Raw genomic sequence first — 44,613 nt, 5'->3', positions numbered from 1 at the left:
AGCCGGAGCTGCAGGCGGGGAGGTGGGAAGCAGTGTCAGCGGGCAAGCAGGCGTCTCCTATCGGCCTGGCGCGCGCCGCCCGGCTCCTTCTCCTCTGATAGGGGAATGCGGCAGCAATTTGAAGGGAAACAGGCGGGCGCCGGGCAGGGGCGCCCGCCAAAGAAATCAGCGCCGGCCGCGGGCCATGAAGGCCAGCCGTTCGAACAGATGCACATCCTGCTCGTTTTTCAGCAGTGCGCCGTGCAGCTTGGGCAGGGCATTGGCGCCGTCGCGGGCAATGTCCTCGGGGCTCAGGTCTTCGGCCAGCAAAAGCTTCAGCCAGTCGATCACCTCGGAGGTGGACGGTTTCTTCTTCAGGCCCTGCGTCTCGCGGATCTCGTAAAACTGGGTCAGCGCAGCGGTCAGCAGCGCTTCCTTGATGCCCGGATGATGCACCTCGACGATCTTCTTCATCGTCTCGGCGTCCGGGAAGCGGATGTAGTGGAAGAAGCAGCGGCGCAGGAAGGCGTCCGGCAGTTCCTTCTCGTTGTTGGAGGTGATGATCATGATCGGGCGGTGTTTCGCCTTGATCGTCTCACCGGTTTCGTAGACGTGGAACTCCATCTTGTCGAGCTCCTGCAACAGGTCATTGGGAAACTCGATATCGGCCTTGTCGATCTCGTCGATCAGCAGCACGACCTTCTCGTCCGCCTCAAAAGCCTCCCAAAGCTTGCCCTTCTTGATGTAGTTCTTCACATCATGCACGCGCTCTTCGCCCAGCTGGCTGTCGCGCAGGCGGCTGACGGCGTCATATTCGTAAAGACCCTGCTGGGCGCGGGTGGTGGACTTCACGTTCCACTCGATCATTCTAAGGCCCAGAGCCTCTGCAACCTGTTTGGCCAGTTCGGTTTTGCCGGTACCGGGCTCCCCCTTGACCAGCAGGGGACGCTCCAGCGTGACCGCCGCGTTTACCGCAACTTTCAAGTCATCCGTTGCGACGTATTCCTTAGTGCCCTGAAATTGCATGTCTTTCCCGTATCAGCCATGGTTGCCGTGTTCTTATCACGCTTTTAACCAAACCACGCCACTATTGTGTAGTGACATTCCTTCCCGTTAGGGATAAACGCTGCGGCAGAGGGGAGCCAATATGTTCAGGTACCAATTATGACCAGCATTATGGGCCAGACCGAAGGAGCCGAAATGAAGCAAGAAGTGTTTCTGCCGGACGACTACCGCCCGGCCGAAGATGAGCCGTTCATGAATGACCGGCAGCTTGAGTATTTCCGACGCAAACTATTGGAATGGAAGCAGGAGCTTCTGGCCGACAGCCGCGACACCATCGAGGGGCTGCAGGATAATACCCGCAACATCCCGGATGTCGCCGACCGCGCCAGTGAAGAAACCGACCGCGCGCTGGAGCTGCGCACCCGCGACCGCCAGCGCAAGCTGGTCGCCAAGATCGACTCGGCGCTGCGCCGCATCGACGAAGGCGAATACGGCTACTGCGAAGTGACCGGCGACCCAATTTCGCTGCGGCGCCTCGACGCGCGTCCGATCGCAACCATGAGCCTGGAAGCGCAGGAGCGCCACGAGCGCCGCGAAAAGGTCCACCGCGACGATTAACCGCCAGCCTTGGCGGCAGAAATACACGAATTCGGAACGCCGGGGCCTTTTGCTCCGGCGTTTTTTGTTCCATGTGGTTCAGGCGCAGAAGCTGCAGGGGCCCATGGAACTCAAAGGTTTGAAGATAACCGTAATCGGCGCCGGGATCGGCGGGCTGACCGCGGCGCTGGCGCTGCGGCGTCAGGGGGCGTCTGTCACCGTTTTGGAACAGGCCGAGGCGATTTCCGAGGTGGGTGCGGGGCTGCAGATCACGCCCAATGGCGTTGCGGTGCTGCGGGCGCTGGGGCTGGCGGACGATCTGGCCTGGTCCTCGCAGCGCGCCCGCGCGGTAGTGCTGCGAAGCCACCGGCGCGGCCGGCAGGTGCTGCGCCTGGACCTGGATGAGTACGCCGCGGGATTGAACTATTACTTTGTGCACCGCTCCGACCTGATCAATATCCTGGCAGGCGCGGCCCGGCGGGATGGTGTCCAGGTGCGTCTGCTGCAGAAGGCCGAACGGGTTGAGCCCGGGCCGCAGCCCATTGTGCACCTCGGCAACGGCGCGCATTGCGGCGGAGACCTGGTGATCGGCGCCGACGGGCTGCACTCGAAAGCACGCGCGGCATTGAACGGCGCTGATACCCCGTTCTTCACCGGCCAGGTGGCCTGGCGGGCAACGGTGCCCAACCACTTGAACCTGCCGCCTGAGGCGCAGGTCTTCATGGGGCCCGGGCGGCACCTGGTGGCCTATCCGCTGCGCGATGGCGGCCTGGTCAATCTGGTGGCCGTGCAGGAGCGCCGCGCCTGGGCGGAGGAAGGCTGGCATTTCAAGGACGACCCGGCCAGCCTGCGGGCTGCTTTTGCGGGCTTTGGCGGCACCGCGGCTGCGTTGCTGGAAGCGGTGGAGGAGGTGATGCTCTGGGGGTTGTTCCGCCACCCTGTCGCGGCCCGCTGGCACGGCGAACGCACCGCCATCCTGGGGGATGCAGCGCATCCGACGCTGCCGTTTATGGCGCAGGGGGCCAATCTGGCGCTGGAGGATGCCTGGGTGCTGGCCCGCTCCTTGCAGGAGGCCCGCGATGCGGACACTGGACTGGCTCTGTATCAATCCCGCCGCCAGGACCGTGCCCGCAAGGTCGTTGCAGCCGCCAGCAAGAACGCTTGGAAGTATCATCTGCGCGCGCCGCTCAGCTGGCCCGCGCATCAGGTTCTGAAACTGGGCGGCCGTTATGCGCCTGGCAAGATGGTCAGCCAATTCGACTGGATCTACCGCCACGACGTCACAGCCTGAGGCCAACGGGCTGAGGCCAGCGGGAGGCTCCCGCCCTTTCCGGCATCATCGGAGATGATCCCGGAAACGTTGGGCATGGCGCCGCGCAGAGCGCGGCGCAGGCCGCCTGGGAGCGGCCTTTAGAAGGCGTCAGATGTCAAGTTCGATCCAAACCGGCACGTGATCCGAAGGCTTGTCGCGCCCGCGCACTTCCTTGTCGATCTGGCAGTCGCGCAGCAGATCGGCGGCCTGCGGGGTCAGCAGGAAATGGTCGATGCGGATGCCGTCGTCACGGTTCCAGGCGCCGGCCTGGTAGTCCCAGAAGGAGTAATGGCCCGGGCCCTGGTGCCGCGCCCGGAAGGCCTCGGTGAAGCCCAGGTTGACGATCCGCTGGAAGGCAGCACGGCTTTCCGGCCGGTGCAGCGCGTCCTCGCGCCAGGCCTCGGGGCGCTTGGCATCCTCGGCCTGCGGAATGATGTTGTAGTCGCCTGCCATCAGCGCGGGCATCTCTTCCGCCATCAGTTCGGCAGCCCGCGCCTGCAGGCGCTCCATCCAGGCCAGTTTATAGGCGTATTTGCCGCCTGCGGCAGGGGTGCCGTCTGCCTCCAGTTCCACCGGATTGCCGTTGGGCAGGTAGAGGCCGCAGATCCGGATCGCCTGTTTGCCCACCACTGTGGCCTCGATCCAGCGGGCCTGCTCGTCGCTGTCGTCGCCGGGCAGGCCGCGGCGCACATCCTCCAGCGGCAGCTTCGACAGGATCGCCACGCCGTTGAAGCTCTTCTGCCCGTGGGTCTCGACGTTGTAGCCGCGCTCTTCGAACAGCTCGCGCGGGAAGGCTTCATCCACTGATTTGATTTCCTGCAGCAGAACGACATCGGGCTGTGCCTCATCCAGCCAAACCGGCAGAGCCTGCGCCCGGGCCTTGATGCCATTGATGTTGAATGTGGCGATTTTCATGGCTTGTCTCCGGCGCAAATTGCTGTATTCCGAGCCGATCTATCGCTGAATCAGCGCCTAGGGGCAAGCCCGATGCGTGTTTGGCGAATCACTTTGCCGACCCTTCGGGGACAGTGTTTTGCGCAGGTGAAAAATACCCTTCAGGTTGATTTATCTTATTTTGCAATATTGCCCGTGTGAATAACGCGGTGAATATTTTGTGGATTAATCAAATTAAATTAAAACGCTCAAAAAATAGTGAGTTGAAGTTAAAGTTCGCAATTTTAAAAATACAATGTGAAATTGCATTTTATATTTGCGCTGCGCGGTGCCCGTGCCAGCGTGGTGGAACCTTTTGTCACTAATGAATGGGGTTCCAAAATGACTGCTCAGCGTAAAATCAAGGACTTCCGTGCCATCCATCCGTCTGCAAGCGCCAGCTTGGCCGCAGGCGAAGGAGTGGAAATGTTCTCGTCGGGTTCGGCGCCCGAATGCACTGCCGGCATCAGCACGGGTGACGGCGTTTCGCTGTTCTCTTCAGGTTCGATGCCGCAGACAGCCGAATGCTGGACAGGCGGGGAGACCGGGCAGTTCTCCAGCGGCTCGGCGCCGGTGGCGGCGGGCGGAACCGCTGCAGGTGATCTGGTGCAGCTGTTTTCGTCGGGTTCGGCGCCGTGTTCTCAGGCAGAAGCTGCAACCGGGGATCTGACGGAAATGTTTTCCTCCGGCTCCGCCCCGGCTGAACGCTGTGACAGCGGGGCAGGCGAGGGCACAGAAATGTTCTCCTCCGGTTCCGCCCCGGCCGCCAGTGCTGAAACCGGGGCAGGCGACGGGACCCATCTGTTCTCCTCCGGGTCTGCGCCTGTTACAGAGGCGCGCACCGCTGCCGGCGACGCCACCCGGCTGTTTTCTTCGGGCAGCTGATCCGGACAGATGAACCGGACGCGGCCGGTGTGCAGCCGGCCCTGTCCCAGGCAGCCCTGTTTGACGGGCCGCCGCTGCGCCGCTTCCATCCGTAAGAGGTTCCCATGGCCCAGGTCATCCCGTTCTTCTCTCCAGCTGCCCGCCAGTCCCGGGCCTGTGCGCAAGCCGCGCTGATTGACAATTTTGCGCAGCACCGGCGCACGCAGGAGGACGTGTTCTGGCTCAAGGAGAACGCCGAACTGCTGAACATTCTGGAGTGCACGGGGGCTGAACTGCCGCTGGAAGCCCTGGCGCCCCTGCAGCAGTTTTATGATGGGGCGGCGCGCCACATCAGCTTTTTCCGGCAATACTACCGCTTTATCCTCTCGATCTGCCTGGACCTGGAGGATCTCGGCCTGCCGGGGCAGACCGGTGCGCAGCTCGCGGAATGGGTCTGCCGCAAAGGGCTGGCTCAGGCTGAACTCTCTGATCTGCAGCGGGCGGAGGCCCGCCGTCTGCTGGCGCGGCGCGGGGCGGAACTGCAGGATCACGGACTGGATGACCGGCTGCGCCGCTTTATGTCGCGCCCTCAAACCTTTGTGATTCCAAACAAAAAGGCGGCTTACGAACTGACCCATATAGTCTTCTACCTGTCGGAGTACGGCCGCCGCGATCCGGACTTGCCAGAGCCTGCCGTAACCAGCTTGGAATATGCCGGCCTGGTCGCCTTTCTCGATCAGAATGCGGATTTGCTGGCCGAGATCTGCACGGCTTTGCGCTATGCCGGGCGGGTTCCGCCAGCAGATTGGGAGGTTTGGCTGGATCGGCGTGTTTCCGCCTATACTCTCTCTAAGGGAGAATTTTATGGACTTCATGATGCTTATCACGAGTATTTTGTGGTCAACTGGCTCATGCTGCTGTCCGGGCGCAAGGCCTTCCGGCAGCCGGTTCCCTCCGGGGGCGTGCATGTGCCTGCCTTGCAGGGGGGAAGCATTTTGAGGAGCCTGTCTGAAGCTGTATTTGATGCCGGATCCGCGCGGGCCAGCTGGAGCGCAGTCAGGGCCCGCGCCGAGGCTATGCTGAGCGAGGAGGAGCACGGGCTTCTTGCCGCCGCTGAGCGCAGCTGTTCAGGTTTTGCAAGGTTTTTCGAAGGGTTTGCCCGGGCTGGCAGCGCGGGGGCGTTGTGATGGCGGCCGGGCGCAGCCAAGCGCTAGCGGGCGCGCTGCTGGTGGTCGCCTATACCGGGCTGATCGCCTCGGCGGATGGGATAACCAAGCTGCTGGCGGGCCAGTATGCCGCGGCCCAGCTGTACGCGCTGTCCGGCGCCATGGTCGCTGTTCTGTGCCTTCTGGCAGACCGGTTGCCTGCGTTGCGGGGCGGGTTCCGCACAGTCTGCCCGCGGGCGATGGCGCTGCGGTCGGGGGCGACCCTGATTGCGGCCGTCTGTTTCTTCTATGCTTTCCGGCTGCTGCCGTTTGCCGAAGTGTTTGTCTTCATTGGGCTGATGCCGCTGCTGGCGGGAGCGATGTCCGGGCTGGTGCTGAAGGAGCCGGTGCGCCCAGCGGCCTGGATTGCCCTGGCAGCCGGCTTTGGCGGCGTGTTGTTCCTTCTGCCGCACGGCGGAAGCAGCGGTCATTCATTCTGGGGCCACTTTATCGCCCTGGCGGCCGTGGTCTCGGGAACATTTTCCATGACAATGGCACGGTTTATCGGGCGTTATGAATCCAATTCGCTGGCTCAGGTATTCTATCCAAACCTGACGCTTTGCCTGGCGATGCTTGTCCTGCTGCCTTTTGTCTGGATGCCGATGCCGCTGACGGATGTTGCCTGGGCCGCGGGCTATGCGTTCCTGCTGTTCGGAGCGCGCTGGCTGCTGGTGGTGGCGCTGCGGCTGCTTGCCTCTTATGCGGTAACGCCGCTTATGAACCTGCAATTCATCTGGATGGCTGTGATCGGAGCGGTTGCGTTTGGTGAGTTCCCGCCTGCCACGACCTACCTCGGCGGCGCAATTGTGATTGCATCCGGCCTCTATCTGGTTTGGGACCAGTTCGCGCCTGCCTTGCCAGGGCTGCGCGGTGCCGGGCGGCTGCAGACGGACCCTTGATGTGAAGCCCGGAGGCGCGCAGCCGATGGGGTAGGCGCATCAGGTGCGCCGCCCGGGAAAATGTGCTTTCCGGGCTTTTCCCGCACCGCAAACCTCTAGGCATCGCCTGCCGGCGTCCGGTGTCAGATCGAGAAGGAGGTACCGCAACCGCAGCTGGAAGTGGCGTTTGGGTTTTCGATGGTGAAACGGGCGCCGATCAGCTCCTCAGTGAAGTCGATCACGGCGTTTTCCAGGAAAGGCAGCGAGACACTGTCAACCACCACCTTTTCTCCCTGGCCTTCGAGCACCAGATCGTCTGGCTTCGGATCGTCCAGGGCAATTTCGTACTGGAAGCCCGAGCAGCCGCCGCCTTCAACCGCAACGCGCAAGGCCTGGCCCTGGTCTGCGGCGCCGATCTCGGCCAGCCGGGCAAAGGCTCGCTCGGTCACTTTCGGGGGCAGTTGCATGGCATTTCTCCACAGGCTCATGTTGCAGCGCAAAGCATTATATAGAAAGGTGCAATTCAGGCGGCAAGATTGCCGGTGAAATTGTCTGGGAAAAGATTTCATATGCATGCGTCTTATGCCACATTGCCGGACCGCTGCCGCGGGCGGCTGGTTGCCGAGGAGGAAAGCTCCTTCCGATCCCCCTATCAGCGCGACCGCGACCGGATTATCCACGCCAGCGCTTTCCGGCGGCTGAAGCACAAGACCCAGGTGTTTGTTGAACATGAAGGCGACAACTACCGCACCCGGCTGACCCATTCGATCGAGGTCGGGCAGGTGGGCCGTACCATTGCCGGGGCGCTGGGGCTCAATCAGGAGCTGACAGAGGCTGTGGCGCTGGCGCATGACCTTGGCCACACGCCGTTCGGCCACACCGGAGAGGATGCGCTGCATGCGCTGATGGCGCCTTATGGCGGCTTTGATCACAATGCCCAGGCCATTCGTATCGTCACCCGGCTGGAACGCCATTACGCCGAATTCGACGGATTGAATCTCACCTGGGAAACCCTTGAAGCGATTGCCAAACACAACGGGCCGGTGGTGGGAGAGCTGCCCTGGGCGCTGGCTGAATGCAATCTCGCGGTGGATCTGGAGCTGCATACCCACGCCAGCGCTGAGGCCCAGGTGGCAGCGCTGTCCGACGACATCGCCTACAACAACCACGATCTGCATGACGGGCTGCGCGCCGGGCTGTTCACCGACGGCGACATCGCCCGCCTGCCGCTGATCGGACCCTGCTACGCCGAGGTTGACCGCCTCTATCCGGGCTTGGACGCGAACCGCCGCCGCCACGAGGCGCTGCGCCGGTTCTTCGGAGTGATGGTGGGGGATGTGATCGACACTGCCCGTGCGCTGCTGGCAGAGACCGGGGTGCAGTCGGTCGAAGAGGTCCGGGCGCTGGGGCGGCCAGTGGTGAAGTTCTCCGATCCGCTTTGGAATGATTTGAAGGAGATCCGTGCTTTCCTGTTCACCCGCATGTACCGGGCGCCCTCGGTAATGGACAAACGAGCCAAGGTCTCCAAGGTGGTTGAGGCGCTGTTTCCCTATTTTCTGGAGAATCCGCAGGAGATGCCGGCGCGCTGGCATGCGGAAATCGCCGCCGCAGCGGACCGGACCGCGCTGGCGCGGATTGTCTCGGATTACATCGCCGGCATGACCGACCGATTTGCCCTGCAGCTGCATGAGCGGCTGATCGGGGTGAAGGTGGAAGTCTGACCGGGCTGTGCCTCCAGAGGGCGTGTTCGGAGCAGGATGAAAGGAAAAGCGCTTGCGCCATCTGCAGGTGCTGCGCTGAAGTTGCGGGAATTGGCTGTAAGCCGTGCTATCATCTGGCCCTATGACGCGGACAGGCATCGGCGTTAAGGCGCGGGGAGGATAGCAAGGGGAAAGCCATGGCACGCTGGACCGTTACATTCACAGATAAGCCGGAAATGGACCGGGTGCGCGGCGACAAAAAGCGCCGCGACGCGCATATCGCCTTTGTGCGCTCACGTCCCGAGCTGCAGATCGGCGGAGCCTTGGCGATGCGGCCAATGCAGGACTTTCCCGGTGCGATTTGGAATGTGGAAGCGGAGACCCGGCAGGACGTGGAGCGGCTGATCCTGCAGGACCCCTATTACGTCGCGTCCTTGCGGACCTACAAAATCACCGAATGGGGCACCGCCTCAGCCATCCAGGGAATGCTGTCATGAACGCACCTCAGGAAACCCGCAAATCCGCGCCGGCACTGACCCGCTGGGCAGTGATGTTCCGCGATGCCCCCGCGATGATGGATATCCGCGCTGACAAGGCGCGGCGCGATGCCCATGTAGCTTACGTGCAGGACCACCCCGAGCTCCGGATCGGCGGCGGGCTGAAGCCGGACCCCGAGGGTGATTTCTGCGGCGCGCTGTGGATTGTCGAGGCCGAAGACCGGATCGAGGTGGAGCACCTGATCCATGGCGATCCGTTTTATGTGCCGGCCTTCCGCTCCTATGAGATCTTCACCTGGGGCAAGATCCTGGAAGATCAGACCGCGGTTCTGTGAGGCTGGCGCCGCGCCAGCGGCGCAATTTTCCTGAGGAAGAAAATTGGCCGGAAAATTTGAATTTTCCGGTGCGTTGCACGTCGCGGTTCCGGCTGCCCCTGCAATCCTGTTGACCCTGCCTGCGGGCCTAGGTATCCGCAGTCCTGAACATATGGGACGCCAGTTATGAACCTCTTTACCGACATCCGCTCGCTTGTGATTGACAGCCTGACCGCCATGACCGGCGAAGGCGTGCTGCCCGAGGGGCTCGATTTTGCCAATGTCGCAGTGGAGCCGCCGCGCGACGCTGCCCATGGCGACATGGCCACCAATGCGGCGATGGTGCTGGCCAAGCCCGCCAGGATGAAACCGCGCGACATCGCCGAGGCACTGGCCGCCAAGCTGGCTGCGGATGAGCGTATCACCTCGGCTGAGGTCGCAGGCCCGGGCTTCCTGAACCTGCGGCTGGCGCCGGGCATCTGGCAGGGGGTTCTGAAATCGGTCCTGGACGCAGGCACGGATTTCGGCCGCTCCGCCATGGGCGCAGGCAAACGCGTGAACGTGGAATATGTCTCGGCCAACCCGACCGGCCCCTTGCATGTGGGCCACACCCGCGGCGCGGTCTTTGGCGATGCGCTGGCGTCGCTGCTGGCCTATGCCGGCTATGACGTCACCCGCGAATACTACATCAATGACGGCGGCGGCCAGGTCGACGTGCTGGCGCGCTCGGTCTACTTGCGTTACCTGGAAGCACACGGCCAGGAGATCGCCTTTGCCGACGGCACCTATCCCGGCGACTATCTGGTTCCCGTGGGGCAGGCGCTGAAGGACAAGGTGGGCGGTGCCTATCTGGATCAGCCCGAAGACGTCTGGCTGGCCGATGTGCGGGTGTTCTCGACCGATGCAATGATGGAGCTGATCCGCGAGGATCTGGCCCAGCTCGGCATTGAGATGGATGTTTTTTACTCGGAGAAATCCCTCTACGGCACCGGCAAGATCGAGGCGGCGCTGGAGGCGCTGGAAGCCAAGGGGCTGATCTACCAGGGCGTGCTGGAGCCGCCGAAGGGTAAGAAGCCCGATGATTGGGAGCCGCGCGAGCAGACCCTGTTCAAATCCACCGACCACGGCGACGACGTCGACCGGGCAGTGAAGAAGTCCGATGGCTCCTGGACCTATTTCGCACCGGACATCGCCTATCACTACGACAAGGTCGAGCGCGGTTTTGATGAGCTGATCGACATTTTCGGCGCCGACCACGGCGGCTATGTCAAGCGGATGAAGGCGGCTGTGTCGGCGCTGTCCGACGGCAAGGTGCCGCTGGACATCAAACTGTGCCAGCTGGTCAAGCTGTTCAAGGACGGCCAGGAATTCAAGATGTCCAAGCGGGCAGGGACCTTTGTCACCCTGCGCGACGTGGTCGATGCGGTGGGGCCGGATGTGACCCGCTTCATGCTGCTCACCCGCAAGAACGACCAGGGCTTCGACTTTGACCTCGACAAGGCGCTGGAGCAGTCCAAGGACAATCCGGTGTTCTACGTGCAATACGCCAATGCACGGATCTGCTCGACCCTGCGCAAGGCCGGCGAGCAGGGGATTGCGGCGGATGACGCCACGCTTGCCGGCGCCGACCTCAGCCTGATCGCCGATCCGGCGCAGCTGGCAGTGGCCAAGAAGCTGGCCGAATGGCCGCGTCAGGTGGAAATTGCCGCCCGCACCAACGAGCCGCACCGTGTGGCCTTCTATCTTTACGACCTCGCCTCCGAGCTGCACGGGCTCTACCACCTCGGCAAATCGAACGAAGGTTTACGATTTGTTAACGAGAGCAGCCAATCGGCAACACATGCGAATTTGGCGCTGGCCCGGGCCGTTTCCGTTGTCATTTCCGCAGGTCTTGGTATTCTTGGCGTCAAACCGGCAGAAGAGATGCGATAACCGGAGGGGCTGGTCCCTGAGGGTATAAATCACACGTTCCGCCGGACTGAGGCAGTTCAAGAGACTTGGGGCGCGGCGCTGTTTGGGCGCCGCCGAACCGGGCAGTGAGGCGGAAATGGCGTATTTTGCGCAGGCGGGCCAGGAGCACGCCTATACACAGGGCGGTGCCCGGGAACAGGACACCGCAGCTGACCATTCTTACGGTCAGCCGTATTCCCCCCAGCAGTATACCGGCCCTGGCGCCGAACCGGATTACGGCTATGCCGACCCCTCCTATGGCTACCAGCCCGAAGAGCAAGGCGGGGACGCTCATGGATATGCCGCCTATGCGGCTCCGGCAGGGCTGCGGGCGCGGTTTTCCAGGACGCTGAGCCTCTTGGGGGCGGCCGCCTCGATCGCGCTGGTGGCTGGCGTCGGTTTCTGGGGCTACAAGCTGGTGATGCGCGATGTCAGCGGCGTGCCGGTTGTGCGCGCGGCTGAAGGCCCGATGCGCGAGCAGCCTGCCAACCCTGGCGGCACCCAGGCCGACCATCAGGGGCTGGCGGTGAACGCTGTGGCAGCGCAAGGCAGTGCCGAGGCCCCGGCCGAGCGGCTGACGCTGGCGCCTGCCGCGATTGAATTGACAGAAGACGACAAGCCGCTGCCGCAGCTGGCCGCCGAAGCTGCCCCGGAGGAGCTGCCTGCAGCTCCGGCAGAGCCCCAGGCTCCGGCAGCCCCGGGTGTGAGCGAAGACGCAGTGGCCTCATTCCAGAACGGTGATATCGACGCGCTTGTTGCGGAACTGGCGCGCGAGGCGGAAACGCTGTCCGCCGCGGTGCCCGCGTCCGCTCCGGCTCCTGCCATCGTGCAGCCGGAGCCGCTGCAGCCGGCGCTTGCCGCCGCCTCCGTCTCTCCGGCTCTGCTGAATGCGCCGGGTGTCAAGGTCTCGCTGCGGCCATCGGCCCGGCCCGCAAGGTTCAGCCCCGCTCCGGCCGCAGCCGCACCGGCGGCATCCGCGGCCACCGTTGATGTCGACCCGGCCACCCTCGCGGCAGGTACCCGCCTGGCGCAGCTTGGCGCCTATGAGAGCCCGGAAGTGGCGCGCGCCGAATGGGACCGAATCCAGGCCCGTTTCCCGGATTACCTCAGCAGCAAGCAGCGGGTGATCCAGCGGGCTGAAAGCGGCGGCCGGACCTTCTACCGCCTGCGGGCCATGGGCTTTGCCGGCTTGTCGGATGCCCGCCGCTTCTGCTCGGCGCTGGTGGCCGGCAATGCGGATTGCATCCCGGTGACCACCCGGTAATGATTAACCAGCCGTTAATCGTGTAAGTGAGATACTTCTTTTGCCCGGGCATACCGGGCGGTGCCTGCCGGTTCCTCCCCGGCGGGCTGCAAGCATCCTGAAACGGGTGCCCATGTTCCAAGGAGGAAGCTGGCAGGGGGGGCAGACATGGCTTACGGAGCCACAATCCTGGATGCAGAGGGTCTTCGCCTGACGGCGGATGAAAAGGCGTTTTTCCGCGACGCGGATCCGTTTGGTTTCATCCTGTTTGCCCGCAATCTGGATGACGTTGAGCAGATCCAGGCGCTGTGCGCGGATTTCCGCGAGGCGGTGGGCCGGAACTGCCCCATCACCATCGATCAGGAGGGGGGCAGAGTGCAGCGCCTGCTGGCGCCTTTGGCGCGGGAATGGCAGCCGCCGCTGGACCACGTCCAGCTGGCCGGCGAAGAGGCGGTGCGGGCGATGTACCTGCGCTACCGGCTGATCGCCCATGAGCTGCACACCCTGGGCATCGACAGCAACTGCGCTCCGATTGCTGATGTGGCCTGCGCCGAAACCCATCCGTTCCTGAAAAACCGCTGTTATGGCACCGATGCCGCTGCCGTTGCGCGGATTGCACGCGCCGTGGCCGCCGCGCATCTGGACGGCGGCGTGCTGCCGGTTCTGAAACATATTCCGGGCCATGGCCGCGCCACCGCCGACAGCCATTTGGACCTGCCGCATGTGGCTGCCCATCCCGCCGAGCTGGAGGACAGCGACTTTGCCGCCTTCGAGGCGCTGAATGACTTGCCGCTGGGGATGACGGCGCATCTGGTTTACGAGGCCTATGACGACCGCCCCGCCACCACTTCGCCGGTGATGATGCGGCTGATCCGCGAGCGCATCGGATTTGACGGGCTGATCATGACCGACGATATCTCGATGAAGGCAATGCAGGGCGCGCTGGCCGGCAATGCCCGGGCCTCGATTGAGGCAGGCTGCGATGTGGTCCTGCTGTGCAACGCCTCGCTGGAGGAGCGCATCAGTGTGGCGGACGCCGCAGGCTCGATGACAGAAGCGGCGCAGACCCGCGCAGACCGCGCGTTGGAGGCCCGCCGCCCGCCCGCTGCCCTTGACATTCTGGGCGCTGAAAGAGAACTTGCCGCCCTCATGGGCGGGCAGGTGTATGGCTGAGCAGTCACTTTTTTCGGAAGCGGATTCAACGGTAGAGCAGCGGCTGGCAGCCGAGGCTCTGATCGTGGATGTGGACGGGTTCGAAGGCCCGCTCGACCTGCTGCTGACGCTCTCGCGCACCCAGAAGGTGGACCTGCGCCGGATCTCGGTGCTGGAGCTGGCCAAGCAGTATCTGGCCTTTGTCGAAAAGGCCAAGGAGCTGCGCATCGAACTGGCCGCGGATTACCTGGTGATGGCCGCCTGGCTCGCCTTCCTGAAATCCCGCCTGCTGCTGCCCCCGGACCCGGAGGAAGAAGGCCCTTCGGGTGAGGAGCTGGCCGCCCACCTGGCCTTCCAGCTGGAACGCCTGCAGGCGATGCGCGATGCCTCGGCCCGGCTGATGGCCCGCGACCGGCTGGGCCGCGACTTCTTTGCCCGCGGCGAGGTCGAGACCGTCGCCCGGATCAAAACCGTTACCTATACCGCCAACTTGCTGGACCTGATGCAGGCCTATGCCCGCATCCGCACCAAGGATGACTTCCGCCCTTTCGTGATGGACCGCGACTCGGTCTTCACCATGGAGGAGGCGCTGGACCGGATGCGCCACCTCTTGGGCTTTACCGGCGACTGGACCGACCTGATCAGCTATCTTCCGGACGGCTGGCACAGCGATCCGGTCAAACGCCGCTCAGCCACCGCGGCGACCTTTGCGGCCTCGCTGCAGCTGGTCAAGGAAGGCAGGCTTGAACTGCGCCAGAGCGAAACATTTGCGCCCATTCAGCTGCGCAGCCTCGACGGGGACCATTGATGGAAGATCAGATCATGGACGGCCAGAACGCGGCAGGCCCAAGCGCCTCGGGCCGGACCGAGAACGACACCCTGTTCGATGCGCCGCCGATGGCCGAACAAGAGCGCATGGTCGAAGCCGTGCTGTTTGCCAGCGCCGAGCCGGTCACATTGCGCGACCTTGAGGGCCGCCTGCCGCCCGGCTGCAACCCGCGCGAGGCGCTGGAGCATCTGCGCAAGCGCTACGAGGGGCGCGGGGTGCGCGTCGTGCGGCTGGGCGATGCCTGGGCGATCCGCACCGCGCCGGACCTGGGTTTCCTGATGCAGAAGGAAACCACCGAGCTGCGCAAGCTCAGCCGCGCCGCGATTGAGACCCTGGCCATTGTTGCCTACCACCAGCCGGTGACCCGCACCGAGATCGAGGAAATCCGCGGCGTGTCCGTCTCGCGCGGCACCATCGACCAGCTGATGGAGATGGACTGGATCCGCCTGGGCCGCCGCCGCATGACCCCGGGCCGTCCGGTGACATTTGTTGTGACGCCGGACTTCCTGGACCACTTCGGCCTCGAAAGCGCCCGCGACCTGCCGGGCCTCAAGGAGCTGCGCGCCGCGGGTCTGCTGGAAAACCGCCCGCCGCCGGGATCTTTGCCGATGGGGCAGGGCGGCGACGAGGACGAAGAGCCGGAAGAACAGGCAGAACTCTTCGAAGAATGATGCCTGTTTGCCGCGGTGCGTGTTTCATTACAGCATTGTGACCGCGGCTTTCCTCAGCCGGACATGTGCTGCGCCCCGGAATTGTCTTAATCTCAATTTAATATATCGGGCAGGCAATAAACGGGGCTGAGGCAATGAACATCAACTGGATCATCAACATGGTGCTGCGCAAGCTGGTCGGCCGTGCCGTCAATGCAGGCATCAATGCTGGCATTGGTGCTGTGGCCAAGCGCGGCAAGCGGCAGGGGCAGGGCAGCCAGCCTGTGCAGCAGGCAGGCCGCTCACGCATCCCTTCGGTCAAGCCGGGGCGCCGTCAGGGCTGACCGGCTTGCGGCGCAGGCCAAGCGCTTCCGCGGCACCGGTAAGGGCCAGCAGCGCCGACAGCACAAGACAGCCGGCAAGCCCCCATTTGGCAAACAGCAGGCTGCTGCTAAAGGGGGCGGCAAAGACGCAAAGATAAGTCACGGTGCTGTAGAGCCCCATGATGGCGCCGCGCTGTGACAGGTCCAGCGCGGTCAGCCGCGCCACCAGCAGGTTGAGGCCGAGATGCTGGAACACACCCCAGACCACGGCGGCGCCCAGCAGCAGCGCATAGTTCGGCGCTGCGGCAGCCAGCAGCACGTAGCTGGCGGCAATCACCAAAAGCACCGGCGCTGTGGCGCGCGCCAGTCCCAGCCGGTCCAGCAGCGGGTCCAGCAGCACGGCCAGCCCGAAGCCGATTCCATAGAACAGCGGCAGCAGCCCGGCCTGGGTGGTGCTGTGTCCCAGCACTTGGGTGATATGGGCGCCGGTGAAGAAGTAGCTGCCGTAGAACCCCATCATCAGCAGCGCCGCAGCCAGCAGCCCGCGCAGGATCCCCGGCACCCGCAGGGCCGTCAGCGGCGAAGTCGCCCTGCCGCTGGGGCTGCCCGCCCCGCGCAGGGATACGGCTGCCCCCCACAGCAGCAGCGCAATGCCTGCCAGCGCCCCGTAAACGGCGCGCCAGCCCGCCAGGTCGGTGGCCCAGGCGCTGACACTCACCCCCAGCACCATCGACACGGTCCAGCCTGACAAAACCAGCCCCAGCACCCGTGCCTCGCGCCCCTTGGGAGCGATCACCATTGCCAGCGTGTAGATCGAGGGCAGGGCGGCGCCAGCCGCCAGCCCGCACAGCACCTGCGCGGCCGCCAGCATCCAGGCATCCGGCGCCGCGGCGCTTGCGGCAAGCCCCGCCGCCAGCAGCAGCAGCGCCATCCGCAAAAGCCTCCCGGCACCGATCCGGTCGCCCAACGGGGCCAGCAGCAGCGCTGCTGCCGCCACCCCCAGCCCATAGGCGCTGGCCGCCCGCATGACTTCTCCCGTCGTGGCATCCAGGCTTTCACTCACCGCCGTCACCACCGGCGACAGCAGGAGCGAGTTTGCGCCAATCACGCCAATGGCGCTCATCAGGATCAATATGGGGGTACGCATGGGTTCCGCCTTGAATAATGTTCAGGCATATTTGCTATGATCTGAATGACGTTCTGTGAAGGGTCAGGGCATATGACGAAGGAAAAAACAGATGGTGTTCGGAAAACAGCCGGGGCCACCCGGGTTCTGGATGCTTTGGACCGAAGAATATTAGGCGCGCTGAGCAGTGATGCGACGCTTTCCTACGCGGCGATCGGACAGGACGTTGGCCTGTCGGCGCCTGCCGTGCACGAACGGGTTAAACGGCTGCGTGCTTCCGGCGCTATCGAGGCCACCATTGCCCGTCTTGATGGCGCCTCAGTGGGCAAGCCGCTTTTGGCATTCATCCATGTGGAGACCGAAGGCTGGGGCGTGACAACCGCGCTTCTGGCGCTGCAGGAGATGCCTGAGCTGGAAGAAATCCACAGTGCCGCAGGCGATGCCAATCTGATTCTCAAGGTGCGTGTGGCGTCACCCAAGGCGCTGGAAGGCCTGCTGGCCCGGGTCTACGAGGTCGAATGCGTCCGCGGCACCCGCACCCATATGGTGCTGTCCACGCATCTGGACAGGCCGGTGCAGGCAGGCACGACCGAGGAATTGTCGGTTGGGGGGCCGGTCAAGCAGCCCTCTGGCCAATAGGCCGGGCACCGCGCTTCTGCCCGAGGGCGTGCGCGGCCCTCAGCATTTGTCAGGCAGGCGTTTTGAAATGCTTCGACAGCTTCAGCCCCTGGCCCTGGTAGTTCGAGGCAATGCCAGCGCCATATAGCTGCTCCGGCACCTCGGCCATCTTCTCATAGACCAGCCGCCCGACCACCTGGCCATGCTCCAGCACAAAGGGCGCCTCGTGGCACCGCACTTCCAGCACTCCGCGCGAACCGGAACCGCCGGCAGCATCATGCCCAAAGCCCGGATCAAAGAACCCTGCGTAATGCACCCGGAATTCCCCCACCATCGCCAGGTAAGGCGCCATTTCGGCAGCAAAGGCCGGCGGGATGTGCACCGCCTCGCGGCTGACCAGAATGTAAAACGCGCCAGGGTCCAGAATGATGCGCCCGTCGCTGGTGCGCACCTCTTCCCAGTATTCCTGGGGGTCGTATTCGCCGATGCGGTCCAGGTCGATTACGCCGGTATGCGGCTTGGCCCGGTATCCGACCAGGTCGCTGCCCGGCAGCTTCAAATCGACCGAAAAGCCCAGGCCGTCCTCGATCACTGCCTCGCCGTCCACCAGCGGCGTGCCCGCGTGCAGCATCTTCAGTTCTGCATCGCTGAGCACCGCCTGGCCGGTGCGGAACCGGATCTGATTGAGCCGCATTCCCGGACGCACCAGCACCGAGAACGACCGCGGGCAGATCTCGGCATACAGCGGACCGGTGTACCCGGGCTTGATACGGTCAAACTCTTCGCCGCCATCGGTAATGGTGCGGGTCAGCAGGTCCAGCCGCCCGGTTGAGCTTTTGGCGTTGGCCACCGCCGAGACATCGTCCGGAAGCGCCAGGCTTTCCATCAGCGGCACCACATAGACGCAGCCCTTTTCCAGCACCGCGCCGCTGGTGAGATCGATCCGGTGCATCTCGAACTCGCTGAGACGGTCCGAAACGCTGCTGCCCTGGCCGGCCAGGAAGGATGCGCGGACGCGGTAGGCGGTATTGCCCAGCCGCAGGTCGAGGCTTGCCGGCTGCACCTGGCCTTCCACCAGCGGCGCACTGACCGCAATACCGCCGCTCTCCAGCATCTTTTCAATGGTTTGGCTGGGCAATACGCCTGTCATTTCCTGTCCCCCTCCCGCGCCGGTTTCCGGCGATGCTGGCCTATCGGGGTGCCTTGCGCAATCGGCAAAACAGGCCCCGGACACGAAAACGCCCGGGTGATGAACACCCGGGCGTTTTCATATGGTCGGGCTAGCAGGACTCGAACCTGCGACCTTCCGTCCCCCAGACGGACGCGCTACCAGGCTGCGCCATAGCCCGTTGCAGAGCCTTCTAACCGTTTTCGCGGCAGGGGCAAGAGGGCGCGGCCAGATTTTTTGCAGCTTCTTGCAGAAATCCTGCCGGCCGAAGCAGTTACGCAGACCTTGCCTTTCCTCTGCTGTTCTGCGGAAAAGAAAACGGCGCGGACTTCGCGCCGTTTTCTACCGGCTGCACTTATGGCTTGCTTGCGGCCAGCGCCCGCAATTCATCGGCGCAGGCAGAAATCTCTGCCAGGGAATGCGGGGGCAGGCTGCGAAGCGCTGCAAGATGGGCCAGTACTCCGGGCTGCACGGGCGCCGGTTCATCCAAAGCGTCTTCCGCCGCGGGTTCCGCTTCCACCAGGAGTTCAGTTGCCTCCTCTTCTTCGGCAGGCTCCGGTCCTTCGTCATTTCTGAAGCCGGAGGCGAATTCCAGCGCATCCACCTGGCGGGCCGCCTCGTCCAGATCGTGCGGCGGGAAGGGGGCTGGGCTTTCAGCTTCCTCCACTGGCTCCGCCGCCGGCGGTTCGGCAGGACTGCTTGCAAACGGATCGGCTGCCGTGCTGCCAAAGTCCATCGGCTCCTCGGGCCGCAACCCTGCTGCTGCAACCAGGGTGTCTTCTGCCGGGGTGAGTTCCGCCGCCGCATCCGGTTCCGCTTCCAGAGCCGGCTCCGGCGTCAAGTCTGCTGCTGGTGCAGTCTCTTCACTTGCAGCAATCTCTTCTGCTGCGGCAGTTTCCATGCCAGCCTCAGGCCCGGTGGCGATGCCTGCTTCCATCGCCGGTTCCATAGCTGGATCAGGCTCGGCTGCGGACTCTGGTTCGGCTGCGGCTTCCGGTTCAGCTGCAAACGTCTCTTCGGCAATAGAGTCCGGGCCAGCTTCCTGTTCCTGATCCGCTGCCGGTTCTGCCTCTGCTGCGGGTTCGAAACCGGGAGCAGGATCGGGCTCAGCAAACGGTTGGGCGTCCAGGGTTTGCTCCGGCGCAGCATCAGCTACGGCCTCCGATGCAGGTTCAGCACCGGCTGCTGCATCAGCTGCCTGCTCAAGGGGGGCAGGCATTGCCGCCGGACCGGCCTCGGTTGCCGCTTCCGGCTCCGTCAGCGGCTCCTGTTCAGGCTCCGGTGCTGCCGTCAGTTCGGGCGCCTCTTCAGGCCCGGCGGCTGCGGGCGGCTGCAGCGGGCCGGCTTCTGCCAGGACATCAGCTGCGGGCTCTGCGGTAGTTTCTGGCTCGGGCTGGGAAAAACTCTCAGCGGGGGAGTCTGCAGCGGGTTCCGCCGGAATCTCCGTCCAGGGCGAGGCGCTTTCCGGCGCCGCGGCTTCCGGGTGTTCGCTGGCGGCAGAGACCGGAGCAAGCTCAGATTCGGCGGCAGGCTCCTCTGGAGCTGCGGGTGATTCTGCAGTTTCGGCCGGAGGAACGTCTGCAGCAGCCGCTTCAGGCGCGGGGTGTTCCGGTTCAAGCGCATCGGCATGAGACAGTTCCGCATCGCCGGCGGGCGCCGGCGGATCCAGATCCAGATCCATCTGCGGCTCCTGTGCCGCCGGCTCAGGCAAGCTGTCAGCAGGCTGAGGATCGGAGGCAGGCTGCTGCGGAGCGGCCTGCTGTGGAAAACCGACGACATTGCCGGCGTGGGCTTCATCGCCGCCAGCCTGCAGGAAGGCCCGGTCCTGTGCCGCCTCTTCATGCGCCAGGTCCAATGAGCTTTGCCAGTCGCTGCCCAGCTTGTCAGCCGGGGGCGCTTCGGCGGGGGGCTCTTCCGTGCCGGTGTCCAGCGGATGCGAGAACTCGGCTACATGAGCCGCGCCGTGCTCCCGCAGCATCGCCTGCACATCCTTGATCGGCAGCCCGTCGTCATGCAGCAGCTTCTTGATCCCTCCCAGAAGCAGCATATCCGCAGGCCGGTAATAGCGCCGCCCGCCGGCGCGCTTTACAGGTTTCACCTGGGTGAATTTGCTCTCCCAGAAGCGCAGAACATGCGCCTGCACGCCCAGCCATTCCGCAACTTCACTGATGGTGCGGAAGGCGTCCGGTGATTTCGACATGGCCTAAATTGTCCCGTTTACTTACGGTTGCCGTCTGCCACGCGGTCTTTCATCAGGTGGGAGGGCCGGAAGGTCAGCACGCGGCGCGGCTGGATCGGCACTTCTTCGCCGGTTTTCGGGTTGCGCCCGACCCTGGCTGACTTGTCCCTTACGCTGAAGGTGCCGAACGAGGAGATCTTCACCTGTTCACCGCGCACCAGGGCATCCGACATATGTTGCAGCATGCTTTCCACCAGCTGTGCGCTTTCGTTGCGCGACAGGCCGACTTCCCGGAAAACAGCTTCACTCAAATCCATTCTCGTCAGTGTTTTTTCGCCCATACCAATCCCCGTTGTTTGCCAAAGCATAGGGCGCGGGGAAATTCCCTGTCAATATCAATGAATTGCACGGGGGTGTTCGGGCGAAGATTCGGGCCGGAGGGTTACCAGCGCAGCACAACGGCGCCCCAGGCGAGGCCGCCGCCAATGGCTTCGGTCACGATCAGGTCGCCTTCCTTGATCTGGCCGCGCGCCTTGCCGACCGACAAGGCCAGCGGAATGGAGGCGGCGGAGGTATTGCCGTGATCCTGCACGGTTACCACCACATTGTCCATGCTCAGGCCCATTTTCTTCGCGGTGCCCTGGATGATGCGGATATTGGCCTGATGCGGCACAATCCAGTCGACATCGCCGGCGCTGAGGCCCGCGCGGTCCAATGCGGTATTCGCGGTGGAGGCGAGTTTTTCGACCGCGTGGCGGAACACCTGGTTGCCTTGCATGCGCAGGTGGCCGGTCGAATTGGTCGACACGCCGCCGTCGACATAAAGGAGATCCTTGTAGCGGCCGTCCGAATTCAGATCGGTCGACAGAATCCCGCGGTCCTTGTTGGTGCCAGGCATTTCCTGCGCTTCCAGCAGCAGCGCTCCGGCGCCGTCGCCGAACAGCACGCAGGTGGTGCGGTCGGTCCAATCCATAATCCGGCTGAACGTCTCGGCGCCGATCACCAGCACCCGTTCAGCCTGGCCCGACGCGATCAGCGCGTTGGCATTGCTGAGCGCATAGACAAACCCCGCACAGACAGCCTGCACATCAAAGGCAAAACCCTTGGTCATGCCCAGCTTGGCCTGCACCATGGTGGCAGCAGAGGGGAAGGTGAGGTCGGCGGTGGAGGTTGCCACGACGATGGCGTCCACATCCTCAGCCGTCAGCCCTGCATCCGCCAAAGCGCTCTCAGCTGCCTTGGCGGCCATATCCGATGTGGTCTCTCCCTCGGCGGCGAAGTGGCGGCGTTCGATGCCCGAGCGGGTGCGGATCCATTCATCCGTCGTATCCAGCTCCGGCATGGCTTCGAATTCCGCGTTTTCAACAACCCGTTCGGGGAGATAATGGCCAGTGCCAACAACTACCGCGCGTCGCGTCATCCGGTGCCTGCCTTGCTTTTAGTCTTTTTCAGTGGCCGTCCGCAGTTCGCGGGGGGCATTCTCATCTTGGGGAGCCGCGCCGGCAGATGCAACCCGGGCAGCCAGTTTTTCGGCAAATCCATGCTGGGCCAGCCGGAAAGCGAGCTTAACCGCGGCTGAAATTCCGGTGGCATCGGCGCCGCCGTGGGATTTTACCACAGTGCCGTTGAGGCCCAGGAACACACCGCCGTTCACCCGCCGGGGATCCATCCGTTTTGACAGCCGTTTCAACGAGGTAACGGCCAGCAGCGCGGCGATCTTTGACAGGAAGGAATACTGGAACGCCTCACGCAAAGCGGTGCGCATCAGGCTGGCAGTGCCTTCGCCGGTTTTAATAGCAACATTGCCGGTGAAACCGTCCGTCACGATCACATCTGCGGTATCGCCGGGAATATCGCTGCCTTCGACAAAGCCGACGAATTCGAAGCTCGATTTCTCTGCATTGTCCGAAATCAGCGCAAACGCTTCCTTCAGCTCGGCCCGGCCCTTGTGCTCCTCAGTGCCAACGTTCAGCAGGCCCACCCGGGGGCGGGCAATATCCATCGAGTTGCGCACGTAAGAGGTGCCCATCAGGGCGTATTGCAGCAGATCCTCGGCATCGGCCTTCACGTCGGCACCGACATCCAGCATCACGTTGAAGCCTTGCGGATTGAGCGAGGGCCACAGGATGGCGATGGCGGGACGGTTGACGCCGGGCAGCTTGCGCAGACGCAGCATCGACAGCGCCATCAGCGCGCCGGTGTTGCCGCAGGAGACCGCGCCGCCGGCTTCGCCGTTCTTGACCGCATCCAGTGCCGACCACATCGAGGTGCCCTTGCCGTTGCGCATTACCTGGGAGGGCTTGTCCTCCATGGTGACCACTTCGCGGGCATCGCGAATCTCGACGCGGCCATTCAGCACGCGTTTTTTGGCAACAAGAGGCTTAAGCTGCTCGGCGGGGCCGTGCAGAATGAACCCGATATCCGGGTTCTTCTGGGCGGACATGGCAATGCCGGCCACCACAACTGCGGGGCCGGCGTCTCCGCCCATGGCGTCAACAGAAATAGTGATGCGGCCGGCTTCTGCCTGATTTTGATCGGGTTTACCCGTCATGCGAAAGCCTGCCTGGCATCAGGATCCTGTCCGTGGCTTACGCCGCGTCCTCATCGATCTCGATTTCGTCTGCAGCTGCGACGATTTCCTTATCGTCGTAGTGGCCGCAGGAGGGGCATACGTGGTGCGGGCGCTTCAGCTCGCCGCAGTTGCCGCATTCGTTCGGGTTCGCAGCAACCAGTGCATCGTGCGCGCGGCGGTTGTTGCGGCGCGATTTGGATACTTTGTTCTGTTGGACGGCCATGTCTCAACCTTTGTCTGTTTGGGCCTTGGGGCCATCCCCGCGGCTGGATTGCATTCGTGTTCGCTCGGTCTGACGTGCGTTTAGGCGCCTGCCCAAACATTGTCCAACCAAAAATTCCGATGAGCGCGCGAAAATACTGCGAATCTCCGGCGGCGCAAGGCGTTTTTTAAGGCAGCGGCGCTCTGCAGGCCAGATGCAATTTCCGCATGTGCGAAAAAACTGGTTCAGTCCTCATCTTTCAGCTGGCCGCGCAGCGCCGCAAGGCCTGCAAAGGGCCTGGCGTCCTCGTCCCGCATCGGGGCCACGCCGGGTTCGGCATAAACCGCTTCGCCCAGTTCGGCGCCGTCTTTGCGCGGGTAGGCGGGCAGATGCAGCGCCAGCGCCTCAACCATCACTTCGCCGGGATCAATGTGGGTGCCAAGCGCCTCAGTACTGTCATCCTCAGGCATCTCAACTTCACTGCCTTCGGGCGTTTCGAAGTTGGCGAGATAGGTCAGAGAGACCTTTTCGTCGATCCGCGTGCTCACCGGTTCCAGAGTGACCACACAGTCCTGCACAACCGTGGCCCCCAGTTCTCCGGTCAGCTGCCAGTCGCGCTTGCCGCGCGCCTTGACCGCGCCGACGAAGCGCAGCTTGCGCAGGGCGGTCAGCCCCAGCTCTGCTGCAATTGCGGCCAGTTCCTCCTTGCCGGGGGCAATTTCAAAGGCGGTCGGGCTGTTCTGCGGCAGATCCGCAACCCGCAAAGCGGTGCTCTCAGACATATTCGGGAACTTTCGTTTCTTGAACCGGAAGCGGTCATTAGGTAATCGGGTTCAAAGACGTATTCAAGCCGCACATTGCTGCGGCAGACTGGGGGGCAGTCATGTTTGCAAAGCGGTTTCATTCCAAGGCCATCCTGCGCGGCGCGGTTTTTGCGGTGGCGGGGCTGGCGCTGGCGGCCTGTGCCTCGGTCTACCGCAAGCACGGGTATGTGCCCGCGCCGGAGCTGCTGGCCGAAGTTGTGCCGGGGATCGACACACGGGATTCGGTGGCCGAGAGCATCGGGGTGCCCTCGTCGACCGGCGTGCTGAACGAAAGCGGATACTATTATGTTGCCACCCGCTTCCGTCACTATGGCGCAGCCGCACCCAAGCCGGTGGCGCGGGACCTGGTGGCGATCAGCTTTGACGCGCAGGGCGTGGTGCAGGCGATTGAGCGCTACAGCCTGGAAGACGGCAAGGTGGTGCCGCTGGAGCGCCGGGTGACCAGCTCCAGCGTCCAGGACAACACCTTCCTGCGCCAGCTGCTGGGCAGCCTGGGCAACTTTGGCCCCGATCAGTTCCTGCAGGAACAGTAAGCCGGCGTCACCGGGGCGTCACACTGCCTGTGCTAGGGGCTGAGCCGGGCAACGGGGAGGCTGTGATGGCACATCCGCAAACGCTTTTGAGCAAGGGGCGCTACCGCGCCCGCCTTGCGGCGGGGGCGGAGGATGTGGCGGCGGCGCAACGCCTGCGCGGCCTGTGTTTTGGCACCTCCGGCATTGATCAGGACGGTTTCGACGCTGATTGCATCCATGTGCTGGTGGAGGATATCCGCAGCGGCGCGCTGGTCAGCTGTTTCCGGCTGCTGGTGCTGGAAGGCGGAGGCGGTCTGGGCCGCAGCTATTCAGCGCAATTCTATGACCTCACCGCCTTGCAGGCCTTTCAGGGGCGGATGGCGGAAATGGGCCGGTTCTGCATCCATCCGGCGCGGAGCGATCCCGACATCCTGCGCGTTGCCTGGGGAGGGATGACGGCGTTTGTTGATGCCAATGAAGTGGAGATGCTGTTCGGCTGCTCGTCTTTTGCCGGCACGTCCGCAGAAGCCTATCTGGATGCGTTTGCGATGCTGAAGCACCGGCACCTGGCGCCCCAGCGCTGGCTGCCGCGGGTGAAGGCGCCCAATGTGTTCCGCTTTGCTGCCCGGCTGCGGCGCAAGCCGGATGCAAGAAAGGCAATGCTGCGGATGCCGCCCCTGCTGCGCAGTTATCTGATGATGGGCGGCTGGGTCAGCGACCACGCGGTGGTCGACACCCATATGAACACTCTGCATGTGTTCACCGGGCTTGAAGTCGGCGCCATCCCCGCGTCCCGCAAGCGGCTGCTCCGGGCCGTGGCCGGGGGGGATTGAGTATTTCCGGCAAGATGAAAGGCGAGCGTTGACGCGCCCTTGCAGCCGGTTTAGCTGGCTGGCATGGCACGTATTCCTCTTTTGCAGATGTCCGGTATCTCGCTGACCTTCGGCGGCAATCCGGTTTTCGCGGATCTTGATCTGGTGGTGCAGCCCGGCGACCGGGTGGCGCTGGTGGGCCGTAACGGCTCAGGAAAATCCACCCTGATGAAGGTGATGGCAGGGCTAGTTGAAGCGGACACCGGCTCGATCGTGGTGCCGCCGGGCAAATCGGTGGGCTACATGGAGCAAGACCCCAGGATGGAGGGGTTTGCGACGCTCGGCGATTTTGCCTCCAGCGGGCTGGAGCCGGGGGAGCTGTACAAGGTTGAGCGCGCGGGCGAAGGGTTGAAGTTTGACCCTGCGCGCCCGGTGGAGACCGCATCCGGCGGCGAACGCCGGCGGGCGGCGCTGGCCAAGCTGATGGCCGAGGCGCCGGACCTGATGCTGCTGGACGAGCCGACCAACCACCTGGATATCGAGGCGATCACCTGGCTGGAGAATGAGCTGAAGGCCACCCGTGCCGCCTTTGTGCTGATTTCCCACGACCGGGCGTTTCTGCGGGCTTTGACCCGGGCAACCCTGTGGGTCGACCGCGGCGAAGTGCGGCGGCAGGAGAAGGGGTTTGAGCATTTCGAAGCCTGGCGCGACAAGGTCTGGGATGAAGAGGACCAGCAGCGCCACAAGCTCAACCGGCTGATCAAATCCGAGAGCCGCTGGGCGGTGGAAGGCATCTCTGCCCGGCGCAAGCGCAACATGGGCCGGGTGCGGGCGCTGCAGGACCTTAAGGCGGAGCGCGCGGGCCAGATCAAGCGCCAGGGCACGGCCGAGATGGCGCTGGAGGCAGGCCCCAAATCGGGCCGCAAGGTGATCGAGGCGGAGGGGCTGGATAAGGCGTTCAGCGGCAAGCCGATTGTGCAGAACTTCTCGCTGAAGGTGCAGCGCGGCGACCGGGTGGCCTTTGTGGGCCCCAATGGCGCGGGCAAGACAACGCTGCTGAAGATGCTGCTGGGCCTGGAAGACCCGGATGCAGGCTCGGTGAAGATGGGCACCAATCTGGAGATTGCGCTGTTCGACCAGACCCGCGATCAGCTGGATGGCGATTCGACTCTTTGGGAGAATCTGACCGCAGACCCCTTGCTGGGGATTTCCGGCAAGGCGGATCAGGTGATGGTGCGCGGCCAGCCCAAGCATGTGGTGGGCTACCTCAAGGAATTCCTGTTCGACGAACGCCAGGCGCGGGCTCCGGTGCGGTCCTTGTCGGGCGGCGAGAAGGCGCGGCTGCTCTTGGCGCGGCTGATGGCGCGGTCCTCGAATCTGCTGGTGCTCGATGAACCGACCAACGATTTGGATGTGGAAACACTGGACCTGCTGCAGGAGCTCTTGGACAATTACGACGGCACCGTGCTTCTGGTAAGCCACGACCGGGATTTCCTGGACCGGGTGGCGACCACGACAATCGCCATGGAGGGCAATGGCAAGGCCGTGGCCTATGCCGGCGGCTGGAGCGACTACATTGCGCAGCGCGGGCCGCTGGAAATTGCGGCCAAGCCTGAGAAGGTGAAGCCTGCCAAGCCGAAAGCAAAGCAGGAGAGCCAGCCCAAGGATGGCCTGAGCTTCAAGGAGAAGCACCGGCTGGAGGCGCTGCCTGCTGAGATCGAGCGGCTGGAAGCGGAGATTGGCAAGCTGCAGGAACTGATGGCGGATCCTGAACTGTTCACCCGCGAACCGGTCAAGTTCAAAAAGGCGACCGAAGCCTTGGTGGAACGGCAGGAAAAGCTGGCCGCGGCCGAAGAGGAATGGCTGGAGCTGGAAGAGAAGGCCGGCGGCTGAGCCGGCTGAGGCCGGGTCTTCGGGTAGGGCAGTAAAGCTGACCAAATGTTTCGCGCGCGAAACATTTGGTCAAAGGTGTTGCCGTAAATATTTGTAATTAATTAATAAAAATGAAGATCCGGTTGCGGCGGCGGGCACCGGCTTAACAGCTGTCTGGACCTGCGTCAGAAGATACCAGCGGGCGGGCGGGGTTGCCGCCTACTGTGGCGCCGGGCGCAACATCGCGGGTTACAACGGCACCGGCGCCGACGATGGCGCCGTCGCCGATGGTGACGCCGGGCATCAGGATGGCGCCGCCGCCGATCCAGGCATCTGATCCCAAGGTGACGGGATAGGCGATTTCCAGCCCCTGAGCCCGCAGCGCCCTGTCCGTGTGGTGCTGGGCGCAGTAGATTTGCACATTCGGACCCAGCATGGTGCCGTCGCCGATTGTCACCGGGGCAGTGTCGAGAATGGTGCAGCCGGCGTTCATGTAAACGTTTCTGCCAAGCGTAATATTGATTCCATAGGCGCAGTGGAAAGGCGTCTCGATCAGGCAGTTTTCGCCGTGGCTTGCAAAGAGGGCGACCAGGGCAGGGCTGAGTTTCTCAGCCGGATCAGGGGGCGCCATGTTGTGCTGATGCACCGCAACCCGGGCCTGGTGGCGCAGCGCCGCCAGTTCGCTGTCCAGGCAGCAGTACCACGCGCCTGCCTGCATTTTCTGCCGTTCGGTTTTGGTCATCGGGGCCTCCCGGCCAGGAGTGAAGGGCTGGCGGGCGGGATTGTCAATCGCCGGGGGGGCTCCCGCGCCCGCGGGCGTCTTGGCTGCGCCAAGGCGCCTTAGTGCGGCCTTGGGCCGGGCGCCGCTGCGCGGCGCCGGTTTTTTGCTGAGAAGCGCTTCAGGGGCAGGTTTGCCTTGAAGGCGCCTGTCCGAGTGTGTGCCGCTGGCTGCGCGTCAAGGGTGAACCGTGCTGCGCACGGCGGCTGCGCCGCCCTTGACCCGCAGCCAGCGGAAGGGGATCAGCGCATGCGGAGTGCACCGTCGATGCGGATGACCTCACCGTTCAAGTAGCCCATCTCGACGATGAAACCGGCCAGGCGGCCGTATTCGCGCGGGTCGCCGAGGCGGGCAGGATTCGGGACATCGGCGGCGAGCTGCTGCTGCACCTCTTCGGGCAGCCCTGCCAGCATTGGGGTCATGAAGATGCCGGGGGCGATGGTCATGACCCGGATGCCGGAGGAGGCAAGATCCCGTGCCATCGGCAGGCACATGCCGGCAACGCCGCCCTTGGAGGCAGCATAGGCAGCTTGGCCTTTCTGCCCGTCGAAGGCGGCGATGGAAGCGGTGTTGATAATCACGCCGCGGGCGCCGTCATCCTCAGGCTGGTTCCTGGCAATCTCCACCGCGGCAAGACGGGCCACGTTGAAGGTGCCGACCAGGTTGATGTCGATGGTGCGTTTGTAGGCGTCGAGCGGATGCGGGCCGTCCTTGCCAACGGTCTTGGCGCCGATGGCAATGCCTGCGCAGTTCACGCAGGCGGTGATCCTGCCCATCTTCTCGGCAGCATGGGAGATGGCGTCAGAGACAGACTCTTCGCTTGTCACGTCAGTCTGCGCGAAGTGGCCGCCGATCTCCTGCGCGACTGAGGTCCCGCGGTCTGCGTCCCGGTCCAGGATCGTCACTTGGGCGCCCTGTTCCGCGAAGTAGCGCGCGGTGGCTTCACCAAGGCCGGAGGCGCCGCCGGTGATGACGGCAGCGGTGTCTGCAAGTTTCATGAGCGGGGCTCCTCCCGGTTATATGAACGTGTGTTCATATAATGCGGGCATACCCCAGCTGTCCAGCGGGACGGCGCGTCGCAGCGCGGTCAGGCCGGGGACATCAGCTTGCGGTCCAGTGCCGCCAGCGGGCGCAGCAGGCGGCCGAGCGGCGGCCAGTAGCCCCAGGTGCCGCCCAGACGGTGCAGTTTTGCGCCTGTGCCCAGCTTGAAGCGGGCCAGGCCGGGCGCGTCCTCAGTATTGATCAGGCCGAGGTCGAGCCGGGAGATGCCCTTGGAGGCGAGCCAGGACATGGCTTCCCACATCAGCAGGTTATGGGCGCTGAGCTGTTTTCCAAGCGCCGTGGTGTGGGCGATATGGTAGGTGGCGCCGGTGCCGTGGGTGAGGATCAGGATGGCGGCCACCGGTTCCTTGCGGTCAAAGGCCTGAAACAGTTTGGCCTGCCCCTTGTTCACCTGGGCATAGGCCAGTGTCAGGCCGATGGGCCAGCTGCGGTAACGGCGCCTGGCCTGCTGCCTGGCCTCGGCTTGAAACAGCCAGTGGGCAGGGGCGACGGGCAGGTTCTGACGGGTGAGACGGAGGCCTTGCGCTTCGCCGTGCTTGAGCCGGTTGCGCCATTTCTGATGCAGCGCAGCACGGCGCTGTTCGGGATCGCCGGTGAGGTCCAGCAGGGCTGCATGGGCAGGGCTCATCAAGGGCACGGCACCGCAGCGGGCGAGGTCCGGGACGGGAGATTCCGGCGACAGGACCACCGGCGTGCGGTGCAGCCCGTGTTCCTGCAGCAGTTCCAGCAGCCGCAGCGGCTTATGGAGGCGGGCACGGTTGACCATGGCGGCGCCGAAGCCGCCGGGAAAGCGGCGGTGCAGAACCAGCGTTTCCTCCAGGGCATCAAGGATCAGCGGCTGCTGGCCGCAGGCCTGCAGGGCGCGGGCAAACTCCGGCGTTTGCTGGATGGCGCGTGGGTGTCCGGCGGAGGAAGCATGGCGGGGCATTGCAGCGGCATGGGCAAGATCGAACATGACACCATTTACCGGTTGGAAACCTAAATCGTGGTTAATGAAAGGATGAAAAAAACAACGAAAGTTATGGGGCAATCAGCGCCGTCGCCGAGGCTGACAAAAGCGGCTGCCCTGCTGATTGCCACCGGCCTGTCGGTGCCGGTATTTGTGCTGCTGACTCTGCTGGAAAGCCTGCTGTTCTAAAAGCTGGCAGAGGCTCCCGCGCCCGCAGGCGCCTTGGCTGCGCCAAGACGCCTTTATGCAGCCTTGGGCCGGGCGCCGCTGCGCGGCGCAGGATTTTTGCTGGGACGCGCTCAGATGCAGGTCTGCTCAAAATGCTTTTGTATGCGGATTCAGGCCAGCCAGGTCTCAAAGCTGAACAGTGCAGCGCATGGCCGCACAGCGGCTCTTGATCCGGGAATGGCTTGATTTGACGATGGCGAATAAGGCGCACTTGCGCCGCGCGGCAGCGCGGCGCCACGCCCAACCATGAAGGCCCATCTTCGATGGGGCTGGAATGGGCGGGAGAGCTTTCCGGAAAAGGAAAGGGGAGCGCGGCGGCTCCCCTCATATTGTCTTTGCCAGGCGGATCAGCCGTCCAGCTTCACCAGCGCGTGGCGCTTCTTGCCTGCGCTCAGCTTGATCGGCGATGACAGCGCGCCTGCGTCGATCATCAGGCCTGCATCGGTGAGCGGCTGGTCGTCGATTTTGGCGCCGTTCTCGGAAATCAGGCGCTTGGCGTCCTTGCCGGATTTGGCAAGGCCGGATTTCACGATCAGCTGTACAATCGAGATGCCGTCGCCGAGGTCGGCAGGGGACAGCGACAGGGTGGGCAGGTCGTCACCCACGCCGCCCTTTTCGAACACTTCGCGCGCGGTGGCTTCAGCTGCGGCTGCCGCTTCGGCACCGTGGCAGAGCGTTGTGACCGCATTGGCCAGGATCACCTTGGCGGCGTTCACTTCAGATCCCGCCAGCGCGCCGAGGCGTTCGCATTCCTCTACCGGCAGCTCGGTATAGAGCTTCAGGAACCGGCCCACATCGGCGTCGGTGGTGTTGCGCCAGAACTGCCAGAATTCATAAGGGGAGCGCATCTCGGAGTTGAGCCAGACCGCGCCGTCCTGCGATTTGCCCATCTTCTTGCCGTCCGAGGTGGTCAGCAGCGGCGAAGTCAGGCCATAGATCTCATTGTCCAGCACCCGGCGGGTGAGGTCGATGCCGTTGACGATATTGCCCCATTGATCCGAGCCGCCCATCTGCAGGATGCAGCCGTAGCGGCGGTTCAGCTCCAGGAAGTCATAGGCCTGCAGGATCATGTAGTTGAATTCGAGGAACGACAGCGACTGCTCGCGGTCCAGCCGCGATTTCACGCTCTCAAACGACAGCATCCGGTTGACCGAGAAATGGCGGCCGATGTCGCGCAGGAATTCCAGGTAGTTCAGCCCGTCCAGCCATTCGGCGTTATTGAGCATCAGCGCCTTGTTGGGGGCGTCGGTGTCATAGTCGATATAGGCCGAAAACACCTTTTTGATGCCCGCGATATTGTCGTTGATCGCAGCCTCATCCAGCAAGGGCCGCTCATCGGCGCGGAAGGAAGGGTCGCCCACCTTGGTGGTGCCGCCGCCCATGAGCGTGATCGGCTGGTGGCCGGTCTTCTGGAACCAGCGCAGCATCATGATCTGGATGAGCGAGCCGACGTGCAGCGATTTTGCTGTTGCGTCAAAGCCGATATAGGCCGGGCGCACACCGCTGATCAGGGCGTCATCCAGCCCCTGGTAATCGGTGCAGTCCGCGAGGAACCCGCGTTCCATCATGACTGCGACGAAATCCGATTTCGGTGTGTAGGTCATAACATGCCTCGGTCTATAGGTTTTGCATCATGCCCTATAAATCGCATCGCCGCCGGTTGGAACCTGTTTTCCCGGCAAATGTTGCGCGGTAGTATCGGCGGCAACGGGCGGGACGGCCCGGTGTGTTGGAAAGGCAGGGGCGATGAGCAAGGCCATTGCAAAAACGGGTGCGGTGCGGGCGCTGGGCGCGATGAGCGGCACCTCGCTGGACGGGGTGGATGCAGCTGTGGTGGTGACCGATGGCGAACGCATCCACGACTTTGGCGAAAGCAGCTACAGAGAATACACGGATGCGGAACGCAGCGTGCTGCGCGCGGGACTGGGCCAGTGGACCGGACCCGAGGTCGAGGCCGCGGCCAAGATCTGCGACGCGGCCCATGCGGCAGCGCTGGCGGAGTTCGGGGACGCGGACATCATCGGCTTTCACGGCCAGACCCTGGCCCATGCGCCGCGGCTGCAGGGCACGCTGCAGGTCGGTGACGGTGCGGCATTGGCGGAGCGGCTGGGCAAGCCCGTGGTCTGGGACTTCCGCTCTGACGATGTGGCGATGGGCGGCGAGGGGGCGCCGTTGGCGCCGTTCTTTCACTTTGCTTGCGCCAAATACATCGGCGCCGAACAGCCGCTGTGTTTCCTGAATCTGGGCGGCGTGGGGAACCTGACCTATGTGGATCCGCGCTTTGACAGGCCCGAGGAGCCAGGCGCACTGCTGGCATTTGACACCGGCCCGGCCAATGCGCCGGTCAATGACCTGGTGCAGGAGCGGCTGGGCATTCCTTGGGATGCGGATGGCAAAGTGGCGTTGTCCGGCACCGTGGAGACCGGCGCGCTGGAGCTGTTCCTGGCCGAGCCCTATTTCGCGAGAATGCCGCCCAAGTCGCTGGACCGGAATGATTTTGCCGAGATGGTCACGCTGGTGCGCGAGCTGAGCAATGCCGATGCGGCAGCCACCCTGACAGCGATGTGCGCGGCTTCGGTTGCCCAGGGAATGCAGCATTGCCCGCAACCTCCGGAGGTGGTGCTGGCCACCGGCGGCGGCCGCCGCAATCCGGTGCTGATGGAAATGCTGCGGGTGTCGCTCGACTGCGCGGTGAAGCCGGTCGAGGACGCTGGGCTCGACGGCGACATGCTGGAGGCGCAGGCCTTTGCCCATCTGGCGGTGCGGGTGGCGCGCGGGATGCCGACCTCGGCACCGGGTACCACCGGGGTGAGCGCCAGTGTCGGCGGCGGGGTGGTCAGCGTGCCTGGGGCGGAGACGGATGGCTGAAGCCGGCAGTCTGGAAACCGACGGGCGTGTCTGGCTGCGCCAGGTTCTGCATCAGGAAACCTTGGAAAAGCTCGGCAAGCTGTACACGGGCATGGGTCAGACCGGGGAGCGGATTACAGCATTGGCGCCCTTTGATGCGCCCGAAATCCGGCAGGCGCTGAGCGGGTTTTTGCCGGATGCCTTTGCCACACGGGCTGTTGCCTTTGACAAGTCCGGCGGCCGGAACTGGGCGCTTCCCTGGCATCAGGACAGGGTGATTGCTGTCAGCGAACGGCAGGAAACGCCCCATGCAAAGAACTGGTCCCGCAAGTGCGGAACCTGGCATTGCGAACCGCCGGAAGCTGTTCTGCGCAGCATGCTGTTTGTCCGGCTGTATCTGGACAATGTGTCAGAACGGACCGGTGGGATGCAGATGGCGCTTGGCAGCCATACACGCGGCGTTCTTCCGAAAGACGAAGTGCGGTCTTTGGCTGAACACTGTGTTCAGGAGACCGAGCACGCCCAGCGCGGGGATGTGCTTGTGATGAATATGCTGCTGGTGCACCGTTCTTTGCCCGCGCAATCGCAGCAGCTCCGGCGCGTGATCCGAGTGGACTACGCCAACAGAGCGCCTCCTGAGCCTCTGGAATGGGCCATGCAGGGTCAGCCTGAGTGCTGACCCTGCAAGATCAGCGTGCCAGCTGCTTCACATAGTCCGCTGTGAATTCTCCATACCCGTTCGACGTCGACTTCAGGTGCGCCTGGGTAATCGCGTGGAAGGCAGGCAGCTGGTGGAAAGGCACGTTCGGGAAGGAATGATGCTCAGCGTGGTAAGGCATGTTCCAGGCCACGAAACGCACCAGCCGGTTGGTGAAGGTGGTGCGGGAGTTTTCCAGCATATTGGCGACAGAGGGACAGAGACCGTGCTCTGCCAGCAGATAGGCGCGCAGGGCAGGTTGGCCGATCAGCAGCGGCACAATCCAAAGCCACAGCACCAGGGGCGAGACCAGCAGGCTCAGCAGCGCTGCGGCGTAGATTGCCAGCAGCAGCCGGGCTTCCAGCCGCATGTCCGCGTGGCGGCGTTCCGGCAGGTAGGGTGAGCTGATGGTGCCAAAGGCATTGCGCCAGATGGTCTTGGCCATGCCTTTCCAGTAACCCCAGCCGCTCAGGTACATGATCCACTGGGCGAAGGTTTCAGGCCGCCCGCCATGCTCCAGTTCCGGGTCGCGCTCCGGGTCGTTGGTGAACTTGTGGTGCGCCAGGTGGTAGTAGCGGAACCAGACGAAGGGCAGGGCGATGGCCAAGGCGCAGAAATGGCCCGCAGCCTCGTTAATCCAGGCGCTGCGGAACGGCGTTTTGTGGGTGCATTCATGCGACAGCGTGAACAGGAACACCAGCAGCACGCCCTGCGGCAGCATCAGCAGCGGCCACAGGGGGACCTTCACCGCGATCCCCAGCATACACAGAGCCAGAGCCCCCAGATACAACGCCAGGTGGCGCAATCCTGCGGCATCGGAACGTTTGGTCAAACGGGATTTGGTTTCAGCGGGCAGCGCTTTGATCAGCGCGGTGTGGTCGAATACATCAGACATAATAGACAGTATTGTCCAGTGCCTTGATTCGCACAAGAGTTCCGGACTCAGCCGCGCGGAATGTCGAACCCGGGGGCGGCGAGTTCAAAACTCTCGAACTGAAAGCCGGGGGAGACAGTGCAGCTGACCAGCGTGTATTCCCCGGTGGTGCGGGCTGCCTGCCAGTGGCCTTCCGGCACGATCAGCTGCGGCGCGCCCTTGGCCAGATCCGGGGTCAGCAGGTGGTCCTCTGCCGGGCCCTCACCGGTTGCCGCCATGGACAAAACCAGCGGGGCACCTGCGTGGTAGAGCCAAATCTCGGCAGCGTCGACGCGGTGCCAGTGGCTGCTCTCGCCTTCCTTTAAAAGGAAGTAAATACAGGTGCCTGTGGGGCGGCCTTCATTCGATGCGCGCCAGGTTTCCTTGTACCAGCCGCCCTCGGGGTGCTGCTGCAGGCCCAAATCGGCGATGATCTGATCCGCGGTCATTGCTGCTCTCCCTGCATTGGCGCTGGTAAATCCGTATCCCAGCCATATGTTTGGGCCATGACACTCACGATCCCCTTTGACAATACTTATGCCGCCCTTCCGGAGGGCTTCTACAGCAAACTGCCGCCGCAGCCGGTGAAGGCGCCGAAACTTGCGGCCTTCAATGAAGATCTGGCAAATACCATGGGCGTCGCGCCCGGCGAGGCAGCGGAAATGGCCGAGGTCTTTGGCGGCAACCTTGTGCCCGAGGGGGCGGAGCCGCTGGCGCAACTTTACTCCGGGCATCAGTTCGGCACCTACAATCCGCAGCTGGGCGACGGGCGTGCGATCCTGCTGGGGGAGGTTGTGGGGACCGACGGCAAACGCCGAGACATCCAGCTGAAGGGCTCGGGCCGCACGCCCTATTCGCGCAATGGCGACGGGCGCGCCTGGCTGGGTCCGGTTCTGCGCGAATATGTGGTGAGCGAGGCGATGCACGCACTTGGCATTCCCACCACCCGTGCACTGGCCGCGGTGGAAACCGGGGAAACCGTCTGGCGCGAGGGCGGCATGCCGGGTGCGGTGCTGACCCGGGTTGCGGCAAGCCACCTGCGGGTGGGCACGTTTCAGATCTTTGCCGCCCGCGGCGACAAGCACAGCCTGCAGCAGCTGACGGACTATGCCATTGCCCGCCACTACCCCGAGGCAGATGGCCCGATGGGGCTGCTGCGGGCAGTGCGGGATGCGCAATCAGAATTGATTGCCGCCTGGATGGGGGTGGGCTTCATTCATGGGGTGATGAATACCGACAATTTCTCGATCTCGGGCGAGACCATCGACTACGGGCCGTGCGCCTTTATGGATGTCTACCATCCGCACACGGTGTTCTCGTCCATCGACCGCGGCCGCCGCTATGCCTATGCCAACCAGCCGACGATTGCCGTGTGGAACCTGGCTCAGCTGGCCACCGCCCTGATCCAGCAGATGGAGGACCCGCAGGCGGGCGTGGAGGAAGCCACGGAGATTGTGCACGCCATGCCGGAACTGACTGAAGGCGCCTGGCTGAGCCGGTTCCGTGCCAAGCTGGGGATTTCGTCTGCGCAGGAGGGGGACCTGGAGCTGGTCACCTCCCTGCTGGGGCGGATGGCAGAGAACCAGAGCGATTTCACCAATACGTTCCGCGGACTGGCGGATGGAACCGCGCGGGATCAGTTCACCGATCCGGCGGCCTTTGATGCTTGGGCTGAGGGCTGGCAGGCCCGGTTGCAGAATGAGCCGGATCCGCAAGCGGTGATGCGCGCTGCTAGCCCGGCCTTCATCCCGCGCAACCACCGGATTGAGGAAATGATCGCGGGTGCCGTCGCAGGGGACTACACGCTGTTCCACCGCTTGAGCGAGGTTCTGGCCAATCCGTATCAAGATCAGCCGGACCACGCGGACCTGCAGCGCCCGCCGCTGCCGGATGAAGTGGTGCAGGCAACCTTCTGCGGCACCTAATGCTGTTTCTTTCTGGTTCAAAATACCCTCGGGGGTGAATTGAGCCAAAGGCTCAAGAGGGGGCAGACAGCCCCCTTTCTTCCGGCCCGGTTTGCAAAGCCTGTTGTGCCGGGGGCGGCTCCCGTCGCACACTGGGGCATGGGCCGGGATCAGCAGATATCAAACCCGCCGCCGGGCAGCCTGCGGATTGCCAGCTATAACATCCAGAAATGCATCGGCATGGACCTGCGCCGCAGGCCTGAGCGGACGCTGCAGGTGATGGCGGGCCTGGGTGCTGACGTGGTTGTGGTGCAGGAGGCCGACAAGCGGCTGCCGCCGCGGCCCGCGGCGCTGCCGCATTTCCTGGTTGAAGAGACCGGCTGGCAGGCCGCAGATCTGGGCGGCGCGGGCTCGCTGGGCTGGCATGGCAATGCGGTGCTGTTCCGGGGGCAGGTGACTGTGCAGGACAAGGGCCATATTCCGCTGCCCGGGCTGGAGCCGCGCGGCGCGGTCTGGGTGCTGCTGGACAGCCCGCTGGGGCCGCTGAAGGTGATCGGTACGCATCTGGGGCTCACCGGCCGGGCGCGGCGCGAACAGATGCATGCGCTGGCGCGGGCGGCAGAAGCAGAGGACACAGCAGTGGTACTGGCAGGGGATTTCAATGAATGGTCGCGCAGGCCGGTGCTTGAGCATATCGCTCCGGCGCTGACCTTCCTGCCGGCCCGGCCCAGTTTCCCGGCGCTGCGGCCCTTGGGGGCCTTGGACCGCATTGCCCATTGCCGGCGCCTGACAGCAGTGGCGCATGGGGTGCATGTAAGGCGGCCGGCGCATATCGCTTCGGACCATTTGCCGGTCTGGGCCGACTTGCAGCTGGCGTAAGGTTGAAAGGAGCGGGGAGAATCTCCCGCGCCCGCAGGCGGATTGGCTGCGCCAATCCGCCTTTTTGCGGCCTTGGGCCTGGCGCTGCTGCGCAGCGCAGGGTTTTCTGCTGAGAGGCGCTTAAGGGCAGGTTTGCCCTTAAGCGCGTGTTCGGGTTTGAAGGGCGGCAGTGCCGCGTCAAGGGCAAGCCGCGCGTGCCGCGCGGTCCCTGCGGGACCCTTGACCCGGCGCTGCCGGAGGTTTTCCCGCAGGATCAGCGGGCGCGCTGCTTGGCGCCGCCGCGGCGCTGGCCGCCCGGTTTTCCGCCCTGGGGTTTTCCCTGGCCGCCGCCACCTCCGCCGCGGCGCCTGAAACCGCCCGGCTTGCCGCCGGGACCGCCGCGGCGGCCGCCCGGTTTGCCTGCAGGTGCCGCTGGATCGGGCATGGCTTCCCAGGCGCGGCCGGAGGCCACGGGGATGGTGAGCTTCATCACTTTCTGGATTGCTTTCAGGTCGTCCATTTCATCCGGCGCGCAGAAGGCCACGGCCTGGCCGTCTTTGCCCGCGCGGGCGGTGCGGCCGATGCGGTGGACATAGGCGTCCGGCACGTTAGGCAGCTCGTAGTTATAGACGTATTTCACGTCCGGAATGTCGAGGCCGCGCGCTGCAACGTCGGTGGCCACCAGGACCTTGATCTCGCCGGCCTTGAAAGCCGCCAGTGCCCGCTCGCGCTGGCCCTGGCTCTTGTTGCCGTGGATGGCCGCGGCTGCAAAGCCCGCCTTGTCCAGCGTCTTCATCAGCTTTTCCATGCCCCATTTGGTGCGGCCGAAGACCAGGGTGCGCTCATCCTTGTGTCCGTCCAGCAGCTCCTTCAGCAGGTTCAGCTTTTCGGCCTTGGCAATGAAATGCACCGATTGGGTAATCTTGTCGGCAGCCTTGCCCGGGGGCGAGACTTCGATCCGCACCGGGCTTTGCAGGTAAGAATTCGCGATCTCGTTCATCTGCTTGGGCATGGTGGCCGAGAACAGCATGGTCTGGCGCTCTTCCGGGATCAGCGCCGCAATCTTGCGCAGCGTGTGGATGAAGCCGAGATCCAGCATCTGGTCGGCTTCGTCCAGCACCAGGAAATCGCAGGAGCCAAGGTCCAGCGCGCCGCGGTCGAGGATGTCGATCAGGCGGCCGGGGGTGGCAACCAGGATGTCGGTGCCTTTGGCGATGCGGGCAATCTGTGGGTTGATGGAAACACCGCCAACCACCAGCCCCACTTTCATCGGGGTGTTTTCCGTCAGGCCCTTCAGGGTGTCGGCGATCTGGTTGGCCAGCTCGCGGGTGGGCGCCAGCACCAGGCCGCGCACGGTCATCGCGGCGGGCTTGCGGCCGTATTCCAGCATGCGGGCGACCAGCGGCACGCCAAAGGCAGCAGTCTTGCCGGTGCCGGTCTGGGCCAGGCCCAGCACGTCCTTGCCGTTCAGCGCATGCGGGATGGCACGGGCCTGGATCGGGGTGGGGTCGTTCAGACCCATGTCCTTCAGCCGGTTCAGGAGCTTTTCAGGCAGCCCCATGGTCGAAAATTCTGTCACGTCTCGTCCTTTCACAGCCCGCCATTCAGCACGGGCCGGTGCCGCTGCCTGTGCAGCGGTGTCTTGCGGGGCAGGAGCCTCACACGCGCGCTGGCCGGATGCCAGGCCGCTGGCCTCTGCAATCCCCACGCGTGATTTTGGGAACGGCGGCATGTCACTAGACCCCGGACGGTTCAGCACGCTGTTGCGGTGCGGCCGGTTTCGGTCTCTGCTCACGCGGCAGGGAGGGATGCCTGGGCGCCACATGGCTGTGGATAAAGCGCATGTCAAGCCAATATCCCTCAGAAACCCGGTTTTCGCGGCCATTTGCATCCGTTAAAGAGGTGGACCAGAACTTCATGAGGACACCGATGCCAGAGACGATTATCGCCCGCTGCGAGGCCAAGGGGCTGCGCATGACCGGCCAGCGCCGTGTGATTGCACGGGTGCTGCAGGAAAGCGATGATCACCCGGATGTGGAAGAGCTTTATGCCCGCGCCAGCGCGATGGATGCAGGAATTTCCATTGCCACGGTCTACCGTACCGTGAAGCTGTTTGAAGAGGCAGGCATTCTGGAGCGTCTGGAGTTCGGCGACGGGCGCGCGCGCTATGAGGACGCAGAGCGCGAGCATCATGATCACCTGATCGACATGAATACCGGCGAGGTGATCGAGTTCTGCGACCCCGAGATCGAAGCGCTGCAGGAGAAGATCGCCCGCAAGCTGGGCTATGAACTGCGCGGCCATAAGCTGGAGCTTTACGGGGTGCCGCGCAAAGAGGGGTAAGCCGGGCGCTTGCCGGGTGTGTTTTCTGCCCGGTGATGTCTTTGGAAGCATGTGTTCCGGGCAGGAAACCAGGCCGGCCCCTGAGATTCCTTGCTGTTATCCGCCCCATATATCACAGGCGTTGATATGTATGCTCACGTCTTGTCATGAAAGCGGGTCGGAAACGGAGTTGCCCGGTCTCCGGCGGTGATGTCATGTGCCCGGATGGCTCCGGTATCCTGCCGGACTGGAATATGGGACGCGCGACATGAACAACCTGCACGGCATTTTGCTGGTTATTGCCTCGATGGCGTTTTTTACGTTTGAAGACATGTTCATCAAGCGATTGGCGGGCACCATTCCGGTCGGCGAGATCCTGATTTGCCTGGGTGTCGGCTGCGGGCTGATTTTCGCGGTGATGGCCAAGATGCAGGGCAACGCTTTGTTTGCGCCGCGGGCCTGGCGGATGAAGCCGGTTCTGCGGGCGGGAACCGAGGCGGTCTCAGCCATGGGGTTTGCCTCGGCGCTGGCGCTGGTGGACATCTCCACTGTTGCGGCGGTGTTTCAGGCGACACCGCTGGTGATCACCATGGGCGCGGCGCTGTTTCTGGGCGAGGACGTGGGCTGGCGGCGCTGGCTGGCGATTTGCACCGGCTTTGCCGGCGTGCTGCTGATCATCCGGCCCGGGCTGGATGGTTTTGAACCTGCAGCCCTGCTGGTGCTTGTTGCGGTGCTGGGCGTGGCGGCGCGCGATCTGATGACCCGGGTGATGGACAGCGCGGTGCCTTCCTCGGTTGTCAGCTTTCAGGCCTACCTGTCGCTCATTCTGGCGGGCGGGCTGCTGCTGGCCTTTACCCCGGGCGAGGCCCGCATGCTGGAGGGCAGCGAATACGGCATGATGCTGGGCGGCATCGTCTTTGGCGTCATGGGGTATTACGGCATCGTAGTGGCGATGCGGATCGGCGATGCCTCGGCGGTCACCCCGTTCCGCTACACCAGGCTGCTGTTCTCGATTCTGGTGGGGGTCATCGTCTTTGGCGAGCGCCCCGATACGCTGACTCTGGCAGGGGCGGCGCTGATCATCGGCTCCGGTCTTTACACCTTTGTCCGCGAGCAGCGGCTGGCACGGCGGGCCCGCCGTGCGGCAGCGGCAGCGGCTGCGGCCTAAGGCAGCGGCCTGCGCATTTGTCTGACCCTGTTGGCGCAAACAGGGCAATGTTAGCCCTAAACCGCCGCTTTTATGCGTGTTAGCGATAACGCAGCCGGTTTACTTTCCGGCAGCGGCTGGTATGACGCTGGCAACAGAACGCGCCGCTTTCAGGCCAAACCAAGGATGGACAGATGAGCACCATTATCGACATTCACGCCCGCGAAATCCTCGACAGCCGGGGCAACCCGACGGTTGAGGTCGACGTGATCCTGGAAGACGGCACCATGGGCCGCGCCGCCGTGCCCTCGGGCGCCTCGACCGGCGCCTATGAGGCGGTGGAAAAGCGCGATGGCGACAAGTCCCGCTACATGGGCAAGGGCGTGCTGGAAGCGGTTGCCGCGGTGAACGGCGAGATCGCCGAGGAGCTGGTCGGCTTTGACGCAACCGAGCAGGTTGCCGTCGACAGCGCCATGATCGAGCTGGACGGCACCGAGAACAAGGGCCGCCTGGGCGCCAACGCCATCCTGGGCGTGTCCATGGCAGTGGCCAAGGCGGCAGCTGATTTCACCACCCAGCCGCTTTACCGCTATATCGGCGGCACCTCTGCCCGCGTCCTGCCGGTGCCGATGATGAACATCATCAATGGCGGCGAGCATGCCGACAACCCGATCGATATCCAGGAATTCATGATCATGCCGGTGGCCGCGGACAACATCCGCGAAGCCGTGCGCATGGGCTCTGAGGTGTTCCACACCTTGAAGAAAGAGCTGTCGGCTGCGGGCCTGTCGACCGGCATCGGTGACGAGGGCGGCTTTGCTCCCAACATCGCCTCCACCCGCGAAGCGCTGGATTTTGTTCTGAAATCCATCGAAAAGGCGGGCTACAAGCCGGGTGAGGAAATCTACCTGGCGCTCGATTGCGCGGCGACCGAATACTACAAGGACGGCAAATACGTGCTGTCCGGCGAAGGCAAGACCCTGTCGTCGGAAGAGAACGTGGCCTATCTGGCGGCGCTGGTGAACGACTATCCGATCATCTCCATCGAAGACGGCATGGGCGAAGACGACTGGGACGGCTGGAAGGCCTTGACCCAGGAGATCGGCGACAAGGTGCAGCTGGTCGGCGACGACCTGTTCGTGACCAACCCGGCCCGCCTGGCCGAAGGCATTGAGCGCGGCTGCGCCAACTCGATGCTGGTGAAGGTGAACCAGATCGGCTCCCTGACCGAGACCCTGAAGGCGGTCGATATGGCGCATCGTGCCCGCTACACCAACGTGATGTCGCACCGCTCGGGCGAGACCGAGGACGCCACCATCGCTGACCTGGCTGTGGCCACCAACTGCGGCCAGATCAAGACCGGTTCGCTGGCGCGCTCCGACCGGCTCGCAAAATACAACCAGCTGATCCGCATCGAGGAAATGCTGGGCGAAGTGGCTGAATACGCAGGCCGTTCGATCCTGAAGCGCTGATAGCGGACGCTTGACCAAGACGCTGTGCCTCGGCAAATCTGAGGCGCAGCTGCCCCCGGTCCCGGACAAGGGCCGGGGGTATTCTTTTGCAGATTCCGGACTAACAGATGAAAACCATTTTCCTTTCCGTGCTGATTTCGCTGGGCGCCGCCGCCGCCAATGCTGCACCAAGTGCCAAAGAAACCTGCCGGAACCTTGCAAAGCACCGCGACGGCGAGGCGCCTGGTATGACGATGTGCCTGTGCATCTATGATCTGGCGGAAGACATCCTGGATGACGACGTGCGGGGGCTTCTGTTCCAGAGCTGGAACGACGGGGTCGACCGTGAAGAAGAAGCCAATGCCCTGAAGCCCAAGGGGCGCGCCAGCCTCCAGATCAAGAAACTGGAACAGGCCGCCGGCAAGAAATGCTTGCCGTTTTGAGGCGACGAGAGTGGCGGATCAATTGAAAACCCCTGGTCTGGACAATGGTTTCCAAGCGGCTCACGCAGATCTGCTGCTGTCGTCTTTTGCTAAGGTGACAGGGCGCCCGCTGCTGGATGGCGCGGATGCTGAGGCGCTGTACCGCGCGCCGTTTCCGGTGCTGTCGCACAGCACGGATGCAGACCCGATCCTGACTTATGGAAACCTGGCAGCGCAGGACCTGTGGGAGATGGGCTGGGATCAGCTCATCGCAATGCCATCGCGGCTGACGGCAGAGCCCGCGCACCGCGGCCAGCGGGACGCGATGTTTGCCGAGATGCGGGCCAAGGGCTTCATCAGCAATTACGCCGGGGTGCGGATCAGCGCATCGGGAAAGCGGTTTGAGATCCTCAATGCGGTGATCTGGCCGCTGCTGGGGCCGGATGGCCGGAAACTGGGCGAGGCGGCAACCTTCAAGGACTACGTGTTTCTGTAGCCATTCTTCCGGGTCTTGTGTGGTCCGGATCACAGACTGTCACATCAGCGTTATGTTAAGTTTGCCTTGCGCAGCAGGTGCTGCGGGAAAGGGGAACAGGCCATGAAGACGCGGGTTCTGCGCACAGTGGCGATCTGTGCAATTCTTTCAACACTTCTGGGATGCAGCGGAGCAGGGGTTTACCCCTTCAGCGGCCAGCCTGCCTCTGAAAGCGATCCGGTCATGCGGATGAACATGTCCGCGGACTATATGCTGATGCCGGGACTATGAGCTGACGCGGGGGACCATCCGGTGCAGCAGGCGCCCTGGCCGGGGCAGGGCGCCGTTGATCCGGGGCTGGACCAGAAGCCGCCTCACGCCTATGATTTGATCAAATTTTGGGTGGAGTTCCTGGAGGCTGAATTGTCCGGCATATCGATACGTGTCCAGCAAATGGAAGAGGGCGGCGCACAACTGGCTGCGCGTTTCATTGCAGCACTGCTGGAGGAGCTGTCAGGCGGTGAAGCTTGCGATCCGGCTCCGCTGGAACCTGTTGCGCATGAGCTGCTGGCCTCTGGCCGTGTCTGCGGATTTGCAGCTTACAGCCTCGAGAGGCCGGTTGGCGTGCTGATGCTGAACGAATGTGCGGCTGTTTACGCTGGCGGGCGCTTCGGGGAGATTACCGAGCTGTATGTAGAGCCGGACTGGCGGTCGCAAGGAGTAGCAGCAGCGCTGGTTTCTGCCGCGGCGGAGCATGGCCGCAAGCAGGGCTGGAAGCGTCTGGAAGTTGGCGCGCCGGACCAGCCGGCCTGGCAGCGGACGCTGGCCTTTTACCAGCGCTGCGGGTTTTCGGAAGTCGGGCCGCGGCTGCGCTGCCTGCTGTAGGGCGGGTCTTGGCCTAGAGTTCCTTGGTCATCAGGATGTATTTGCCGCGCGGCTGGAACCGGGTGCGCAGGTACAGCCGCTGGGCGGTCTCATTCTCGCGGTCCACTTCCAGGTGCAGGGCACGCATGCCTGCACTGGCCAAAGACTTGGGCAGTTCGGTCAGCACCTCGGTGGCGATGCCCCGGCCGCGCACGGCGGGGCGGATGTACAGCTCATCCACAAAGCCGTCCATGCCGCCGAACTCCACCGACCAGCCGAAGGTGATCACGATATAGCCGATCGGCGCGCGGGTGGGGCCGATCAGGTAGACGGCGCCGTAGGGGTGGCCGTTCAGCAGCGGCTCGATCCCGGCGCGGCGG

Annotated in this window: 49 protein-coding genes and 1 tRNA gene; 30 read left to right on the top strand and 20 right to left on the bottom strand. The window is 63.8% G+C overall.

Going from position 1 to position 44,613, the window contains the following annotated elements:
* Window positions 1-165: 165 nt before the first annotated feature.
* Window positions 166-1,005 (bottom strand): AAA family ATPase, encoded by an 840-nt coding sequence (locus tag RA20_RS07345; RefSeq protein ID WP_039126123.1) that lies wholly within the window; start codon window positions 1,003-1,005, stop codon window positions 166-168.
* A 174-nt stretch (window positions 1,006-1,179) separates the two neighbouring features.
* On the opposite strand from RA20_RS07345, the gene dksA reads away from it, so the two are divergent.
* Both dksA and RA20_RS07335 read left to right on the top strand, forming a co-directional pair.
* Complete coding sequence (gene dksA, locus RA20_RS07340) at window positions 1,180-1,602, top strand: RNA polymerase-binding protein DksA (RefSeq protein ID WP_039126148.1); 423 nt, start codon at window positions 1,180-1,182, stop codon at window positions 1,600-1,602.
* A 103-nt stretch (window positions 1,603-1,705) separates the two neighbouring features.
* A complete protein-coding gene (locus RA20_RS07335) occupies window positions 1,706-2,872 on the top strand; it encodes an FAD-dependent monooxygenase (RefSeq protein WP_039126146.1) in 1,167 nt (388 codons plus the stop codon).
* 129 nt (window positions 2,873-3,001) lie between these two features.
* Here the strand turns inward: RA20_RS07335 and xth are convergent, their stop codons facing one another.
* Window positions 3,002-3,808 (bottom strand): exodeoxyribonuclease III, encoded by an 807-nt coding sequence (gene xth, locus RA20_RS07330; protein WP_039126120.1) that lies wholly within the window; start codon window positions 3,806-3,808, stop codon window positions 3,002-3,004.
* Window positions 3,809-4,168: 360 nt separating this feature from the next.
* Between xth and RA20_RS07325 the strand changes: the two genes are divergently transcribed.
* From RA20_RS07325 to RA20_RS07315, 3 genes are all read left to right on the top strand, one after another.
* Window positions 4,169-4,711, top strand: a complete 543-nt coding sequence (locus RA20_RS07325) for a DUF6749 family protein (RefSeq protein WP_039126143.1) — start codon at window positions 4,169-4,171, stop codon at window positions 4,709-4,711.
* A 104-nt stretch (window positions 4,712-4,815) separates the two neighbouring features.
* Window positions 4,816-5,877 (top strand): DUF6902 family protein, encoded by a 1,062-nt coding sequence (locus tag RA20_RS07320; protein ID WP_039126117.1) that lies wholly within the window; start codon window positions 4,816-4,818, stop codon window positions 5,875-5,877.
* A complete protein-coding gene (locus RA20_RS07315) occupies window positions 5,877-6,794 on the top strand; it encodes a DMT family transporter (protein ID WP_039126114.1) in 918 nt (305 codons plus the stop codon). The genes RA20_RS07320 and RA20_RS07315 overlap by 1 nt, the downstream gene beginning before the upstream one ends.
* 122 nt (window positions 6,795-6,916) lie before the next feature.
* Here RA20_RS07315 and RA20_RS07310 read toward each other — a convergent pair whose 3' ends face one another.
* Window positions 6,917-7,240 carry a HesB/IscA family protein gene (locus RA20_RS07310; RefSeq protein WP_039126111.1) on the bottom strand — a complete coding sequence of 108 codons (324 nt, stop codon included), beginning with the start codon at window positions 7,238-7,240 and terminating at the stop codon, window positions 6,917-6,919.
* 102 nt (window positions 7,241-7,342) lie between these two features.
* Here RA20_RS07310 and RA20_RS07305 point away from each other — a divergent pair, with 102 nt between their 5' ends.
* The 9 genes from RA20_RS07305 to RA20_RS07265 all read left to right on the top strand — a co-directional run bounded on the left by RA20_RS07305 (window position 7,343) and on the right by RA20_RS07265 (window position 15,452).
* Entirely contained in the window at window positions 7,343-8,494 is a 1,152-nt protein-coding gene (locus RA20_RS07305; protein WP_039126109.1) for a deoxyguanosinetriphosphate triphosphohydrolase, read from the top strand.
* A 176-nt stretch (window positions 8,495-8,670) separates the two neighbouring features.
* Complete coding sequence (locus RA20_RS07300) at window positions 8,671-8,970, top strand: YciI family protein (RefSeq protein WP_039126107.1); 300 nt, start codon at window positions 8,671-8,673, stop codon at window positions 8,968-8,970.
* Window positions 8,967-9,305, top strand: a complete 339-nt coding sequence (locus tag RA20_RS07295) for a YciI family protein (protein WP_052248872.1) — start codon at window positions 8,967-8,969, stop codon at window positions 9,303-9,305. Before RA20_RS07300 ends, RA20_RS07295 begins: the two co-directional genes overlap by 4 nt.
* 165 nt (window positions 9,306-9,470) lie before the next feature.
* A complete protein-coding gene (gene argS, locus RA20_RS07290; protein WP_039126103.1) occupies window positions 9,471-11,216 on the top strand; it encodes an arginine--tRNA ligase in 1,746 nt (581 codons plus the stop codon).
* A 115-nt stretch (window positions 11,217-11,331) separates the two neighbouring features.
* A complete protein-coding gene (locus RA20_RS07285) occupies window positions 11,332-12,498 on the top strand; it encodes an SPOR domain-containing protein (protein WP_039126137.1) in 1,167 nt (388 codons plus the stop codon).
* Between the two features lie 147 nt (window positions 12,499-12,645).
* Window positions 12,646-13,650: a beta-N-acetylhexosaminidase gene (nagZ, locus tag RA20_RS07280; protein WP_039126100.1), complete on the top strand. Its 1,005-nt coding sequence runs from the start codon at window positions 12,646-12,648 to the stop codon at window positions 13,648-13,650.
* The gene (locus RA20_RS07275) at window positions 13,643-14,437 is read left to right on the top strand and encodes a segregation and condensation protein A (protein ID WP_039126096.1); all 795 of its coding nucleotides are present in this window, start codon (window positions 13,643-13,645) and stop codon (window positions 14,435-14,437) included. Before nagZ ends, RA20_RS07275 begins: the two co-directional genes overlap by 8 nt.
* Window positions 14,437-15,129 carry an SMC-Scp complex subunit ScpB gene (gene scpB / locus RA20_RS07270; RefSeq protein ID WP_039126093.1) on the top strand — a complete coding sequence of 231 codons (693 nt, stop codon included), beginning with the start codon at window positions 14,437-14,439 and terminating at the stop codon, window positions 15,127-15,129. The genes RA20_RS07275 and scpB overlap by 1 nt, the downstream gene beginning before the upstream one ends.
* A 134-nt stretch (window positions 15,130-15,263) precedes the next feature.
* The gene (locus tag RA20_RS07265) at window positions 15,264-15,452 is read left to right on the top strand and encodes a hypothetical protein (protein ID WP_039126090.1); all 189 of its coding nucleotides are present in this window, start codon (window positions 15,264-15,266) and stop codon (window positions 15,450-15,452) included.
* Here the strand turns inward: RA20_RS07265 and RA20_RS07260 are convergent.
* On the bottom strand, window positions 15,427-16,578 hold the full coding sequence (locus tag RA20_RS07260) for an MFS transporter (protein ID WP_039126088.1): 1,152 nt from the start codon (window positions 16,576-16,578) through the stop codon (window positions 15,427-15,429). The genes RA20_RS07265 and RA20_RS07260 overlap by 26 nt on opposite strands.
* Window positions 16,579-16,650: 72 nt before the next feature.
* Here RA20_RS07260 and RA20_RS07255 point away from each other — a divergent pair, with 72 nt between their 5' ends.
* Window positions 16,651-17,196, top strand: a complete 546-nt coding sequence (locus RA20_RS07255; RefSeq protein ID WP_039126087.1) for an Lrp/AsnC family transcriptional regulator — start codon at window positions 16,651-16,653, stop codon at window positions 17,194-17,196.
* A 49-nt stretch (window positions 17,197-17,245) separates the two neighbouring features.
* Here RA20_RS07255 and RA20_RS07250 read toward each other — a convergent pair whose 3' ends face one another.
* From RA20_RS07250 to RA20_RS07215, 8 genes are all read right to left on the bottom strand, one after another.
* The gene (locus tag RA20_RS07250; protein WP_039126085.1) at window positions 17,246-18,325 is read right to left on the bottom strand and encodes a 2'-deoxycytidine 5'-triphosphate deaminase; all 1,080 of its coding nucleotides are present in this window, start codon (window positions 18,323-18,325) and stop codon (window positions 17,246-17,248) included.
* Window positions 18,326-18,447: 122 nt separating this feature from the next.
* Window positions 18,448-18,524 (bottom strand) — tRNA-Pro (locus tag RA20_RS07245).
* A gap of 174 nt (window positions 18,525-18,698) precedes the next feature.
* Entirely contained in the window at window positions 18,699-20,543 is a 1,845-nt protein-coding gene (locus RA20_RS26105; RefSeq protein ID WP_052248871.1) for a MerR family transcriptional regulator, read from the bottom strand.
* 17 nt (window positions 20,544-20,560) lie between these two features.
* Window positions 20,561-20,863 (bottom strand): integration host factor subunit alpha, encoded by a 303-nt coding sequence (gene ihfA, locus RA20_RS07235; RefSeq protein ID WP_008207184.1) that lies wholly within the window; start codon window positions 20,861-20,863, stop codon window positions 20,561-20,563.
* Window positions 20,864-20,964: 101 nt separating this feature from the next.
* The gene (locus tag RA20_RS07230) at window positions 20,965-21,942 is read right to left on the bottom strand and encodes a beta-ketoacyl-ACP synthase III (RefSeq protein ID WP_039126078.1); all 978 of its coding nucleotides are present in this window, start codon (window positions 21,940-21,942) and stop codon (window positions 20,965-20,967) included.
* A gap of 18 nt (window positions 21,943-21,960) precedes the next feature.
* Window positions 21,961-23,073: a phosphate acyltransferase PlsX gene (gene plsX / locus RA20_RS07225; RefSeq protein ID WP_039126075.1), complete on the bottom strand. Its 1,113-nt coding sequence runs from the start codon at window positions 23,071-23,073 to the stop codon at window positions 21,961-21,963.
* Window positions 23,074-23,110: 37 nt separating this feature from the next.
* Window positions 23,111-23,317 carry a 50S ribosomal protein L32 gene (gene rpmF, locus RA20_RS07220; protein ID WP_008558107.1) on the bottom strand — a complete coding sequence of 69 codons (207 nt, stop codon included), beginning with the start codon at window positions 23,315-23,317 and terminating at the stop codon, window positions 23,111-23,113.
* 224 nt (window positions 23,318-23,541) lie between these two features.
* Window positions 23,542-24,078, bottom strand: a complete 537-nt coding sequence (locus tag RA20_RS07215; protein WP_039126066.1) for a YceD family protein — start codon at window positions 24,076-24,078, stop codon at window positions 23,542-23,544.
* 101 nt (window positions 24,079-24,179) lie between these two features.
* Here RA20_RS07215 and RA20_RS07210 point away from each other — a divergent pair, with 101 nt between their 5' ends.
* The 3 genes from RA20_RS07210 to RA20_RS07200 all read left to right on the top strand — a co-directional run bounded on the left by RA20_RS07210 (window position 24,180) and on the right by RA20_RS07200 (window position 27,337).
* Window positions 24,180-24,653, top strand: coding sequence for an outer membrane protein assembly factor BamE (locus tag RA20_RS07210; protein ID WP_039126063.1), 474 nt, complete (start codon window positions 24,180-24,182; stop codon window positions 24,651-24,653).
* A gap of 65 nt (window positions 24,654-24,718) precedes the next feature.
* Entirely contained in the window at window positions 24,719-25,465 is a 747-nt protein-coding gene (locus RA20_RS07205; RefSeq protein WP_052248870.1) for a GNAT family N-acetyltransferase, read from the top strand.
* Between the two features lie 63 nt (window positions 25,466-25,528).
* Window positions 25,529-27,337, top strand: coding sequence for an ABC-F family ATP-binding cassette domain-containing protein (locus RA20_RS07200; protein WP_039126060.1), 1,809 nt, complete (start codon window positions 25,529-25,531; stop codon window positions 27,335-27,337).
* Between the two features lie 142 nt (window positions 27,338-27,479).
* Here RA20_RS07200 and RA20_RS07195 read toward each other — a convergent pair whose 3' ends face one another.
* From RA20_RS07195 to RA20_RS07185, 3 genes are all read right to left on the bottom strand, one after another.
* Entirely contained in the window at window positions 27,480-28,058 is a 579-nt protein-coding gene (locus RA20_RS07195; protein ID WP_039126058.1) for a sugar O-acetyltransferase, read from the bottom strand.
* Window positions 28,059-28,336: 278 nt separating this feature from the next.
* A complete protein-coding gene (locus tag RA20_RS07190; RefSeq protein WP_039126055.1) occupies window positions 28,337-29,092 on the bottom strand; it encodes an SDR family NAD(P)-dependent oxidoreductase in 756 nt (251 codons plus the stop codon).
* 89 nt (window positions 29,093-29,181) lie between these two features.
* Window positions 29,182-30,111, bottom strand: a complete 930-nt coding sequence (locus RA20_RS07185) for a GNAT family N-acetyltransferase (RefSeq protein WP_039126052.1) — start codon at window positions 30,109-30,111, stop codon at window positions 29,182-29,184.
* A gap of 45 nt (window positions 30,112-30,156) precedes the next feature.
* Between RA20_RS07185 and RA20_RS25725 the strand changes: the two genes are divergently transcribed.
* Entirely contained in the window at window positions 30,157-30,294 is a 138-nt protein-coding gene (locus RA20_RS25725; protein ID WP_193748789.1) for a hypothetical protein, read from the top strand.
* A gap of 386 nt (window positions 30,295-30,680) precedes the next feature.
* Here the strand turns inward: RA20_RS25725 and tyrS are convergent, their stop codons facing one another.
* Entirely contained in the window at window positions 30,681-31,937 is a 1,257-nt protein-coding gene (tyrS, locus tag RA20_RS07180) for a tyrosine--tRNA ligase (RefSeq protein ID WP_039126049.1), read from the bottom strand.
* Between the two features lie 142 nt (window positions 31,938-32,079).
* Here tyrS and RA20_RS07175 point away from each other — a divergent pair, with 142 nt between their 5' ends.
* Together RA20_RS07175 and RA20_RS07170 are read left to right on the top strand one after the other, a co-directional pair.
* Window positions 32,080-33,201, top strand: coding sequence for an anhydro-N-acetylmuramic acid kinase (locus tag RA20_RS07175; protein WP_039126046.1), 1,122 nt, complete (start codon window positions 32,080-32,082; stop codon window positions 33,199-33,201).
* Complete coding sequence (locus RA20_RS07170; RefSeq protein WP_052248869.1) at window positions 33,194-33,859, top strand: phytanoyl-CoA dioxygenase family protein; 666 nt, start codon at window positions 33,194-33,196, stop codon at window positions 33,857-33,859. Before RA20_RS07175 ends, RA20_RS07170 begins: the two co-directional genes overlap by 8 nt.
* Window positions 33,860-33,869: 10 nt before the next feature.
* Here RA20_RS07170 and RA20_RS07165 read toward each other — a convergent pair whose 3' ends face one another.
* Window positions 33,870-34,772 carry a fatty acid desaturase gene (locus tag RA20_RS07165; protein ID WP_039126044.1) on the bottom strand — a complete coding sequence of 301 codons (903 nt, stop codon included), beginning with the start codon at window positions 34,770-34,772 and terminating at the stop codon, window positions 33,870-33,872.
* A 47-nt stretch (window positions 34,773-34,819) separates the two neighbouring features.
* Window positions 34,820-35,239 carry a cupin domain-containing protein gene (locus RA20_RS07160; protein WP_039126041.1) on the bottom strand — a complete coding sequence of 140 codons (420 nt, stop codon included), beginning with the start codon at window positions 35,237-35,239 and terminating at the stop codon, window positions 34,820-34,822.
* Between the two features lie 57 nt (window positions 35,240-35,296).
* Between RA20_RS07160 and RA20_RS07155 the strand changes: the two genes are divergently transcribed.
* Entirely contained in the window at window positions 35,297-36,715 is a 1,419-nt protein-coding gene (locus RA20_RS07155; protein ID WP_039126039.1) for a protein adenylyltransferase SelO, read from the top strand.
* Window positions 36,716-36,853: 138 nt separating this feature from the next.
* Window positions 36,854-37,573, top strand: coding sequence for an endonuclease/exonuclease/phosphatase family protein (locus RA20_RS07150; RefSeq protein WP_052248868.1), 720 nt, complete (start codon window positions 36,854-36,856; stop codon window positions 37,571-37,573).
* Window positions 37,574-37,826: 253 nt separating this feature from the next.
* Here the strand turns inward: RA20_RS07150 and RA20_RS07145 are convergent, their stop codons facing one another.
* Window positions 37,827-39,113: a DEAD/DEAH box helicase gene (locus tag RA20_RS07145; RefSeq protein ID WP_082017933.1), complete on the bottom strand. Its 1,287-nt coding sequence runs from the start codon at window positions 39,111-39,113 to the stop codon at window positions 37,827-37,829.
* Between the two features lie 368 nt (window positions 39,114-39,481).
* On the opposite strand from RA20_RS07145, the gene RA20_RS07140 reads away from it, so the two are divergent.
* The 7 genes from RA20_RS07140 to RA20_RS07115 all read left to right on the top strand — a co-directional run bounded on the left by RA20_RS07140 (window position 39,482) and on the right by RA20_RS07115 (window position 44,254).
* A complete protein-coding gene (locus RA20_RS07140) occupies window positions 39,482-39,895 on the top strand; it encodes a Fur family transcriptional regulator (protein ID WP_039126034.1) in 414 nt (137 codons plus the stop codon).
* 247 nt (window positions 39,896-40,142) lie between these two features.
* Window positions 40,143-41,042, top strand: a complete 900-nt coding sequence (locus RA20_RS07135; RefSeq protein ID WP_039126031.1) for a DMT family transporter — start codon at window positions 40,143-40,145, stop codon at window positions 41,040-41,042.
* A 173-nt stretch (window positions 41,043-41,215) separates the two neighbouring features.
* On the top strand, window positions 41,216-42,493 hold the full coding sequence (gene eno / locus RA20_RS07130) for a phosphopyruvate hydratase (RefSeq protein WP_039126028.1): 1,278 nt from the start codon (window positions 41,216-41,218) through the stop codon (window positions 42,491-42,493).
* Between the two features lie 107 nt (window positions 42,494-42,600).
* Window positions 42,601-42,915 (top strand): hypothetical protein, encoded by a 315-nt coding sequence (locus RA20_RS07125; protein ID WP_039126025.1) that lies wholly within the window; start codon window positions 42,601-42,603, stop codon window positions 42,913-42,915.
* A 10-nt stretch (window positions 42,916-42,925) separates the two neighbouring features.
* Window positions 42,926-43,390 carry an MEKHLA domain-containing protein gene (locus tag RA20_RS07120; RefSeq protein ID WP_082017932.1) on the top strand — a complete coding sequence of 155 codons (465 nt, stop codon included), beginning with the start codon at window positions 42,926-42,928 and terminating at the stop codon, window positions 43,388-43,390.
* Window positions 43,391-43,492: 102 nt separating this feature from the next.
* Window positions 43,493-43,660, top strand: coding sequence for a hypothetical protein (locus RA20_RS25720; protein WP_193748788.1), 168 nt, complete (start codon window positions 43,493-43,495; stop codon window positions 43,658-43,660).
* Between the two features lie 21 nt (window positions 43,661-43,681).
* The gene (locus RA20_RS07115) at window positions 43,682-44,254 is read left to right on the top strand and encodes a GNAT family N-acetyltransferase (RefSeq protein WP_241482222.1); all 573 of its coding nucleotides are present in this window, start codon (window positions 43,682-43,684) and stop codon (window positions 44,252-44,254) included.
* A gap of 13 nt (window positions 44,255-44,267) precedes the next feature.
* Here RA20_RS07115 and RA20_RS07110 read toward each other — a convergent pair.
* On the bottom strand, window positions 44,268-44,613 hold a 346-nt coding region (locus tag RA20_RS07110; protein WP_039126023.1), incomplete at its 5' end, for a GNAT family N-acetyltransferase.

Origin of the sequence: Leisingera sp. ANG-Vp (assembly GCF_000813725.1) — a bacterium.
In the GTDB taxonomy this organism is placed as follows: domain Bacteria; phylum Pseudomonadota; class Alphaproteobacteria; order Rhodobacterales; family Rhodobacteraceae; genus Leisingera.
Note: the sequence above shows the minus strand (reverse complement) of the source record. Positions and strands in the feature narration are given on the sequence as shown.

Coding starts and splice junctions, on each gene's coding strand:
- RA20_RS07295 (WP_052248872.1), top strand. CDS start 8,967: ATGAACGCACCTCAGGAAACCCGCAAATCCGCGCCGGCACTGACCCGC.
- RA20_RS07230 (WP_039126078.1), bottom strand. CDS start 21,942: ATGACGCGACGCGCGGTAGTTGTTGGCACTGGCCATTATCTCCCCGAA.
- RA20_RS07345 (WP_039126123.1), bottom strand. CDS start 1,005: ATGCAATTTCAGGGCACTAAGGAATACGTCGCAACGGATGACTTGAAA.
- RA20_RS07285 (WP_039126137.1), top strand. CDS start 11,332: ATGGCGTATTTTGCGCAGGCGGGCCAGGAGCACGCCTATACACAGGGC.
- RA20_RS07255 (WP_039126087.1), top strand. CDS start 16,651: ATGACGAAGGAAAAAACAGATGGTGTTCGGAAAACAGCCGGGGCCACC.
- RA20_RS26105 (WP_052248871.1), bottom strand. CDS start 20,543: ATGTCGAAATCACCGGACGCCTTCCGCACCATCAGTGAAGTTGCGGAA.
- RA20_RS07195 (WP_039126058.1), bottom strand. CDS start 28,058: ATGACCAAAACCGAACGGCAGAAAATGCAGGCAGGCGCGTGGTACTGC.
- RA20_RS07125 (WP_039126025.1), top strand. CDS start 42,601: ATGAAAACCATTTTCCTTTCCGTGCTGATTTCGCTGGGCGCCGCCGCC.
- RA20_RS07150 (WP_052248868.1), top strand. CDS start 36,854: ATGGGCCGGGATCAGCAGATATCAAACCCGCCGCCGGGCAGCCTGCGG.
- RA20_RS07175 (WP_039126046.1), top strand. CDS start 32,080: ATGAGCAAGGCCATTGCAAAAACGGGTGCGGTGCGGGCGCTGGGCGCG.
- RA20_RS07210 (WP_039126063.1), top strand. CDS start 24,180: ATGTTTGCAAAGCGGTTTCATTCCAAGGCCATCCTGCGCGGCGCGGTT.
- RA20_RS07315 (WP_039126114.1), top strand. CDS start 5,877: ATGGCGGCCGGGCGCAGCCAAGCGCTAGCGGGCGCGCTGCTGGTGGTC.
- RA20_RS07325 (WP_039126143.1), top strand. CDS start 4,169: ATGACTGCTCAGCGTAAAATCAAGGACTTCCGTGCCATCCATCCGTCT.
- RA20_RS07190 (WP_039126055.1), bottom strand. CDS start 29,092: ATGAAACTTGCAGACACCGCTGCCGTCATCACCGGCGGCGCCTCCGGC.
- RA20_RS07260 (WP_039126088.1), bottom strand. CDS start 16,578: ATGCGTACCCCCATATTGATCCTGATGAGCGCCATTGGCGTGATTGGC.
- RA20_RS07135 (WP_039126031.1), top strand. CDS start 40,143: ATGAACAACCTGCACGGCATTTTGCTGGTTATTGCCTCGATGGCGTTT.
- RA20_RS07250 (WP_039126085.1), bottom strand. CDS start 18,325: ATGACAGGCGTATTGCCCAGCCAAACCATTGAAAAGATGCTGGAGAGC.
- RA20_RS25725 (WP_193748789.1), top strand. CDS start 30,157: ATGAAAAAAACAACGAAAGTTATGGGGCAATCAGCGCCGTCGCCGAGG.
- ihfA (WP_008207184.1), bottom strand. CDS start 20,863: ATGGGCGAAAAAACACTGACGAGAATGGATTTGAGTGAAGCTGTTTTC.
- RA20_RS25720 (WP_193748788.1), top strand. CDS start 43,493: ATGAAGACGCGGGTTCTGCGCACAGTGGCGATCTGTGCAATTCTTTCA.
- RA20_RS07155 (WP_039126039.1), top strand. CDS start 35,297: ATGACACTCACGATCCCCTTTGACAATACTTATGCCGCCCTTCCGGAG.
- plsX (WP_039126075.1), bottom strand. CDS start 23,073: ATGACGGGTAAACCCGATCAAAATCAGGCAGAAGCCGGCCGCATCACT.
- RA20_RS07265 (WP_039126090.1), top strand. CDS start 15,264: ATGAACATCAACTGGATCATCAACATGGTGCTGCGCAAGCTGGTCGGC.
- RA20_RS07140 (WP_039126034.1), top strand. CDS start 39,482: ATGCCAGAGACGATTATCGCCCGCTGCGAGGCCAAGGGGCTGCGCATG.
- argS (WP_039126103.1), top strand. CDS start 9,471: ATGAACCTCTTTACCGACATCCGCTCGCTTGTGATTGACAGCCTGACC.
- RA20_RS07320 (WP_039126117.1), top strand. CDS start 4,816: ATGGCCCAGGTCATCCCGTTCTTCTCTCCAGCTGCCCGCCAGTCCCGG.
- scpB (WP_039126093.1), top strand. CDS start 14,437: ATGGAAGATCAGATCATGGACGGCCAGAACGCGGCAGGCCCAAGCGCC.
- dksA (WP_039126148.1), top strand. CDS start 1,180: ATGAAGCAAGAAGTGTTTCTGCCGGACGACTACCGCCCGGCCGAAGAT.
- RA20_RS07335 (WP_039126146.1), top strand. CDS start 1,706: ATGGAACTCAAAGGTTTGAAGATAACCGTAATCGGCGCCGGGATCGGC.
- RA20_RS07170 (WP_052248869.1), top strand. CDS start 33,194: ATGGCTGAAGCCGGCAGTCTGGAAACCGACGGGCGTGTCTGGCTGCGC.
- rpmF (WP_008558107.1), bottom strand. CDS start 23,317: ATGGCCGTCCAACAGAACAAAGTATCCAAATCGCGCCGCAACAACCGC.
- RA20_RS07160 (WP_039126041.1), bottom strand. CDS start 35,239: ATGACCGCGGATCAGATCATCGCCGATTTGGGCCTGCAGCAGCACCCC.
- RA20_RS07305 (WP_039126109.1), top strand. CDS start 7,343: ATGCATGCGTCTTATGCCACATTGCCGGACCGCTGCCGCGGGCGGCTG.
- nagZ (WP_039126100.1), top strand. CDS start 12,646: ATGGCTTACGGAGCCACAATCCTGGATGCAGAGGGTCTTCGCCTGACG.
- RA20_RS07215 (WP_039126066.1), bottom strand. CDS start 24,078: ATGTCTGAGAGCACCGCTTTGCGGGTTGCGGATCTGCCGCAGAACAGC.
- RA20_RS07145 (WP_082017933.1), bottom strand. CDS start 39,113: ATGGGGCTGCCTGAAAAGCTCCTGAACCGGCTGAAGGACATGGGTCTG.
- RA20_RS07300 (WP_039126107.1), top strand. CDS start 8,671: ATGGCACGCTGGACCGTTACATTCACAGATAAGCCGGAAATGGACCGG.
- RA20_RS07310 (WP_039126111.1), bottom strand. CDS start 7,240: ATGCAACTGCCCCCGAAAGTGACCGAGCGAGCCTTTGCCCGGCTGGCC.
- RA20_RS07185 (WP_039126052.1), bottom strand. CDS start 30,111: ATGTTCGATCTTGCCCATGCCGCTGCAATGCCCCGCCATGCTTCCTCC.
- RA20_RS07275 (WP_039126096.1), top strand. CDS start 13,643: ATGGCTGAGCAGTCACTTTTTTCGGAAGCGGATTCAACGGTAGAGCAG.
- RA20_RS07165 (WP_039126044.1), bottom strand. CDS start 34,772: ATGTCTGATGTATTCGACCACACCGCGCTGATCAAAGCGCTGCCCGCT.
- RA20_RS07205 (WP_052248870.1), top strand. CDS start 24,719: ATGGCACATCCGCAAACGCTTTTGAGCAAGGGGCGCTACCGCGCCCGC.
- tyrS (WP_039126049.1), bottom strand. CDS start 31,937: ATGACCTACACACCGAAATCGGATTTCGTCGCAGTCATGATGGAACGC.
- eno (WP_039126028.1), top strand. CDS start 41,216: ATGAGCACCATTATCGACATTCACGCCCGCGAAATCCTCGACAGCCGG.
- RA20_RS07200 (WP_039126060.1), top strand. CDS start 25,529: ATGGCACGTATTCCTCTTTTGCAGATGTCCGGTATCTCGCTGACCTTC.
- xth (WP_039126120.1), bottom strand. CDS start 3,808: ATGAAAATCGCCACATTCAACATCAATGGCATCAAGGCCCGGGCGCAG.